Origin of the sequence: Liquorilactobacillus sp., from assembly GCF_047719775.1 — a bacterium.
Lineage (GTDB): Bacteria > Bacillota > Bacilli > Lactobacillales > Lactobacillaceae > Liquorilactobacillus.
In genome coordinates this window covers 115,344-171,447 of the sequence record NZ_JBDNTS010000001.1, presented here as the reverse complement: position 1 = coordinate 171,447, position 56,104 = coordinate 115,344, and the positions used below count along the sequence as shown (strand labels likewise).

The 56,104-nt window shown below is 34.6% G+C and carries 64 protein-coding genes and 7 pseudogenes (1 of these 71 running past the window's edge); 24 read left to right on the top strand and 47 right to left on the bottom strand.

All coding sequences use genetic code 11. The annotated features are described in order from the left end of the window. Positions 1-83 precede the first annotated feature (83 nt). Entirely contained in the window at positions 84-506 is a 423-nt protein-coding gene (locus ABF682_RS00875; RefSeq protein ID WP_415618706.1) for a helix-turn-helix domain-containing protein, read from the top strand. 566 nt (positions 507-1,072) lie between these two features. On the opposite strand, the gene ABF682_RS00870 is transcribed toward ABF682_RS00875, so the two are convergent. Then, entirely contained in the window at positions 1,073-1,597 is a 525-nt protein-coding gene (locus ABF682_RS00870; protein ID WP_415618705.1) for a helix-turn-helix domain-containing protein, read from the bottom strand. Positions 1,598-1,914: 317 nt separating this feature from the next. Between ABF682_RS00870 and ABF682_RS00865 the strand changes: the two genes are divergently transcribed. Both ABF682_RS00865 and ABF682_RS00860 read left to right on the top strand, forming a co-directional pair. Further along, on the top strand, positions 1,915-2,457 hold the full coding sequence (locus tag ABF682_RS00865; RefSeq protein ID WP_415618704.1) for a hypothetical protein: 543 nt from the start codon (positions 1,915-1,917) through the stop codon (positions 2,455-2,457). A 363-nt stretch (positions 2,458-2,820) separates the two neighbouring features. After that, a complete protein-coding gene (locus tag ABF682_RS00860; protein WP_415618703.1) occupies positions 2,821-2,988 on the top strand; it encodes a hypothetical protein in 168 nt (55 codons plus the stop codon). A gap of 109 nt (positions 2,989-3,097) precedes the next feature. Here the strand turns inward: ABF682_RS00860 and ABF682_RS00855 are convergent, their stop codons facing one another. From ABF682_RS00855 to ABF682_RS00840, 4 genes and pseudogenes are all read right to left on the bottom strand, one after another. Further along, on the bottom strand, positions 3,098-3,382 hold the full coding sequence (locus ABF682_RS00855; RefSeq protein WP_415618702.1) for a helix-turn-helix domain-containing protein: 285 nt from the start codon (positions 3,380-3,382) through the stop codon (positions 3,098-3,100). Continuing rightward, positions 3,379-3,730 (bottom strand): annotated as a pseudogene (locus ABF682_RS00850) (type II toxin-antitoxin system RelE/ParE family toxin). The gene ABF682_RS00855 and the pseudogene ABF682_RS00850 overlap by 4 nt, the downstream one beginning before the upstream one ends. A gap of 146 nt (positions 3,731-3,876) precedes the next feature. Continuing rightward, positions 3,877-4,114 (bottom strand): annotated as a pseudogene (locus ABF682_RS00845) (type II toxin-antitoxin system YafQ family toxin). Next, positions 4,111-4,392 (bottom strand): type II toxin-antitoxin system Phd/YefM family antitoxin, encoded by a 282-nt coding sequence (locus ABF682_RS00840; protein WP_415618701.1) that lies wholly within the window; start codon positions 4,390-4,392, stop codon positions 4,111-4,113. The pseudogene ABF682_RS00845 and the gene ABF682_RS00840 overlap by 4 nt, the downstream one beginning before the upstream one ends. Positions 4,393-4,683: 291 nt before the next feature. On the opposite strand from ABF682_RS00840, the gene ABF682_RS00835 reads away from it, so the two are divergent. Further along, positions 4,684-4,977: a TSUP family transporter gene (locus tag ABF682_RS00835; protein WP_415618700.1), complete on the top strand. Its 294-nt coding sequence runs from the start codon at positions 4,684-4,686 to the stop codon at positions 4,975-4,977. A gap of 71 nt (positions 4,978-5,048) precedes the next feature. Here ABF682_RS00835 and ABF682_RS00830 read toward each other — a convergent pair whose 3' ends face one another. Further along, the gene (locus ABF682_RS00830; protein ID WP_415618699.1) at positions 5,049-6,008 is read right to left on the bottom strand and encodes a D-2-hydroxyacid dehydrogenase; all 960 of its coding nucleotides are present in this window, start codon (positions 6,006-6,008) and stop codon (positions 5,049-5,051) included. Between the two features lie 584 nt (positions 6,009-6,592). Here ABF682_RS00830 and ABF682_RS00825 point away from each other — a divergent pair. Together ABF682_RS00825 and ABF682_RS00820 are read left to right on the top strand one after the other, a co-directional pair. Next, positions 6,593-6,706 (top strand): annotated as a pseudogene (locus tag ABF682_RS00825) (helix-turn-helix transcriptional regulator); the annotation flags it as partial. A gap of 79 nt (positions 6,707-6,785) precedes the next feature. After that, a pseudogene (locus tag ABF682_RS00820) lies at positions 6,786-7,853 on the top strand (IS3 family transposase). Here the strand turns inward: ABF682_RS00820 and ABF682_RS00815 are convergent. Continuing rightward, a complete protein-coding gene (locus ABF682_RS00815) occupies positions 7,837-8,127 on the bottom strand; it encodes a hypothetical protein (protein WP_415618698.1) in 291 nt (96 codons plus the stop codon). The pseudogene ABF682_RS00820 and the gene ABF682_RS00815 overlap by 17 nt on opposite strands. 534 nt (positions 8,128-8,661) lie before the next feature. On the opposite strand from ABF682_RS00815, the gene ABF682_RS00810 reads away from it, so the two are divergent. After that, positions 8,662-9,012, top strand: a complete 351-nt coding sequence (locus ABF682_RS00810; RefSeq protein WP_415618697.1) for a fluoride efflux transporter FluC — start codon at positions 8,662-8,664, stop codon at positions 9,010-9,012. A 57-nt stretch (positions 9,013-9,069) separates the two neighbouring features. Here the strand turns inward: ABF682_RS00810 and ABF682_RS00805 are convergent, their stop codons facing one another. The 7 genes and pseudogenes from ABF682_RS00805 to ABF682_RS00775 all read right to left on the bottom strand — a co-directional run bounded on the left by ABF682_RS00805 (position 9,070) and on the right by ABF682_RS00775 (position 12,998). Next, the gene (locus ABF682_RS00805; RefSeq protein WP_415618696.1) at positions 9,070-9,402 is read right to left on the bottom strand and encodes an ArsR/SmtB family transcription factor; all 333 of its coding nucleotides are present in this window, start codon (positions 9,400-9,402) and stop codon (positions 9,070-9,072) included. A gap of 77 nt (positions 9,403-9,479) precedes the next feature. Beyond that, positions 9,480-9,853 (bottom strand): annotated as a pseudogene (locus ABF682_RS00800) (cadmium resistance transporter); the annotation flags it as partial. Next, on the bottom strand, positions 9,841-10,401 hold the full coding sequence (locus ABF682_RS00795; RefSeq protein ID WP_415618695.1) for an AEC family transporter: 561 nt from the start codon (positions 10,399-10,401) through the stop codon (positions 9,841-9,843). The gene ABF682_RS00795 and the pseudogene ABF682_RS00800, both read right to left, overlap by 13 nt. A 64-nt stretch (positions 10,402-10,465) precedes the next feature. Continuing rightward, positions 10,466-11,161, bottom strand: coding sequence for an aspartate/glutamate racemase family protein (locus ABF682_RS00790; RefSeq protein ID WP_415618694.1), 696 nt, complete (start codon positions 11,159-11,161; stop codon positions 10,466-10,468). 47 nt (positions 11,162-11,208) lie between these two features. After that, complete coding sequence (locus ABF682_RS00785) at positions 11,209-11,691, bottom strand: GNAT family N-acetyltransferase (protein WP_415618693.1); 483 nt, start codon at positions 11,689-11,691, stop codon at positions 11,209-11,211. Positions 11,692-11,718: 27 nt separating this feature from the next. Continuing rightward, a complete protein-coding gene (locus tag ABF682_RS00780; RefSeq protein WP_415618692.1) occupies positions 11,719-12,501 on the bottom strand; it encodes a PhzF family phenazine biosynthesis protein in 783 nt (260 codons plus the stop codon). A 17-nt stretch (positions 12,502-12,518) separates the two neighbouring features. After that, positions 12,519-12,998 (bottom strand): YbaK/EbsC family protein, encoded by a 480-nt coding sequence (locus ABF682_RS00775; protein ID WP_415618691.1) that lies wholly within the window; start codon positions 12,996-12,998, stop codon positions 12,519-12,521. Between the two features lie 100 nt (positions 12,999-13,098). Here ABF682_RS00775 and ABF682_RS00770 point away from each other — a divergent pair, with 100 nt between their 5' ends. Continuing rightward, positions 13,099-13,968: a LysR family transcriptional regulator gene (locus ABF682_RS00770; RefSeq protein WP_415618690.1), complete on the top strand. Its 870-nt coding sequence runs from the start codon at positions 13,099-13,101 to the stop codon at positions 13,966-13,968. An 82-nt stretch (positions 13,969-14,050) separates the two neighbouring features. Here ABF682_RS00770 and tnpA read toward each other — a convergent pair. The 4 genes and pseudogenes from tnpA to ABF682_RS00750 all read right to left on the bottom strand — a co-directional run. After that, positions 14,051-14,346: pseudogene (tnpA, locus tag ABF682_RS00765) on the bottom strand (IS200/IS605 family transposase); the annotation flags it as partial. A gap of 235 nt (positions 14,347-14,581) precedes the next feature. Beyond that, positions 14,582-14,890: a type II toxin-antitoxin system PemK/MazF family toxin gene (locus ABF682_RS00760; RefSeq protein WP_415618740.1), complete on the bottom strand. Its 309-nt coding sequence runs from the start codon at positions 14,888-14,890 to the stop codon at positions 14,582-14,584. 271 nt (positions 14,891-15,161) lie between these two features. Then, positions 15,162-15,518 (bottom strand): type II toxin-antitoxin system YafQ family toxin, encoded by a 357-nt coding sequence (locus ABF682_RS00755; protein WP_415618689.1) that lies wholly within the window; start codon positions 15,516-15,518, stop codon positions 15,162-15,164. After that, positions 15,515-15,796: a type II toxin-antitoxin system Phd/YefM family antitoxin gene (locus ABF682_RS00750; protein ID WP_415618688.1), complete on the bottom strand. Its 282-nt coding sequence runs from the start codon at positions 15,794-15,796 to the stop codon at positions 15,515-15,517. Before ABF682_RS00750 ends, ABF682_RS00755 begins: the two co-directional genes overlap by 4 nt. Before the next feature lie 92 nt (positions 15,797-15,888). On the opposite strand from ABF682_RS00750, the pseudogene ABF682_RS00745 reads away from it, so the two are divergent. Next, positions 15,889-16,122, top strand: a pseudogene (locus ABF682_RS00745) (site-specific integrase); the annotation flags it as partial. A gap of 256 nt (positions 16,123-16,378) precedes the next feature. Then, positions 16,379-16,615, top strand: coding sequence for a hypothetical protein (locus ABF682_RS00740; protein ID WP_415618687.1), 237 nt, complete (start codon positions 16,379-16,381; stop codon positions 16,613-16,615). Positions 16,616-16,843: 228 nt separating this feature from the next. Here the strand turns inward: ABF682_RS00740 and ABF682_RS00735 are convergent, their stop codons facing one another. Further along, positions 16,844-17,104, bottom strand: coding sequence for a hypothetical protein (locus tag ABF682_RS00735; RefSeq protein WP_415618686.1), 261 nt, complete (start codon positions 17,102-17,104; stop codon positions 16,844-16,846). 520 nt (positions 17,105-17,624) lie between these two features. On the opposite strand from ABF682_RS00735, the gene ABF682_RS00730 reads away from it, so the two are divergent. The 4 genes from ABF682_RS00730 (at position 17,625) to ABF682_RS00715 (ending at position 20,572) form a co-directional block, all read left to right on the top strand. After that, positions 17,625-18,383, top strand: a complete 759-nt coding sequence (locus ABF682_RS00730; RefSeq protein ID WP_415618685.1) for a helix-turn-helix domain-containing protein — start codon at positions 17,625-17,627, stop codon at positions 18,381-18,383. A gap of 361 nt (positions 18,384-18,744) precedes the next feature. After that, positions 18,745-19,056, top strand: coding sequence for a hypothetical protein (locus ABF682_RS00725; RefSeq protein WP_415618684.1), 312 nt, complete (start codon positions 18,745-18,747; stop codon positions 19,054-19,056). Between the two features lie 355 nt (positions 19,057-19,411). After that, complete coding sequence (locus tag ABF682_RS00720; RefSeq protein WP_415618683.1) at positions 19,412-19,978, top strand: TetR/AcrR family transcriptional regulator; 567 nt, start codon at positions 19,412-19,414, stop codon at positions 19,976-19,978. Between the two features lie 3 nt (positions 19,979-19,981). Beyond that, on the top strand, positions 19,982-20,572 hold the full coding sequence (locus ABF682_RS00715; RefSeq protein WP_415618682.1) for an NAD(P)H-dependent oxidoreductase: 591 nt from the start codon (positions 19,982-19,984) through the stop codon (positions 20,570-20,572). 55 nt (positions 20,573-20,627) lie between these two features. Here ABF682_RS00715 and ABF682_RS00710 read toward each other — a convergent pair whose 3' ends face one another. Genes ABF682_RS00710 through ABF682_RS00700 form a run of 3 tightly spaced genes read right to left on the bottom strand, consistent with a single transcriptional unit; the run spans position 20,628 to position 24,437 of the window. Next, positions 20,628-23,804 carry a glycoside hydrolase family 70 protein gene (locus ABF682_RS00710; RefSeq protein ID WP_415618681.1) on the bottom strand — a complete coding sequence of 1,059 codons (3,177 nt, stop codon included), beginning with the start codon at positions 23,802-23,804 and terminating at the stop codon, positions 20,628-20,630. Positions 23,805-23,857: 53 nt separating this feature from the next. After that, positions 23,858-24,235, bottom strand: coding sequence for a hypothetical protein (locus ABF682_RS00705; RefSeq protein WP_415618680.1), 378 nt, complete (start codon positions 24,233-24,235; stop codon positions 23,858-23,860). Continuing rightward, a complete protein-coding gene (locus ABF682_RS00700; protein ID WP_415618679.1) occupies positions 24,228-24,437 on the bottom strand; it encodes a hypothetical protein in 210 nt (69 codons plus the stop codon). Before ABF682_RS00700 ends, ABF682_RS00705 begins: the two co-directional genes overlap by 8 nt. A gap of 174 nt (positions 24,438-24,611) precedes the next feature. On the opposite strand from ABF682_RS00700, the gene ABF682_RS00695 reads away from it, so the two are divergent. Continuing rightward, positions 24,612-25,226 carry a LexA family protein gene (locus ABF682_RS00695; RefSeq protein ID WP_289978788.1) on the top strand — a complete coding sequence of 205 codons (615 nt, stop codon included), beginning with the start codon at positions 24,612-24,614 and terminating at the stop codon, positions 25,224-25,226. Between the two features lie 223 nt (positions 25,227-25,449). On the opposite strand, the gene ABF682_RS00690 is transcribed toward ABF682_RS00695, so the two are convergent. The 5 genes from ABF682_RS00690 to ABF682_RS00670 form a co-directional block, all read right to left on the bottom strand. Beyond that, positions 25,450-26,295 (bottom strand): alpha/beta fold hydrolase, encoded by an 846-nt coding sequence (locus tag ABF682_RS00690; RefSeq protein WP_415618678.1) that lies wholly within the window; start codon positions 26,293-26,295, stop codon positions 25,450-25,452. Continuing rightward, a complete protein-coding gene (locus tag ABF682_RS00685; RefSeq protein ID WP_415618677.1) occupies positions 26,292-26,720 on the bottom strand; it encodes a MarR family winged helix-turn-helix transcriptional regulator in 429 nt (142 codons plus the stop codon). The genes ABF682_RS00690 and ABF682_RS00685 overlap by 4 nt, the downstream gene beginning before the upstream one ends. 350 nt (positions 26,721-27,070) lie before the next feature. After that, positions 27,071-27,460 carry a tautomerase family protein gene (locus ABF682_RS00680; protein WP_141055485.1) on the bottom strand — a complete coding sequence of 130 codons (390 nt, stop codon included), beginning with the start codon at positions 27,458-27,460 and terminating at the stop codon, positions 27,071-27,073. Between the two features lie 83 nt (positions 27,461-27,543). Next, a complete protein-coding gene (locus ABF682_RS00675) occupies positions 27,544-27,705 on the bottom strand; it encodes a hypothetical protein (RefSeq protein WP_415618676.1) in 162 nt (53 codons plus the stop codon). Continuing rightward, the gene (locus ABF682_RS00670) at positions 27,699-28,265 is read right to left on the bottom strand and encodes a hypothetical protein (protein WP_415618675.1); all 567 of its coding nucleotides are present in this window, start codon (positions 28,263-28,265) and stop codon (positions 27,699-27,701) included. The genes ABF682_RS00675 and ABF682_RS00670 overlap by 7 nt, the downstream gene beginning before the upstream one ends. 91 nt (positions 28,266-28,356) lie before the next feature. Here ABF682_RS00670 and ABF682_RS00665 point away from each other — a divergent pair, with 91 nt between their 5' ends. Further along, on the top strand, positions 28,357-28,998 hold the full coding sequence (locus ABF682_RS00665) for a Crp/Fnr family transcriptional regulator (protein ID WP_415618674.1): 642 nt from the start codon (positions 28,357-28,359) through the stop codon (positions 28,996-28,998). Positions 28,999-29,043: 45 nt separating this feature from the next. On the opposite strand, the gene ABF682_RS00660 is transcribed toward ABF682_RS00665, so the two are convergent. The 16 genes from ABF682_RS00660 to menB all read right to left on the bottom strand — a co-directional run bounded on the left by ABF682_RS00660 (position 29,044) and on the right by menB (position 45,435). After that, the gene (locus ABF682_RS00660; protein ID WP_415618673.1) at positions 29,044-29,718 is read right to left on the bottom strand and encodes a Crp/Fnr family transcriptional regulator; all 675 of its coding nucleotides are present in this window, start codon (positions 29,716-29,718) and stop codon (positions 29,044-29,046) included. An 83-nt stretch (positions 29,719-29,801) separates the two neighbouring features. Continuing rightward, on the bottom strand, positions 29,802-30,344 hold the full coding sequence (locus tag ABF682_RS00655) for a DNA-binding protein (protein WP_415618672.1): 543 nt from the start codon (positions 30,342-30,344) through the stop codon (positions 29,802-29,804). Continuing rightward, positions 30,344-30,574: a heavy-metal-associated domain-containing protein gene (locus ABF682_RS00650; RefSeq protein WP_415618671.1), complete on the bottom strand. Its 231-nt coding sequence runs from the start codon at positions 30,572-30,574 to the stop codon at positions 30,344-30,346. The genes ABF682_RS00655 and ABF682_RS00650 overlap by 1 nt, the downstream gene beginning before the upstream one ends. A 44-nt stretch (positions 30,575-30,618) precedes the next feature. Beyond that, positions 30,619-32,460, bottom strand: a complete 1,842-nt coding sequence (locus ABF682_RS00645; protein WP_415618670.1) for a heavy metal translocating P-type ATPase — start codon at positions 32,458-32,460, stop codon at positions 30,619-30,621. Between the two features lie 194 nt (positions 32,461-32,654). Then, positions 32,655-33,605, bottom strand: a complete 951-nt coding sequence (gene nrdF, locus ABF682_RS00640) for a class 1b ribonucleoside-diphosphate reductase subunit beta (RefSeq protein WP_415618669.1) — start codon at positions 33,603-33,605, stop codon at positions 32,655-32,657. Positions 33,606-33,616: 11 nt separating this feature from the next. Next, a complete protein-coding gene (locus ABF682_RS00635) occupies positions 33,617-34,546 on the bottom strand; it encodes a ribonucleotide-diphosphate reductase subunit beta (protein ID WP_415618668.1) in 930 nt (309 codons plus the stop codon). A gap of 10 nt (positions 34,547-34,556) precedes the next feature. Continuing rightward, positions 34,557-36,701, bottom strand: coding sequence for a class 1b ribonucleoside-diphosphate reductase subunit alpha (nrdE, locus tag ABF682_RS00630; protein ID WP_415618739.1), 2,145 nt, complete (start codon positions 36,699-36,701; stop codon positions 34,557-34,559). A 62-nt stretch (positions 36,702-36,763) separates the two neighbouring features. Continuing rightward, on the bottom strand, positions 36,764-37,216 hold the full coding sequence (nrdI, locus tag ABF682_RS00625) for a class Ib ribonucleoside-diphosphate reductase assembly flavoprotein NrdI (protein WP_415618667.1): 453 nt from the start codon (positions 37,214-37,216) through the stop codon (positions 36,764-36,766). A gap of 418 nt (positions 37,217-37,634) precedes the next feature. Beyond that, positions 37,635-38,015: a PTS glucitol/sorbitol transporter subunit IIA gene (locus tag ABF682_RS00620; RefSeq protein ID WP_289978790.1), complete on the bottom strand. Its 381-nt coding sequence runs from the start codon at positions 38,013-38,015 to the stop codon at positions 37,635-37,637. Between the two features lie 27 nt (positions 38,016-38,042). After that, positions 38,043-39,053 (bottom strand): PTS glucitol/sorbitol transporter subunit IIB, encoded by a 1,011-nt coding sequence (locus ABF682_RS00615; RefSeq protein ID WP_415618666.1) that lies wholly within the window; start codon positions 39,051-39,053, stop codon positions 38,043-38,045. 20 nt (positions 39,054-39,073) lie between these two features. Beyond that, positions 39,074-39,625: a PTS glucitol/sorbitol transporter subunit IIC gene (locus ABF682_RS00610; RefSeq protein ID WP_289978792.1), complete on the bottom strand. Its 552-nt coding sequence runs from the start codon at positions 39,623-39,625 to the stop codon at positions 39,074-39,076. A gap of 17 nt (positions 39,626-39,642) precedes the next feature. Next, positions 39,643-40,137, bottom strand: a complete 495-nt coding sequence (locus tag ABF682_RS00605; protein WP_415618665.1) for a transcriptional regulator GutM — start codon at positions 40,135-40,137, stop codon at positions 39,643-39,645. Then, on the bottom strand, positions 40,137-42,005 hold the full coding sequence (locus tag ABF682_RS00600) for a BglG family transcription antiterminator (protein ID WP_415618664.1): 1,869 nt from the start codon (positions 42,003-42,005) through the stop codon (positions 40,137-40,139). Before ABF682_RS00600 ends, ABF682_RS00605 begins: the two co-directional genes overlap by 1 nt. Positions 42,006-42,025: 20 nt before the next feature. Beyond that, complete coding sequence (locus tag ABF682_RS00595) at positions 42,026-42,829, bottom strand: SDR family oxidoreductase (protein WP_415618663.1); 804 nt, start codon at positions 42,827-42,829, stop codon at positions 42,026-42,028. Between the two features lie 315 nt (positions 42,830-43,144). Then, positions 43,145-44,590 carry an o-succinylbenzoate--CoA ligase gene (locus ABF682_RS00590; protein WP_415618662.1) on the bottom strand — a complete coding sequence of 482 codons (1,446 nt, stop codon included), beginning with the start codon at positions 44,588-44,590 and terminating at the stop codon, positions 43,145-43,147. A gap of 23 nt (positions 44,591-44,613) precedes the next feature. Beyond that, positions 44,614-45,435: a 1,4-dihydroxy-2-naphthoyl-CoA synthase gene (menB, locus tag ABF682_RS00585; protein WP_415618661.1), complete on the bottom strand. Its 822-nt coding sequence runs from the start codon at positions 45,433-45,435 to the stop codon at positions 44,614-44,616. 54 nt (positions 45,436-45,489) lie between these two features. Here menB and ABF682_RS00580 point away from each other — a divergent pair, with 54 nt between their 5' ends. Continuing rightward, positions 45,490-45,858: a PaaI family thioesterase gene (locus tag ABF682_RS00580; RefSeq protein ID WP_415618660.1), complete on the top strand. Its 369-nt coding sequence runs from the start codon at positions 45,490-45,492 to the stop codon at positions 45,856-45,858. Between the two features lie 181 nt (positions 45,859-46,039). Here ABF682_RS00580 and ABF682_RS00575 read toward each other — a convergent pair whose 3' ends face one another. Then, positions 46,040-46,426: a VOC family protein gene (locus tag ABF682_RS00575; RefSeq protein ID WP_415618659.1), complete on the bottom strand. Its 387-nt coding sequence runs from the start codon at positions 46,424-46,426 to the stop codon at positions 46,040-46,042. 217 nt (positions 46,427-46,643) lie between these two features. Between ABF682_RS00575 and ABF682_RS00570 the strand changes: the two genes are divergently transcribed. Further along, the gene (locus ABF682_RS00570; protein ID WP_415618658.1) at positions 46,644-48,377 is read left to right on the top strand and encodes a LytS/YhcK type 5TM receptor domain-containing protein; all 1,734 of its coding nucleotides are present in this window, start codon (positions 46,644-46,646) and stop codon (positions 48,375-48,377) included. Between the two features lie 259 nt (positions 48,378-48,636). On the opposite strand, the gene ABF682_RS00565 is transcribed toward ABF682_RS00570, so the two are convergent. Beyond that, complete coding sequence (locus ABF682_RS00565) at positions 48,637-49,383, bottom strand: DUF4811 domain-containing protein (RefSeq protein WP_415618657.1); 747 nt, start codon at positions 49,381-49,383, stop codon at positions 48,637-48,639. Next, a complete protein-coding gene (locus tag ABF682_RS00560; RefSeq protein WP_289978812.1) occupies positions 49,383-50,864 on the bottom strand; it encodes an MDR family MFS transporter in 1,482 nt (493 codons plus the stop codon). The genes ABF682_RS00565 and ABF682_RS00560 overlap by 1 nt, the downstream gene beginning before the upstream one ends. A gap of 181 nt (positions 50,865-51,045) precedes the next feature. Here ABF682_RS00560 and ABF682_RS00555 point away from each other — a divergent pair, with 181 nt between their 5' ends. The 4 genes from ABF682_RS00555 (at position 51,046) to lrgB (ending at position 53,697) form a co-directional block, all read left to right on the top strand. Further along, positions 51,046-51,519, top strand: coding sequence for a MerR family transcriptional regulator (locus ABF682_RS00555; protein WP_289978814.1), 474 nt, complete (start codon positions 51,046-51,048; stop codon positions 51,517-51,519). A gap of 142 nt (positions 51,520-51,661) precedes the next feature. Beyond that, positions 51,662-52,390, top strand: coding sequence for a LytR/AlgR family response regulator transcription factor (locus ABF682_RS00550; protein WP_289978816.1), 729 nt, complete (start codon positions 51,662-51,664; stop codon positions 52,388-52,390). A 124-nt stretch (positions 52,391-52,514) separates the two neighbouring features. Continuing rightward, on the top strand, positions 52,515-52,991 hold the full coding sequence (locus ABF682_RS00545) for a CidA/LrgA family protein (RefSeq protein ID WP_289978817.1): 477 nt from the start codon (positions 52,515-52,517) through the stop codon (positions 52,989-52,991). Further along, positions 52,975-53,697, top strand: a complete 723-nt coding sequence (gene lrgB, locus ABF682_RS00540; RefSeq protein WP_289978818.1) for an antiholin-like protein LrgB — start codon at positions 52,975-52,977, stop codon at positions 53,695-53,697. Before ABF682_RS00545 ends, lrgB begins: the two co-directional genes overlap by 17 nt. A 250-nt stretch (positions 53,698-53,947) precedes the next feature. Here the strand turns inward: lrgB and ABF682_RS00535 are convergent, their stop codons facing one another. Continuing rightward, positions 53,948-54,394: a MarR family winged helix-turn-helix transcriptional regulator gene (locus tag ABF682_RS00535; protein WP_289979062.1), complete on the bottom strand. Its 447-nt coding sequence runs from the start codon at positions 54,392-54,394 to the stop codon at positions 53,948-53,950. Between the two features lie 325 nt (positions 54,395-54,719). On the opposite strand from ABF682_RS00535, the gene ABF682_RS00530 reads away from it, so the two are divergent. Both ABF682_RS00530 and ABF682_RS00525 read left to right on the top strand, forming a co-directional pair. Continuing rightward, complete coding sequence (locus ABF682_RS00530) at positions 54,720-55,574, top strand: aldo/keto reductase (RefSeq protein WP_289978821.1); 855 nt, start codon at positions 54,720-54,722, stop codon at positions 55,572-55,574. Between the two features lie 57 nt (positions 55,575-55,631). Continuing rightward, positions 55,632-56,104, top strand: partial view of a M13 family metallopeptidase gene (locus tag ABF682_RS00525; protein ID WP_415618656.1) — the start only. Its footprint extends 1,435 nt past the window's final position; the window shows 473 of its 1,908 coding nt (coding positions 1-473); its start codon is at positions 55,632-55,634; its stop codon lies beyond the right edge, outside the window.

The window sequence follows — 56,104 nt, the reverse complement described above, 5'->3', positions numbered from 1 at the left end:
CTAATGGTTTACATTGAGGTAACAACGTGTTTACCTCGAAAAGGATTGTGTATGTTAAAACCTGAACTACTAAAAAATCAAGATTGCGTGTGAATTTATCTCAAAATGATATTGCTGTAAAATTAGGTGTTACAAGAAAATATGTTTCAAAGTGGGAGAATGGGAGAGGGTATCTCGAAACCGATAATCTTGTGGAGCTTAGTAAACGGTATAAAATACCATTGGATTCATTATTTAATTCAGAAGAAAAATTAAAGTTACAAAAATCTCCGGAAAAAAGTGAATACGAAGGCGTTATTTTATTTGTGTCGACTGGAGTTGCTGCTCTAATACCATTCCTAGAAATATTTTTACCCATGTATGTTTTGTATAGAAATAAGAAAGAGAATAGATATTATCGAAAGGAAGTTTTTATCGCTAAAGCTTTTTTAACCCCCACAAGTAAAACTTGTGTTTTATTTAACGTAGTAAAATTATTAATTATAGCCCTTACAATATACATTTAGGGCCTATAATTAAAAATAAGCCATACAAAAATCACATCGTTAATAACCGATGTGATTTTTCATTGGTTTTGATTTGAAAAAATATTCCTGACGTAATCCTTATTTAACATGGGTTACGTCAGTTGACCGACTATGAAAAATTAACTACGTAAACCTATTGGTTCTCATGTAAAAAGAACGTTCCTTATGTTCCTTACTTCATCTATCTACCCTATAAGAAGGGGGGAGATAGATGAAAAAAATTTGTATTTATATAGCTATTGTTCTAATATCCTTTGTTTTCTGTATTGAATCAAACAAAACTACAGGAAAGGCTGATACATTTCACGTCAGTCACACAACAAGTTTTGTATGGAAAGCTAGTTGCAACGTAAGTACTTCTGATGCTGTGATTAAAAAAGTCACTAATATTGATGTCCACGCCTTAACTGGCCATTTAATCAAGGTATATCTTACTAAAGACTCCAATTATCAATATACTCTGCATATAACACAAAAAATAGGAATACTAACTAGTATGTATGGTCTCCGGCTGAAATATTCTAGCCATAAGATAATAGTAACCGTTATTTAACTTTTACCACCGTAGTTTGCGAAGGTATCAACCAGTTTTCTACGGTGAAAGCATATATATTATATGAACTGACCAAAATAACTAAAACTGACGCAATGATAATAGTTTTATAAAAACTGTTGTATTTGTTATTACGCCATAATATATAAAAAGGCACAATTATTCCTAAAAATGGAATTAATGCTGAAATAACAGCGGCAATAAATAGTAATATACCTTCATCTTTATTTTGGTATAGTCTGGTGTTTACTAATTTTAAAGTTTTTCTTTTTTCATTAATTTTGGTATTATTTTCCTCGATTTTATCTTTTAGCTGCTCATTTTCTTTTAGTAATTCATCAATTGATATTTTATAAAGATCACTCAATGCAATCAAGTTATCCAAATCAGGATAACCTCTATCATTTTCCCATTTTGAAATAGATTGTCTTGAAATATGCAAAATAGTAGCAATTTCATTTTGGGAGAATCCATTTGATTGACGTGCATTTTTTAGTTTAGTAGCCATATAGCTCATACTTTTGTCTCCATTCTTTTTCTATAAAAAATTAATAACTATTAGGTAAACTCATAATTTACATTAATGTATGTAAATTATTGCGTTCTTTAAAAAAGAGAATGACTTGTTAAAATTTAAATGTAACTTGCATGCAGATTACAAACTTGGAAAATAATTAAGAGGCAAATATATCAGATAAACAAGTTCTAACAAAAGGCTCATTCTATGTATAACTATTCTATCATTTTTTGGAATAGACGAAGTGGTAATTAGCAAAAAAATAGAACTGTAAATGAATGCTTTTAATTTCTGATAAAGTAAATATTTGGGGAAACATGTATGAAAAAACATTCAAGGAATCTGTAATTATGTTTATGCCAATTACAGTAATACGGTTGCATCATCAGTATCTGTACACGCAGATGTTGATGTACCTAAAAGGTTTGTCAGCAAATTTAACAAAACAAAGCATTGTAAGTACCTTTTCATCACATATCAATACTTTGAATAATGATCTTCACTCAGGGAAATACACTGTTCAAAGTAATGGTGAATTAGTTAATTCTTCCGATTCTAATTTTTATGTTCAGGGAGGAGTAACTAAGGACATAACTTACTGGTGGGGTAAAAAAAGATATACAAGTACATATGCGACTAATTTATGGATTGATAAATTAAATAGTGATGCTGCTCTTAACGCTGGAGCTGGTATTATTGCTGGAGCTGTACTAGGCGGAATCGGTGGTGTTCCTAACGGAACTGGTTTTGCATACGCTTGGAAATTTGCAAGCGATATAAGCTATGTTAATCATAGAAGTAACCGAGGAATTGTTGCAAATATAACTTGGGCTTTAACCTATTCAATTCGAAAACAGTAAGGTGGTTTTAATATGAAGTTTGATCTTTTTTCATTGATCGCAATTTTATATGTTGCCTTAATTTTTGCATTTCACTATGTTTTCGACTTAATCTCATTATCTCAGTTAACAATAATTTTATTAGTATCAACAGGTATAATAGTATGTAGAAGGATTATGCCAAAAAGAAACACATCGTTCTCTCTAATAGCCAGATAATTAGTTATTTAAAACTAATAAAGAATAGAAAAGCTACTTATTTGTCAATTTTAAAAAGGATTTCATACTAGGTAGAACTAAGTCATGGTAACCCTTTTCATTTGTTAAAGCTCATGCACATTATTATCACTGGGTAAGTTAAATTATCTATTTAGGAGGTTCAATATGCACAATTTTTATAAAAAAGATTATTTCTACGCTATACTTGCTATTCTGACCTTGCTATTGTTGTTAATTCTTAATGTTTCATCAATCTGGTATGTCTTAGCACCACCTATTTACTTTATTCCTTCAATAATTCTTGGATTTTATAAAAAAAAAAACAAACAGTAGAATTCAATGTAGCCTTATCTACATAAAATTATCGGTAGGAATATCATAGGGTCTATAATTACCAAATAACCCCTCAAAAATATTATTATTCTATCGATATTAATGGCCCTTAAAAAACGGGGCTGAATTGAATTGTTAATCGTTGGTTAGTTGCCTGAGCGATCTCAGACAATACCTTGGTCGAAGCATTCATTGATCCATTTTCAATTCTAGCAATGGTTGATTGTGGTTTACCAATTAGACTAGCAAATTCACGTTGGCTCATACCCATATTTTCACGGAGATCACGAACTTTAACCGCTACCTCTAAGTTAATATTCTCTTGTTCAACGAGTTGTGCAAAATCAGGATTGTTTTTACTTCTTTCAGCACCATATTCATCAATTTTACTCATTGTTGGTCCTCCTTGTTAAAATACTGGCTGCGTCGATTTCGAGCAATCTTCTTTTCACTTTCTGATGTTTTTTGCGTTTTTTTGGTGAACGTATTTGTGATTAAGTATTGAGATCCTTGTACATGGAAATAGATAGCTCTCTGAATATTTGAAGCCCTCTTAGAACGAATCTCATAGAGATTGTTTTCCAGTTTTTTTAACCCATAATTGCTGCTCTGCGATAATTAAACCGTTATTTTCAATATTTTGAATGGTCGCAATTAATTTGGCAGCGTCTTTATCAGGTAGTTGAGCTAAAAATTGTTTAAATTCATTTCAGTCATAGTAATCAAATTCTAGTTTTTTTATGGTTTAACGATAGCTTACTTGCTATCAAAAGGCAAACATTTTATTTTACAACTCTTTGCTCCAAGCAGGTTAGACAAAATAACCTATAATACCTATAATCAAGATATTAGGGGTTATTTGTTTTGATATAATATAAATGACTTCTTTTATTCGCCATTTTTTCGATACCTTTTAGAACGATTTTGCCCAGGAAATAAACGATCATGCGAACCCACTCGAATTCCGATTAAGTTCATGATCCTCAAATTCTGGTGGTAATTGTTGTTGTTCGAGCAACAGGTCAATGGCTGCTCGAACTTCATCAATAATAGTTTTATCTAAACTGGCTAATCGTTTTAGATCAGCATTAAAAGTGGCACGTGGTTTAAATCTTAGTTTTTTCATGCTTTAAACTGACCCCAATAATCATCATTTGATTCAACAATTTCATCATCAGGTAAAACATGTCGTTTAATTAACTGATCACGCGCAATTGCATATTCTAACGAACCTTCTTTAGCTTCTAATGCTCTTTCTAGCCAGTCCATTTTTTCTTGCGAAACGATGGCCACTGCTCGACTATTTGAACGAGCAATATAAACTGTTTCGTCTTCGTCATTAACTTGATCTAAATATTTTTTTAGGTTAGCGCGAAAATCGCTCTGTGTTAATGCTAATGTCATATTACCACCCTCTCTTTGTACTTAATATCGTACTTTAATTTGTACTAAAAATCAATTTTTTAAGGGGCTAAAACTATGCAACAAGTTTAACTGGACATTAATTATAGAGCAATTCAGCGTTTACTTACAAAATAATTTATTGTGTACGAGTCCTTCAAATTAACTAGATGGAAAATTAATTAGTGTTCTCAATCTAATCTTGCAATTTTTTAGTAATTAGAGTTATTCTTACTATAGTTGTGTTTGATTGTATCATAAGGGATTGTGACATAAGTCGAGAAAGTTTGACTTTTGGCCTATCCCCTCAACATTACTTCTATCGTAGGTCTATTTTTGCATGCAACTCAAGGTCACACTGCTTGGGGTATGGGTGCTGTATTAATGATTGGGGCGTTACTGGGTTCAGCGATTGCTCCACGATTTTTATCGCGGTTAAATCCACAGAAAGTAACGCTAGTATTACGTCCAATTATGGGCCTGTTTCTGATTTTGATGGGATTAAAACTGGTTATTCATTTATGCGTTAACTCAGCATCTGAATCTAGAAATTTTACTGTTTTAAATATTATTTTTTGTCAATTCTAAATATAAAAGGTACCCTTCAATTTTTTGGACGAATTAGCGTATATCGTTAGTTTGTCCATTTTTTATTTCTTTCATAAGACAATATTTTGTGGCTCATCTGAAAAATATGCTTTTATATTATCAATCGTTATATCCAGCAATCGTTCTCTCGTTTCATGTGGTGCCCAAGCAATATGTGGAGTAATATAACAATTTTTGGCTTTTAGCAAGGGATTACTCTTAGCAATAGGTTCTTTTTGCACAACATCAGTGGCATAAGCATAAATTTTGTCTTTATTTAAAGCATTTGTAAGATCTGTTTCATTAACTAATTTACCTCTTGCTGTATTCAGTAAAATGACTCCCTTTTTCATTTTATCAAGACTATCTTTATTAATTAAATTAATGGTCTCAGGTGTTTGGATCACATGCAAGCTAATCACGTCTGCTCTTTTTAAAAGTTCATCTAAAGGTACTTGTTTAGCCCATGTTTCTGTTACGTTTTTAGGACGATGATTGTAAAAAATAACTTTCATAGAAAAGGCATGTCCTAATTTAGCAACTTTTTGCGCAATATGTCCATAACCGATTAATCCTAAAGTTTTACCTTTTAATTCCAATAACGACTTATCCCAAAAAGTAAAATCAGGAACCTGTGCCCATTTATTTTCATGAACAAGCCGGTTATGTAACCCAACTTGGCTAGTTACTTCTAATAGTAATGAAAAAGTAAATTGCGCTACTGCGTCACTTGCATATGTGGGGATGTTAGTCACCACAACCTTATTCTTGTGAGCACTCTTAATATCAACTACATCATAACCAGTACCCATAATGCCAATATATTTTAGTTGTGGCGCTTGACTAATCACTTCCTCATCTAGTGGAGTTTTATGTGTAATGACAATTTCGGCAGAGTTAATTCGTTTTATAATCTCATTTTTATCATTAACTGGCGTACGATCGTATAAAGTACAATCACCCAATTCTTGCAATAAACCCCAATCTAAATCCTTATTTAATTCATACCCATCTAAAAGAACAATTTTCATAGTATTAACCCCTTATCTTTTTAGTGTTTTGCCTGCATTCTGTTCGGATTACTTGTTGTTTTTGAAATGGCTTAGAAGGTTCAGGAAAGTCGCCTAGTTTTTGCACAGATTTATTTAATTCTTTGTTTTCTGCCGTAATTATTAATTGATGTCGTTGCTAATTTGGCAATTTTGTTAGATTATCTGTTTGTTGATCTTTGTTAGTAAAAATTTTGCTGCTTTACCCTAATAATTTTTTTGGTTCTTTAAATATTTATTTCTCAGTAAAGCATAGATTTAATATAGTAAACAGTTATTTTCAACAACTATAATACGAGGAACTCTGCTTAAATATAATCAAGATAAACTAACAAAAATAATTTAATAAACAAACAGAAAGTAAGTAACAATTTTCTAAAATTCAGATTACCACGGTAGCCTTAAATTTGCCAACAATGTGTTAATCGAATATAAATAAATATTTAGCTCAGTTATTCTAGGGGCTATAAGTTCTAAATAACGTCTGACCAGAGCGAGCAATGATTCTCTGCTTGCTCTTTTCGTATTTTATGAACATAATTATTTTGAAATCAGGAGGGGTATTTATGAAATTTGGTGATCGTCTTAAAAACGCAAGAACAGAAATGAATTCAACTCAAGAGCAAGTTGCTAATGATTTCTTTATTACTAGACAAACAATTTCTAGTTGGGAAAACGAAATGCTCCTATCCTAGTATTTGGTACATAAATATTTAGACATTTGTGCCATAATAAAATAACTAGGATAGGAGTTTTTATATGAAACGATATACCGACGATTTTAAAGCGAGCATTATTAAAATGCACATCGAGGAAAAGAGATCAGTTCGTTCTCTTTCAAAAGAATGTGCAGTATCTCGTGTCAATTCATAACTGGATTAAAGATGCAAAATCTGTTGAACTTGATGATGGAACTGAAGTTACTTCTAAAGAATTTAAAAAATTACAAAAAGAAAACCAACGTCTCAAGGAGGAGCTGGAGATTTTAAAAGCTGCGGCGGTGTTATTGGGAAAGCGTTAGGGCAAGTTAAAACCCTTATTTTCATTAAGAGTCAGCTACTCTACCACCGCCTATCCTTAATACTTTCAACTTTAAGATTAGCCCGTAGTACCTATTACCATTGGCTGAACTATCACCCTAGTCAACACGATCATGCTGACCAGCATTTAAAAGAAATCATTCGAAAAATCTGGGGAAAAAACTATCGCGCCTATGATTATCCAAGAATTAAACTAGCATTAAATAGAGTAGGGATTATAGTTGGTGTCAAACGGGGTTTTCGTCTAATGCAAGAAATGAAGATTCACTCTCTCATGCATTTACGTTTTAAAAAGCCTAGTACCCATGTCGATTATTTACAACGTCCAAATTTGATTAAAAACAAACCAAAAGCTAGTGTTTGGCGGGCTGATATTACTTATCTTGAGCTACGACCTGGAACTTGGGTATATCTTAGTTCAGTATATGAGCCCAGAGTTCATAAGATACTCGCATATAAAATAGGACGACAGATGAATGCCAAAATAGTAGTAGATACAGTTAATCAAGCACTTGAGCATCATAAAAAACCAGCATATTTTCATTCAGATATGGGTTCACAATATACAAGCTGTGAGGTTGAAAATCTGCTTAAACGACATCAGATCGTCCATTCGTATTCTAAGCAAGGGTACCCTTACGATAATAGCCAAATAGAAGCTTTTCACTCATTATTAAAAAGAGAATTTGTTTTTCAAACGCACTTTTCGAATTTTGAAGACTTAATTCTCAGGATCTCAAATTATATTAATTGGTTCAACACTGAAAGAATCAGAACAAGTGTCTAGAAAAACATGTGCCAAATATTGACTTAGGAGCAACAATTGGTTTTATTATTGAGTCTGGACTTTTTCCAGAAATTATATTTAATAATTCTAAATCTGGTGTGCTATATTCAATTCTTTTATAATAATGTAATGATGTTCCTTCTTCTACATAATCCTTACTTGGAATTACAATATCACCTACATCAACCCTCTTGACTATTGAACCCATTAGACCTATTGAAATTATGTTCTCAACACCATATGCTTTGAGGACTTCAATCGTATCTACTGCCATTGGGGCACCGCGCCCCATCTAGTAAACAGACTTCACTCCCTGGAACTTTATAAATAGGGCAAGAATTTAAAAATCTAGGAAATTTTTTCGAATTAATTCAAGTTTATACTTTTATAGATTCTAGACCTCTCATATACAAAAAAAAGGTGGTTGTTGGCAAATAGTTAAGTTTAATATTTCCATGGTTTGATTGAGCCTGCTGTTTGCCTGTGATTATCGGGTTTGCATTATCTTCTTCAAAATACCACATTTTTAATCATCCTTTAAACTATTACATGAAGAATAAAATAATTAAAACATATTTTATTTTTGACCGTAATAATATCTGGCTACACTCACTTTAGCCATTGGCACGGGGTTTATCGATGCTTTTACACTTTCTCAACATTTACTTGTGACATTTTTGACCTAACTCAACAAAGTCATTATTTGGGAGCGGCAACCTACTTGTTAAGTAGCATTATTTTAGGACTTGCCATGGCTTATTTAGACATTATCCTGGGTGATTATCTAAGAAAGCAAGTTCAATCCTAAATGCAACTATTACTCATTATGGAGATAGGCGCCGCAATCGGTTCTGTTAGCAGATATGATCTAACTAAATTCATTGACGCTCGAACCGTTCCTAACTTTCCCTTGGCAACTTTGCTAATTAACTTCGTAGGCGCTTTTGGTTTGAGAGTTATTGTTAGGTATCTATTATGTGACTCCATTTGGTATTTATTTTTAGGAACTGGATTTTGTGGTGGTTTCATTACTTTTTCGACTATAACTAATGAAACTATAGAATTTATATTAGCTAAAAATATTCGTGTCACCCTAGTTTATTTGTTTCTTAGTGTTGTCGGTGGGATTACGCTATTCTTTGGGAGCTACTTGCTATAAATAAATCGTCCTATTCGGGATTACTTGTCGCTTGGAACAATATTCCAGGCGATTTTTTTAATTCTTACTAGCCGTAACCAAAGTTAGCTTATTTTTATTCACCATGCTTTTTCCCACTTCAAGCATCTCATTTATGACATCTAATTGATAATAGTTCAATTTACCTACTCGTTGAGAACTGACCAATTGGTGTTGCTTTAAAATAGCTAATTGATGTGAAACAACTGACTGTTCGAGACCTAAGATTTGGACAATGTCTGTAACCGATAATTTGTGATTTTCTAGTAACTTCAACAGTTGTAAACGTTTAGGATTACTCAATAGTTTAAAAATACGTTCAGACTCAATTAAGTGTTTTTGATCAATTAAAGACGAGCTTTTTAATGCCATTTTTCCTCCTTAAATTAAATCTACTATATATTAAATTTAGTTTTAATTAGATCAACTTTAACAAAACGTGTTAGTGGTTAAAAGAGGGCTATCAAATGACTAATTAAACCACTATCCCAAAAAACATACAATCCAATGATGATATAACAAACCTTCATTAGTTTCTCACCATGAGCGGCCATGACCTTAGAAACAATTGGAATATCAGCTATTAACTTGATCAAGAGGACAATTAAAACTGTTAGTGCCCCAATAAATACCAATGTAGATAGAAAATTGGCTAGCGTTTCACCAACTAATACTGGTAAAAAAATTGAAGGATTACATCCAGCACATACCGACAAATAAGTAATCAAGACACTGATAACCTGTGATTTGTGATGCCCGTTTTTTCCTCATCATCGTCATCACGAAAAGCCATATAAATGGGTAAAATCCCTAGCAACCACTCATTGAAAGTACAAAAGCCAGTAGTGGCGCCCAAACAATACCTTGTTTAAAAATTGGTCCCAAGGTATTTTTCACTGAAGTGCATTGATTTTTAGTATCTGGCGTAAGTAATACGATAGACATTGGAATTTGAATTGAGCTTAAGATTAGGCTACCAATTCCAATTAAGAGTGCACTTTCTCGTGAAAAGAGCGCCCCTAAAATGACAGGTCCTATAAAAGGAATTGCTGGTCCAGAAATAGTTAACGCCCTCAAAGCAGTCACTTGTCGACTTGCTTTAAAGCCATAGTGGGCAATTAAAAAGTAAACTAAATACCCACCTATCATACCTAGTAATATCCATGCTGCCACGGGGCCATTTTTTAAAAGTTCAATTCGTTTAGTGGAAACAATCCCGCCAAATAAACTAAGAGGTAAACAATATTTTAGAATAACTTTGTTCAAAATTACCGCTGCGTAACCATCAAGATCTTTTCTTATCCCGGCGAAATAGCCTAATAATAAAGTGATAATAATTGGCAGTAGTGCACTAATTAAAATTTGGGCCATTTCAACGCTCCTTATCAAGGTCAATGCCATAATAATTTTTATATGATTATTTGATACAAATGTTTTAACTTAAAATTAACTCAGTTGCTCGTTCAACATGAATTTTGGCAGTATCTAAAACAGCAACAGAAAAATCAATGGGGTGAAGAATCAATGGCAGCTCTGTACAACCAAGAATCAGGCCATCTAATTGATACTGTTCAATTAAATGCTGTGTCATGTGCAGTAGCCTCTGCTTGGTTTCTCTTTTAACTACGCCGTTGTCCAATTCATCAACGATCTTTTGATGTAACCAGGCTTGTTCGGCAGAATCGGGTAAAGCCAGCTTGATACCAGCATCAATAAACGGTTGACTAAAGAATGTATTTTGCATCGTGAATTTAGTGCCTAAAAGTACCACGCGCTTCAACTGTAAGCTCTGTGCTTGTTTTAAAGCCGTTGTCACAATGCTCAGTAATGGTAATGAAGTTTGTTGTTGAACTTGGTCAAAAACAATATGGGGGGTGTTGCCACACATTAAACCAAAATCGGCACCAGCAGCTTGTAACTCATTGGCCGCTTTGACTAGATAAGCAACAACGGCCGGATAATCTTTTCGCTCGAGTAAGTCAAACATATGATACATATTGATGCTGTTAATAACGATCTCTGGTAGCTGCTTAGTGGTTCCCAAGATTTTTTGAGTTCTTTTGATCGCCGCTAAATAGTAATTAATCGTCGCTTCAGGCCCAATACCACCAATAATTCCTAACTTTTTCATAATCACTCATCTCCAATCTTACTTTACACAGTATCAATTATTCATGCTTAAATATCGATTGCAAAAAAGCAATCCATTGCCGAGTATTCACCACGCTTTAAAGGCTCTGATAATTCTAAAAATCCATATTTCTGATAAACATGAATGGCAGTTTTCAGATTGTGGTGGGTCTCTAAATAAACACGGTGGTATCTCGCTTGTTTAGCAAATTGGATTGCTGCATCTAACAATTGGTAACTTAGGTGTTGTCCTTGGGCACTGGGAGTTAAATATAGTTTTTGTAGTTCAGCTGTTTGAGTTTGCAAATCATATTCGGCAATTCCCGTACCGCCAAGAACAGCTTGTTGTTCGTTGGTAGCAACAAAATATTGGCGACGAACCTTAGCACCATAGTATAGACTTAAATGATCAAGTTCAGGGTCAAAATAGGCTGTTCCCGGAATGTCTAAATGATAAGTTTGCAGTGATTTTTGGACCAATTGTTTTAATTCAGGATCATCGTTACTTTGAATTGTTCGAATATAAAGCATGAACATCTCTCCTACAATGATTACTTGTTAAATATAGATTTCACTAACTGAATAGAGCGCTGCTTGACCACTCAATAATGTTCGTGAGCCCTGATAATCACAATATAAAATACCTGATCGTGGTGAAGCTTGATAAGCCGTTAACTTGTTTTTACCCAAATGCTTAGCCCAATAAGGGACAATATGACAGTGACCACTGCCACAAACTGGGTCTTCCGGCACCGCTAACTTAGGGGCAAAAGAACGGGAAGCACAATCATATTGATCACTGGCAACTGTCGCATGCTGCAATAAACCATCTAATTGACTTAATTTATCCATATTGAGATTCAGTTGTTCGATATCAGTCCCATCAGGGAAAACACATAAAAGATCTCTACCTAAATAGGCGGCCTCTGGTTGCGCTCCAAACGCTTGGGTCATTTCTTTAGTTACTGATACCTGTTTCAAATCATAAGAAGGAAAGTTCATTTCATATAATCCCCCCTTCTTAGTCACCGTTAAATCACCACTTTTGGTTTTAAAGGTGACGGTATCACCAGTTTCAGGAGCCGCATATTTAAAGACTAAAAAACCGGTTGCTAAAGTCGCATGCCCACATAGATCAATTTCACCTCTTGGGGTAAACCACCGTAAATCATAATGAGCAGCATCTTGTTTAACAGCAAAGGCGGTTTCGGATAATTTGTTTTCCATCGCAATATTTTGCATTAATTGATCGCTGGGATATTTTGGTAAAAACAACACCGCTGCTGGATTTCCTTTAAAAATTTTATCTGTAAAAGCATCAACAACATAACTCTTGGCCATTACTAGACCCTCCTTTTTTACGCGTTCACTAACCAACCCTTGCATACATCAACCCATCGTTCTACATCAATGTATTTTTCAAGCTCATATAGTGATAATTTAACAGCACTGTGATCGTCACCACCACCCGGATAAATGGTTGCAAAGCGTTTCAACGAAACGTCTAAAAAAATCTTCACTCCTGGTTTAGTAACAAAGGGACAAACTCCGCCGGGAGCATGTCCAATTGCGGCTTCAACTTGAGCACTCGGCATCATTCGTGGTCGTTGTCGAAATTCAGTTTTGAACTTGTGATTATCGACTTTCGTGTCTCCAGCCATGACCACCAGAATTGGTTGTTCATTGACTAAAAAAGAAAGCGTTTTGGCAATATGCGCTGGCTCACAGTTCAAGGCCTGGGCGGCTTCTAAAACAGTGGCACTCGATTCATCTAGGTGGGTCACCCGTTCGGCGAGCCCTAGTTGATCAAAATATTGTTTGACAGTTTGGTAAGACATTTGCTCAACTCCTTGTTATCTTAATAAGATTAATGTATAGTAAATCCAATCATTAGTAAAACAAATAATAGTCATACAAATATGAAAGGAATTAATATTAATGAAACGTCTCTTAGCTTTGCAGAAGGTCATTGAACTTCGCAGTTTCTCCAAAGCGGCTTTAGCGCTTGGTTATACCCAATCAGCTGTTAGTCATATGGTTGCTGCATTGGAAGATGAGTTTTCAATTAAGTTGCTTTATCGGTCACATGCAGGAGTTCAACTAACTTTAGAGGGTGCACAAGTGTACCCTTTAATCCAAAACGCCATTCGCCAATATCAAGCGATGCAAGAAAAGGTGCAGGAAATCAAAGAATTAAGTTCTGGGACTGTTAGAATTGGGACGATTTCGAGTATTTCAGCCCATTGGTTGCCGGTATTAATTCAAAAATTTCAAGAAAAATATCCACAAGTTAAATTCATTTTGCATCAAGGTAACTACACAACTATTCCTGAGTGGGTGCGAACTAATCAAGCTGATTTCGGTTTTATTAGTCCCGATGCCCTGCCAAATACCGCAGTTCAATTTGTTAAATCAGGGGTCTTAAGGGCGGTGCTACCCCTTAATCACCCCTTAGTACAAAGAAAATTTGTTACCTTGGCTGATTTAGCCCCGGAGCCTTTTTTAGAATTAGAAGAGGGGGTTTACAGTGAACCGCTAACTGCCTTTGCGACCGCTAATTTACGTCCTAATGTTAAGTTACGAGTCCACGATGATTATTCTATTCTCTCCATGATTGAATTAGGCTTAGGTGTTAGTATTCTACCAGAACTTGTCCTACGAAAAACGGCGTACCAAGTCGCTATTTTACCAATCCAACCCGAACTAACCCGAAAAATTGGTATTATTAGTCAAAAAATAGTTATGTTACCCATTGCCAGTCAGTATTTTATTGACTTTATCATGGAAAATGTTGATTTATTACCTTAGCAGGATGGGGCTGTATCATAAGTTCCTAGTAACTATCGACCAGCATAGTTGGTGGCTTTTTATTAGCCCTAGAAGGACTTGCCCAAAAGCTCCTATTTCCATAATTATATTTCAAATTTGCATGACGTTCGTGGATGATTACTGCACTTCTTTCCTTTAAATATCCCATAAAACTTGAAACACTTATTTTTGGTGGTATTTTTATAAGCATATGAATATGATCTAGCATTGCATGTGCTTCAATTATTTCCACTTCCTTTAACTCACATAACCTTCTAAGTATATGATATGACCTATATCCCTTCTGTGTTCCCCATAAATAATTTTTCTTCGATATTTAGGCGTAAACACTATGTGATACTTACAATTCCATCTCATATGTGCTAAGCTATTATCGTCTTTTGACAATGCAAAAACTTCCTTTCGTATAGTCTTGGTTGGTAGCCAAAAACTATACGAAAGGAAGTTTTTATCGCTAAAGATTTTTTGACCCCCACAAGTAAAACTTGTGGTTTATTTAACATATTAAAAAATAAAAAAAGCAAGCAGTGAATCATTGCTTGCCTTTTTTAGATATTATTTACCGTTTTTATTAATAAATGATATCTGTTTTTCAAAAAAATTGTTGGACTTTTGTACTAATTGAACTGATTTCTTGCTGAGATAAAGTAGCCTCAATTTCTCCATCTGATCGTTTTGTTGGATCAACGGCGCGGACATGCTGTAATAACGCTGTGCCGTGAACTTCTCCCTTGTCTATCCCAATAAATAACGGTGATTTAACATACTTTTCTAAGGTGCGATATTTGTCAGCCGTACTGATTGGTACAACCAGTATCGTATTAAAATAGCAATTATAGTGATCATTGCTCACAACTAAACGAACTTTATTATTGGCCGCTTTAACCAAAGATAAGTGAATATACTCAGAAACGGTTAACCCTTGTTTTGCTAGATTAGTTTTAGCCCGTTCACTAATGTCAGATATTACACGAGTTGAAATCGTCTTGTTTTTAATAATAGTATTATTTAATTCGCCCCTCTGCATTTACCATCGTATTACATTTATCATGTTGCTTTTTTTTAATTATTGCAACTAGCCAATTTTAAGGCTGATCGTTGTTAAATAGCCCTCAACACTATAATTAAAATGTTAGGGGCTATTTTACTTTATATGCTACAAATAACTTTTTTCATTTGTTATTTTTTCGATAACTTTTAGACCGATTTTGCCCAGGAAATAAACGATCATGTGAACCAACTCGAATTCCGATTAAGACTAGTTCATCTTTATCAATCGTATAAACAACCAAGACATCGTTAGTTTCGTTTGGTGTTCTGTTTCTCGGGGTATCTCGTAAATGAAATTCATTATAGCCGCTCATTCGCCGATTAAGCTCATGATCTTCAAATTCTGGTGGTAACTGTTGTTGCTCAAGTAAAAGATCGATAGCTGCTCGAACTTCATCGATAATAGTTTTGTCTAAACTGGCTAACCGTTTTAGATCGGCATTAAAAGTGGCACGTGGTTTAAATCTTAGTTTTTTCATGCTTTAAACTGACCCCAATAATCATCATTTGATTCAACAATTTCATCATCAGGTAAAACATGTCGTTTAATTAACTGATCACGCGCAATTGCATATTCTAACGAACCTTCTTTAGCTTCTAATGCTCTTTCTAGCCAGTCCATTTTTTCTTGCGAAACGATGGCCACTGCTCGACTATTTGAGCGTGCAATATAAACGGTCTCGTCTTCGTCATTAACTTGATCTAAATATTTTTTTAGGTTAGCGCGAAAATCACTTTGTGTTAGTACTAATGCCATATTGCCACCCTCTCTGTACTTAATATCGTACTTTAACTTGTACTAAAAATCAATTTAAAGAGGCTAGAAATATGCAATAAGTTGTCTTACCAATCAAAGATTCAAATATTCTCAAAAAGGTGCAGGATACTTTACTCCATAATTTCAAAGTTGCCCAGCGTAATTATACAATTTTTCAAGTGAATAAAGCGACCTTGTTGTGCGTAAGTGACGTATAAGTTTACGTTGGACAATTCTTTACCGAAAATGGAACTGTGCGTCAGACTGCGTTTATCTACAATAGAAAAATAGGCAAAGTTACCTTGCTATACTTAAAAACAACTCAAGGTCATACTACTTGGGGTATGACCTTATAGTTATTATAGAAGAATGCCAATTCTGATAAAGGAATGCTAAAAATTCAAAAGCAAAAAATTACTATTATTAATACCTTTAAATGTATTAAAACCTATTAACAATGTCGCTGAAGAGGTCACGTAACCAAAGAAACAAAGATGTAAAGTTTTTCAATGAAAAAAATTCTAGCCGTATATGTTAAACTTAAAGCTATATTTTATGTGTAAGCTAGTTAGGAGGTTAATTATGAAATTTCTAGAATTAATGGGGATTGGGGTTGCATTTATTTTTGGAATAGCTTTAATTTATTTCTCGCTAACAAAAGATGATAAAACATTACGAGATACTATAAATGATCCAAATGGATCTGAATATGATTTTCTTTTTTTAATAATATTAGGGATAGGGGCTATTGCCAGAAAAATAAATATAAAGAACGCAACAAGAATTATAGCCTTTATAATAGGCGCAGCTTTTTTTTAGTGTGTCATTATTTTTATTTTTTAGAATATTAAATTAAAAACTCAATCGTGGTTTTATGGTATACACTTCTAGATGGACATTTAACACGCCTAATAATTAGTGCCACTAGGTAACAGAATAATTAATTACATTTATGATAAATAAAAAGAGCAAACAGAGATATTATTTGGTCCTTTATAGGTATTATTTGGTAATTATAGGCCCTAGAATTTAATACGAATTAATATTTTATGAAAGTTTAGAATTTATTTTTGAAAATAAATAAAATACAAGAATAGCGAATCCCATTCCTGCTAGAATACCACTAATCAAGGTCTGTTTGGTTAATAAGAGAAATAGCATTCCTGCTATGAGTAATATTCCACCTATACCTAAACTTAGCTTTCTATTTGCTATTAATTTTTTATTTTTGGTACCCAGTTTTATTTTAAAAGAGCTTAATTGAATCAAAGCGATAGCATTTAAAATTCCAAATATATTTAGAATCAAGGCAACATCATTGCTGAACTGAACTACATTAATAATTTGAGGATGAGTAGTGTGAGATAAAGTAGATCGATAATAAGCAATATAATAGATATCTAGATATCGGACGAATAGATTTTTCTATGCTTTTCTTTTCCAAGTATTCCTTCATTCCAGAATCCTCCTTTAATAAAGTATCCAATGAAATGTGGTAGTAGTCACCAAATTTCATAAATACCCCTCCTGATTTCAAAATAATTATGTCTATAAAATACGAAAAGAGCAAGCAGAGAATCATTGCTCGCCCTTGTTAAACATTATTTGAAACAAATAGACCTTGAACCATTCCTACAGCCACGCTTCAGAACGTTATTATGGTCTGAAGAATGACTTTATTTTTTATGCTAAACAAAGTTATTCCTTGCTTTATTAGCGACATTAACCGAACTATTCCAGTTGTGCAAGTAACATTTGCGTGACTAATGCTAGTAATTCTTGCTAGGATTACCTTAGATCTTTGATTATGATTTAGGAGGAGTGAGATTTGAACTTTAAAGACGATATCAAAATATTACGCAAACAATCTAATTTAACCCAAGAAGAGTTAGCTAAAAAATTACATGTGACCCGCCAAACTGTCTCAACTTGGGAAACCGGAAAGAACATGCCGAGTTTAGAGACCCTACATGCTTTGAGTCAATTGTTTAACATCTCGCTCGAAAAACTTCTATTCAACGAGGAGATTGAAATGAAAAAAGATAAAGAACCATCTTTGGCTACCCAGATAGATCATAACGTTAAGCTTAAAAGTCGTTACCGCCGTTGGACGTTTGGTTTAGGTGCCTTGATTGCACTAGTGATTGTTGGTATTGGAATTTTATGTCTGGGATATTATAAAGGCATTGGGACGATTGATCGAGTCAATCCGTTTTTATCATATAAAGTCGGATACACTAAACTACCTAGTGAAAAAGAAATATCCAATAAAAAGACTAATGATTATTGGACAGCTTGGTTCACCGATAATACGATGGGAAATGAATGGACCAAGTTAACCTTAACTACAGGCCTTAATCCCGGAGTTAAAGATCCTTATGTGATGGCTTATCACAAGGGCAGTTATGTTAAAATTGCTCGCATCGTTCCTCGCACTTACATTAACCAGACATATGCTAGCAACTTAGCAGCGTTAGACGCCCTACTAAACAATAAGGGAAATACAGAGACCAATAATCATGATCTCAAAAAATTTAAGACACAAATCCATGTATCTGACACTGTTCAACAGTTAGTAACTGAATAAAGAAACAATTACTACCATCTGATAAGTAACTTCATGGTCTATAAATACACAAATAAACCATACAAAGGGGCTGTGCCATAAGTCCTTCCAAATAGAAGAGATTAGTGAGGTTATTTCCAGTAGGCGAAAAGAACTGAAAATCCTTAATGAAAAACTAAAAAAGTGATAGACCTATTGCAAGTCTCAAAGAAAGCGTCTGGAACAGTTGATCCATGCGCTTTCTTTATTTAATAAACATTAAATCTATTTAATTTTTAAACAAGACTTCGCATGGTTTTTTAATACATTCATTTTTTCAAAGTTACGCAACCTATACCACTCTATGATATAATGACAAAATAATATCGGGGGCATAATTATAATGAAAAACATTAAAGAACTGCATGACTATATTAAAAATCATTACGACAATGGTGATTATCAAGAAGCCGAGCAAGCTTATAAAAACTGGAAAGATACAAATGACTATTCATATCATGATAATGTAAACGAAAGTGATGATTATACCAGAGGTTATAACCAAGCTAAAAAAGACTATCAAAAAAATCACACATTTAAACATTTTCCAGAAAATTTAATAAACTTAGTCAATCTAATTTCAAAAAACAAAGCTCTAGAAGTTGCCAATTTTATTGAGGGTTATAAAACCTATGAGAAAGAGATTTCAAAATAAAAAAAAGATTTCACCCGAACTTTACTTCTTTGCACTTCCTTTTTTGTTTAATGCTACAATGAATTTACAAAGAATAAGTAAACAAATATACACCAAAGCCTCCAACGACCACGAATCGTTAGAGGCTTTTTAGTGGACTTAAATACTACCTTAAACCGCGCTGTTATCAGCGCTATTTTTTTCATTTCTGACATTTTAGTTTTTTCCCCTTTTCTCTATCTCCTTACCTTACTCATACTTAAGACCTACTCCTTTTTCAAATATATAAATCGATTACATTTAAAATAACGAAAATTATTATTATTGTTTTCAAAAGGTAACAGTGCTATCCTTTAAAAAGGAGGAGTTAGTTTAAATGAATAAAAATGATACGAGAGAAAAAATAATTGAAGTAACTATTCAAAAAATACGCAATGAAAATATCCAAAGTTTCTCAATTAGAAGCGTTGTAAAAACTTTGAATTTAACTACTGGTTCCTTCTACAAACATTTTAAAAATAAAAATTCCTTATTTTTAGAGGTAGCTCAACGAATCTCACAACAAATTTACAATCAAGTCTATCCCAAGATTATAGATCAGGAAGCATATCCGCAAAAAGCACTGTGTGTATTAGGAAGTGAATTAATCGACTTTTTTATAACTAAACCAAAATTAGCTGATTTTTTATTCTTTAACCCTGAAGTTTTAGGTTCCTACTCCGTCTATTCAAGCAATCAGCATTCTTTCAAATTATTAACACTAACAATGAAACTGATTAATGATCTTGTCAACAAGGAAAATCTACAAGAAACCAGCAGAACTTTATTTATTCAAATCTGGTCATTCATCCAAGGATATGCCATATTGATTAAAAATCAGGTAACCACTAAAGAGACTTCCTTAATCGAACACACTTTAACCGAGTTAATTAGGGGGAAATAAACTATGAATAATATTGTAATTGTCTACTGTCATCCATATCAAAAAAGCCTGAATCACGCTGTACTAGAAGCTGTTAAGAATAATTTAGCCCAACACAAAATTCCCTATGAAATTATTGACCTTTACTGTGATAAATTTCAACCTTTTTATGATCTAGAGGAGCTTCGCTTATTCCACACCGGAGAAACACATGACCCCTTAGTTACAAAATATCTTGAACTTTTAAAAAATGCACAAGGAATCATTTTCATTACCCCAATTTGGTGGAATAGTATCCCCGGAATGTTGAAAGGATTCATTGATAAAGTTATGAAAGAGGGGGAAGGGCTCTCTCATACTGTTTCTAAATACGGCATCCATGGCTGTTTAACCAACTTAACTCATGCATATGTCCTAACAACATCTACTTCCCCAACATTTTACTTTCGATTATTTATGGGTAATGCTATCAAAAAAATTTTCATCTCTAAAACACTCAAACAACTCGGAATTAAACGCGGAACTTGGATAAATTTTGGTAATGTAACTAATTCAAGCCTTACCAAAAGAGAAAAACATTTGAAGAAAATTCAAAAATATCCTTTCCAATTCTAAAAATAATACAAAAAGAAGGGCTAGATCAAATTTTGACCTAACCCTTCTCCTACGTTTATTCAATTACATCTGATACATCTAATTTCCCGGGCAATAATTTTTGTTGAATTGAATTAGATTCATCCACAAAGAAATACTCATTGTCTTCATTGCGTAACACATATCCAATCCCACGGTCTAAAATATTTGTTCCATTGAAATATTTTGCTGCCCACCGCTCGATTTTTATACTTGCATCAATCGTTTTGCCTGTTGAGGCTTGAATATTATTAAATAAGTCTGGATGTTCGATTTCCAATACATCTAGGAATTTACCACCATATCTCTTTTGATATTTTCCGCCACCAATGGTATTGGCAACATACAGCAACTCATGAATTTCAGAGTCTGCCAATTGATTTCCCTCTTCGTCTGTTCGATTGACTGTTACCAATTCTTCAATAGGCAAGTTATAAATCTGATCTGGGACCCAATCAGCAATTGCCTGGATATCAACTGCATGTAATGCTTTAATAGCATTTCGCAAATCATCTACCGTACCATATTTCGTTGGAGTTCCGAAACCAAGATCATAGCGATCAGTGAAAGCATATCCATTATCAATTCTTGAATCCAAGAATGTTTTATCACCGCTTGAACGATATTGTGGTGCCAATTCAAAGCTTGTGAAACCTAATGCTTTGAATAGTGAAGTGTTTTTGGCGATAATTACATTTGTATTGCTATCATGTGAATCTGGATAAGAAATAAAGTTTGAGAAGCCTTCAAAAATAATATTTGAATCTAGTGCTGCATTTGAATGAAAGACCTTTCCATCAGTTGAAGCTGTTGTTTCTGCTACTGTGCGTGCGTCTTGTTCAACGGTTGCCCCAACAGGCACCCAAGCTGCTAGGTAACCTGTAACTTCCGGATTAGCATAGCCTTTAATACTTGTATTAGCCTCCGCTTTTCCATTAATTACTAAGTCTTGATTTGTAAAAGTCAAGTCTCCATTATCATCAGTATATGCAATTGGTGCACTTTCATCTGAAGTATAGTTAATGACTCCATCTTTTGTGGTTAGAACAGCTGCGCGGTAGGCTTGGTTAGAATGTGCTGTCCCCATGTGCAGTATCACCTGTTCATCATCGTTTAAACTCAAGCTGGTATTGTTACTAACAACCACTCCAATTCCTTCTGTCCGAGTTTCTGCTGTCCCTTGATCATCGACCGTCAATGCCCCTTTTCCAAAACGAACACTGGTCAAGATATCATTGCTATCAACTGCCATCGTTTGTCCGCCTGCAACATATTTAATCCGACTTGCCAATAAATTGGTAATTGTATCATAGTAAATTGTCTTATTAGCCATATATTGTCCACCTTCAAGATACATGTCCCCATAATAGATACGCGGAACGGTATCCTTATTGGTTAACAACAGTGCATAAGCACTCGGCATATTATAACGATTATATTGTTTATCCGTTGTTGCCTGATCTTCATAATATAGCTGTAGCCCTTGCTCCAGTTGCTCCCATGTAAAGTCGCCATATTCGCCACTGGTTGCTGCTTGAACAGCCTTTTGAATTTGGTCTTGCGAGTTAGAATCATGTGCTCTGACAAATGTATAGTTAGGAATTGCTGTGTTGTCAGTGCTATCTTCCGCCCGGTTAATCAAGTACCATTGTAAAAAGCGGCCCATTTTATCATTCGAACCCGGTGTATTTTCCAGAGAAGAATTCATTTGACCGACAAAATAATCATCCATCGTCAATTGATTAGCACCTTGGTCATAGATATACTGTGGATCATCACTACCCCAATCCTCTAAGATTGATAAATGAGCGTTCGCTATTTGTTCATTTTCATTAACATGGTAGGCATCCTTAAAGTAGTCAGCAGCAATCTGCAATAAATCTGCATCAACGTTATCAACTGCATCAACACGAATGCCATCAAAATTTGCAGATGAATCTTCTGCTGTGATTGAACCGAAATTCAGCAAATAATGAAGCCAGTTCAATTCCTCCGCTTGAACAATCGGGTTTGAGTTATCAATATCGTTAGCCAATAAGAACTCAGAACCTTTATTACCGTGATCCTTAATATATGAAGGAACATAACCTAAAATCCGATAATCAGAGTTTGCTTTGGGTGTTCTATCACTATTCTGATATGTCAAAAAGCCACCTTGCAAAGACTGCAGTCCATCAGAGCTAACATCTTCTGTTGATTTATTCCAAATTGACTCTGTTTTGATAAAACGATGCATTAACTGGCGTAACCATTTAGTAGATTTAGTTAAGGTTAGGTCTTTTTCTAAAGCGATTTGAATAGTCTGCACAGCACTATTAAGCCCTAACCAACTATCGGTTGCGGAAAATACATGACTGCTTTCAACAACTCCACGTTCAATCATATAATTTACATAATCTGCTTGAATACCCTTATTTGGCCACCATGCCATTAAAAGTGGGCGGAATTCTTCAAATTTGGATTTTCTCCACGTTTTCCCACCAGCTAGAATTTCCTTAGGATGATACCAAGAATCAGCGGTTAGATAACCATTTAACGTCTCAAAACTTTGGATATTTCTTGTCTTTGCAACATTGTGTACCGCAAATCTTTTAACAGCCTTGTTTGAATCAACTTTCGCTGGTATCTGCTGTAAGACTAACCGTTCAACCCTTCCGGTCACAGCTGCAGAATAATAGGCTTTACCCTTAATTGTTTCTACTTGGTCTTTAACCAGATAACCGTCCTCATCGAAATAGTAGACTTTTCCACCAATATTTTGGATTCCGGTTACAAATGAACCACGCTTGTCAAAATAGTAAGTCAACTTATCTTGGTCAGTGAAAAAACCTGAACCTGCTGGTCGCCCATTTGCTTGATAAGCAGTTTTTTTACTATTTTCTTCCAGAGTGTATGGAATAGCATTTCCTGAATCCTTATCAAAATAAAAAGTTGTTCCTCCGCTTTTTACGTACTCACCTTTGACTTGTGCACCCGAAGTTTGATCAAAATACTGTAAGTTACCATCAATTAAATTTAAACCTTTAACCTTGTTTCCCTGAGCATCAACAAAAAACCATGTATCGCTAAGATTTACATATTCACCTCCTACAATTACTGGAATTCCCAAACTACCAAAAACTTGTTCAAAAGATACTGTCTGTGCAGTTCTTTTTACCTTTGAACCTTCGCCATCATAAAAATTCTCTGGCTTTTCTAATACTATTTGATTCATCTAAAAAACTTCCTTTCCTTTAGGTTGTCATTATCTTAAACCCAAATTTTCGTTCAATCAAACATATGTTCGCTTTTTGTCTGCTCTATTTTTCCCTTTTGTTGCTGCTTTAAAACTGTAAGTTCTTTAGTTAACAATTCAATTGTTCGGTTAGCATCTTCCAAAGCTTGTTTAAATTGAGGATTTTGTAACTTGCTTCCAGTTGAAATTAAAATCTGATTATTCAAAATATTACCGATTAAAATAATTAATGAACCAATTGCACTAATCATTACCGAAATATCAGCCGCAGAAATCGTTACGTGCCATATCCATTTAGCAACCATCAACATTATGATTCCACCGAAAGCAATTAAAGAAACCCAAAAATTAAGTTGATGCCTGTTTGTTTCCCATAGCGTACGTAATTCCAAAAAAATTCTCTCAATCATTATTTTCACCTCCTGCAGAGTCCACCAGTTTATAAACCCTGATTGTATCTGAATAAGTTGTTCTGGCAGCATACGTCGGAGTTGCTTTGAAACGCAGTGTCTTAATTGAAGTATGATGACGAACCGCCAATTCATTAAGTGTTCCAACATCAACAAATTCATCGCCACGATATAACGCATACCAGCATATTCTTCTGTCCATGTAGCTCACCACCTTAAAAAATAGCTGCAGTTTTCGTTCTCAATAAAGAACAGCATTAGCTTAACCCCTCCGTTCTTCATTGTCAACTATTGAAATAAAAGAATATCATTGTTCCTTTTAGAGAACAATGATATAATATACTTAGAATAAATATTTAATCTGAGGAGTGTAAAGATGAAAAACAATACTGAGGTGGTTGAAACAATTATCAGGTTAAGTCGTGAACAAAACCTATCAATTAGTGAACTGGCTCGCAGAACTAAGATGGCCAAATCTGCTGTTTCAAAATACTTTAATAAAACACGGTCATTTCCTTTGAACCGCTTAGACCAGTTTGCCAAAGCTCTTAAAGTAACACCTGAAGAATTATTAGGTATCCCTCGTAATTTTCAGCCAATTACCGGGACGGTCAACATTCCCGTCTTAGGAGTAATTGCTTGTGGTGATCCAATTACAGCTGAAGAAAATATTGATGGTTATATTGAAGAACCCAAGGAAACTTTGCCATCAGGTAAACTTTTTTATTTGCGTGCCAAAGGGCGTTCAATGAATCCAACAATTCCTGATGGAGCTAATGTATTGATTCGGCAGCAGCCTGATGTTGAAGATGGTGAAATTGCAGCTGTTTTATTAACCAATGAGAACGAAGCAACCTTAAAAAGAATTAAGCATTCTAAAGACATAATTTTATTACTACCTGATAATCCAGAATACCATCCAATTGTTTCAAGTCGTGAAAATCCAATTCGTATTTTGGGTAAAGCGCTACGTTATATGTCACAACTCTAAACCAAAAAAGAGATGAAACTATTATGCAAGAAATTTTCAATCTGATTGGTTCTTTATTCGTAGCCTTTGCAAGCGGTTTGTTAGCAAAGATGCATGGGAAAGGCAAGGAAAAGAGAAAATAAAAAAGGAACTGAAACAAAAGTCATGTTTTATCAACTTATATCTCATTTTCCTCTTTATTTTGGTTGTTGAGTAAATAAAGGTTACTTTTTAAATCCGCTATTTACTCTAGAAAATATTCAATAATTAACTGTGCAATAATAGACGCATGACTCTCTAAAGCAAAGTGACCACTATCTAATAAAGCTACTTGTGTATTTGGATCATCCTTTTTAAATGCCAGTGCTCCAGGATAAATAAACGAGGGATCATTACGTCCCCAAACTGCTAAAAGTTGGGGTTTATTTTCTCTCAAATACTTTTGAAATACAGGATATAACTTAATGTTATTCTGATAATCAAAAATTAACTCCAGCTGTCTATCGGCATATCCTGCTGAATGTGTATAAGCAATATCAAGCATATATCCATCCGGGGAAACGGTTCCTGGAAGTGTACCATAAAGATACTGTCCCTTTATCGTTTCTGGCTTAAAAGCGGTCCGATACTGTTCCCTTTTTTCGGGAGTTGGATGTTCCCAGAAATCTTTTCTTTCACCCCATTTCTCCCCCAAACCTTCCCGATAAATATTACCATTTTGACTAACAATTCCTCTAATCCACTCCGGATGGGCTGTTGCAATCCGAAATCCAATTGGCGCACCGTAGTCAAAAACATACATATAAAAACTACTAATTTTTAACTGCTTCAAAAAATTCTCCATAATTTGTGCTAAATGGTCAAAAGTATAAGAAAATTCTCGATAATCAGGAGCACTTGACCTGCCAAACCCCGGATAATCCGGAGCAATAACATGAAAGTTCTTGGCTAACAGGGGAATCAAGTCTCTAAACATATGACTTGCCGAAGGAAATCCATGGAAAAGCACAAATGTTGGGTTTTCAGGATTCCCCGCCTCACGGTAAAAAATATTTTCTGTCTCAATTTTTATTTCTTGATATTTAATCAATTTATCCAACTCCTTATCTTCTTTTCATTTTTATTAAGTAGCGTCGTCATCTTTACTTTGTCGGTACTTAGTAATTCATCCGTTAATTTTTTTAAATTATTCAAACAGTTATTAGCGACCCTCAAAAATGATATTCCTTTAGTAGTTAGCATTAACTGTGTCTCTCTACCTTTATTGGTTGTTGATAAAAGTTCTAAGTTTACCAGCTTTTTTGTCATTCGAGAAACTGATGAACGATCATATCCCAAACTACTAGTTATCTGCATAATAGTGGTTGGATTATGATCCTCAACAAACATCATAATATATGAATATGGTGGTGGTAGTTGTGTTGGCATAAAAACTTGACCCGCTAATTTTTCAACTGCTCGTGTATATTTTTCCGCAGTAAAATAGGCACAAGTTTGGTAAAATTGATGTCCCATAAAATAAACACTTCCTTATCTATATTTTCGTGTATATACATGATATAACTTAAAAGAAACTTCTTCAACTATTTTTTTATATAATCCTCAATAATTTATTAGTAACATAATAACATCTAAATTTTGACTATATCTCTACTAAAGGGTATTGCAGAATTCGAACAAAAAAAGAGGCTGAGTCAAAAGTAAATTTTGATCCACCCTCTCTATTTATCCTGTATAAACATGTTCTATAAGTTAAAACTCTCTATTTAACTTCAAATTACTCATAGTAAGATACTTACTATGTTTGTAACTCTAAGTTGGTGTTAAACTTTCCCGATCTATAGTCCCTCTTTATCTTATCCTTATTAAAGTTTACCGTTTAAAAATTGTGCTTCTCCGTTACCGAAGCTCCAATCATCGTCATTATTAGGAACTAAGCTAAACATAACATCCTCTTTTCGAAGACCTAAATCTTTATTCAATCGTTCAACTAATTTACTATAGAATTGTTTCTTATCCTTAGTTGCACGAGGACGTGTTGCTAAGTTAAATACAACTATATCATTTGTACGTTTAATTCCTAATCCTGTATCTAAGATCTGCATTTCAAATGGTTCATGCTGTGTCAAAATCTGATAACGGTCACCCTCCGGCGTGTGCAATGTTTCTATTTGAACTTCATAAGCAATATCTAACATTTTTTTCAAATAACTTTCATCATGGCCTTTAACCACATCAATTCTCATTAATGGCATAACTTATCCTCCTAGTTTATATAACTTCTATATTATGATAATCTACTATAAAATACTTTTCAATATATCTGACCGATAAAAAATTAAGACTTCTGCAAACCAAATAATGTCATAATTGCACTTACTAGCATTTCAATTGCCATTGCGTACATTGCTAACATATTTTGATCTAAAATAACGAGAAATAACGTTATTGTATAAAAAACTACAGCAATAACATTAAAGGTCATTCTTGTATTTAACATTCATTAACCTCCACAATCTTACCAACCGCAATTGGTAAAGTTACATGGGTATCATAACAACCGACTTCTCCTGCTACTGTATTCGGTAACTTAAAACCTTGTGGAACACCGTGAACATATATAACACGCTTATCTAATTCAAGATCATCGGTTCCAAATATTTCCTTAAACTTTTTCCGTAACTCGTTCAATGGTACGTTAATTTCGTAAGAAAAATATCCCTTATCATCAGAAATAGGATAATTATCATTTGGAATATGCATATGATGCGGCGTATTATCAAATGGAACCATTGTTGTACCGGAAACCGCTTCTGTTTCTGGTAAATCTACAAATCCATCATGATTAACATCCTGCTCTTTTGTAGCAATCTGTGCGATCTGACCATTAGGAAATCCATGAAAATGTTCCCAGTGCTGCATATTTGCTGGTGTATCAAACATATCAATCTTTATATTCAAATGGCTCCCTTCTTCAATAAACACAGCTTTTCCGTGTGCTTTAGTACCGATAACCTCACTGTTTAATGGCACAATTTCTGCAATATACTTTTTACTCATATAAGCTCCTCCTCATGAATTTAGCATATACTAATAATATGTTATAATTCATTTAATAAAATTGATTTATATCAAGAAGGGAGTATTTTTTATGCATTCTGAGTTAAAATGTATTAGTAGATCCCCTCTATTCGTTAATCTTCCACAAAGGGTTAAAGAAAGATTACTAACAATTTCCTCTCATCGTGAATTTTATCCCCGAGGAGCCTTAATTCAGCAACCGCTTGCTGACGCTGACGGAATGGTTATTATTGATGAAGGTAGCGCAAAGGTCTACAATGTTGCAGAAGATGGACGAGAAAAAATAATTTACATTTTAAATAGTGGTGATATTGAGGGGCAGCAGCATCTTTTTAAGCACATTAAAAATTATAATTTTATTCAGTCACTTGAGGATTCCTGGGTCTGTTCTATTAAATACACCGACTTTCAAGGATTACTCCAACACTCTCCTGATTTATCGCTATCTATCTTAAATAACTTTGGTAACCAATTAATTGAAATCGAGCGTAATAATGTCCGCCGGGATCTTCTAGATGCAAAGAACCGAATTATGGCCTACTTTGGTGATTTACAACAACTTTTAGGAAAAACTAAGTTCTTACTTCCCATTAAGAAAAAGGAACTAGCTAGTATGCTTGGAATAACTCCTGAAACTCTTAGTAGACAATTACATGTATTAATACAAGAAAAACGAATTAAGGTTACAGGTCGTGAAATTCAGTTACTTTAGTCTTTGATTGAACATAACTAAAAGTTAAATTTTAATTCCCCTATTTTACTCCCAGATACTCTCAAGGCCTTCAGTATCTGTCAGAATTACTTGGCGCTGTTGACGCTCAATATACCCAACCTGTTCCAAGGTTTTAAATTTACGGGATAACGTTTCAGGAGTAGTTCCTAAAAAAGTTGCTAACTCCTTCATCTTCATTGGAATCGTAAAAGTATACTTATTTAGTACTTTTGCGGTGTAGACTAAATAAGCCGCAAGTCGCTCTTCTATTCGTTCCAATACCAAAAATTTATTCTGCTGTTCCAAAGTAATTGTTTTAGCAACGCTATTTTCTAGTAATTTTATTGCTAGTGCTGGAGATTTTTTCAATAGTTGCTGTAAATCCGTCCGATGTAAAATACAAATTTGGGAATCCGTTGTTGACTCAGCGTAGAGACTATTGTTAGAATCACCAAACAGCCATGTTTCTCCCTCATATTCTCCTGGAGTCAACATTCTTAAAAACTGTTCCTTTCCTCCTGCAGTTAATTGATAAACCTTTACTGTTCCACGTGCAACAATAAATAACTGCTGTGTGTTCCCAGGTCTAAATATTTGTTCTCCTTGTTTAAACTCTCTGTAATGGATAAGTTCCTCGACTTGTTCTTGGTTATTTTGGTCTAATACCGCAAAAATTGGTACGAAGTGAACACAAAGATGCTTTTTCTTACCAGTGTCCATTTTATATCATCTCCCAAATTCTTTAACTATTTATTTTTCTAAAACTAAAACAACTTGTTAATCTATAAAATTCTTAATTAAGATTACTCTTTATCTTCTTCCGTATTTAGTCCTCCTGCTAATTCATACCCTAAAAAGCGTTGTCCTTTAAAAATCTGTTCTTTCATCCATCCGTATAGTTCACAAAGTTTACTAACCAATACGTCCTTTTTTTCCTGTTTTGCCAATTTAATCGCACGTGTAACAAATAAAAGCTGGGTATCAAAATCTTTAATTAAATTAAATAACTGCTTTTTCCCTTCTTCAAATTTTTCTGCACCATTTTCCTCCAGCATCGTATATTCTGTAACCTGCTGAGTTGTTGTAGGAATTGTTTCCCCTTCGCCCACCAGCAATTTGTTGATACTATTAAAAAATTCATATTCCTTCTCTATCCAATTATCTGCATTTTGTGCTAGAAATACTGTAGTTTCTCCCGTGATAAACCACTTAACCTGCGTGATTTTTAAAATATGAACTAATAAATTTGCAGTAATATGACCTACCATTGCACCAGCAGTCGGTGTGTGGTGATCTTTATCAGCTTGGACTAATTCTTGTTGGTACTTCTCTTCAGTTATCGACATTACTTTGCCTCCTCTTTTACACGTACTTTCATAACCTTATATCCTAAATCTGTTATAGCTTGTTCTAACACTGCTGCTGTAGGTCTTTCTCCGTTTACGCGAATAATTACTTTTCCTGTATTAAAAAGAATCTTTACTTCTGCAACTCCTTGTTTCTTAAGTGCAGTTTGAATTTTTGTTAGACAAGACGGACAAGTCAATTCACCCAAATACATTGTTACTTTTGTCATTTTTATTTCTTCCTTCCTTTATCAATTAATAACTTTCTATACTTTTATTTTAAAAGACGCATTCCATTAAGAATTACAATTAAGATACTTAACTCATGGACCAACATTCCTGAAGCCATATAAATATAGTTCATTAAAAGTCCACCGAACAATAGGAATACAACCGCAATTGCAATTATAATATTCTCAGTCATATTCTTTATTACCCTTCTTGAAAAATGAATAGCAATAGGGAGTTTATCTAAATCCGAGTTCATCAATACAATATCAGAAACATCTAAAGCCACATCTGTCCCACTTCCCATTGCTATTCCAATATCAGCAGTGGTCAGCGCTGGACTATCATTAATCCCGTCCCCGATAAAAGCAACGCGGTGTCCCGCATTTTGGTATTCCTTAATTTTAGCTACTTTATCGACTGGAAGTAGGTCTCCTATCGCACTTTTTACCCCGAGTTTTTGTCCAACTTGTTGAACTGCAGCAAGATTATCTCCTGAAAGAATGATTAAGTTATTAAAACCTAGTTGTTTAAGATGATTAAAAACTTCAGCAGTATTTTCACGTAGTGCATCACTAATTGTCAATACCTCACGCAGCTCCCCATTAACCGCAAGATAAACAAATGATTGACCTGTTTTTTCTAACTTAACAGTCGCAGCAGCTTTAAGATTAACACCACCGTTCATCAACAACTGTTCATTCCCAAGTAAGATTTCAATCCCTTTTATTGCTGCTTTTATTCCTTGTCCTTTTATCACGGTAGTAGCATCAATCGACAATAACTTACGATCACTGAATTCTTCTCTAATTACTCTAGCCAAAGGATGATTTGATTCACGTTCGATACTATAAAAAATACTAGCATTTTCTGCGGGTATCCCATTATAAGTGAATCTACCAGTAATTTCTGGTTCTCCCTTAGTAATAGTTCCAGTTTTATCAAAAATCAGCATATCGACATTCTTTAACACCTGAAAACTATCACTGCCCTTTGCCAAGATACCTTTTCTAGCAGCGCTACCAATTCCTGCAACCGTAGAAACCGGTACTCCAATTACTAACGCTCCTGGGCACCCAAGAACAAGTATCGTAATACCTAACTTGAAGTTACTAAAAATCAGACCAACTATAATTGCCAAAATAATTACCAAAGGTGTGTAGTACTTGGCAAATTTATCAATAGTCTTTTGTACACCTACCTTACTATCTTGGGCTTCTTCAACTAGTTCAATAATTTTTCCAAGGGTGGTATCTTCTCCTACTCTTTTAGTTTGAATTATCAAAGTCCCATTTTCAAGAATTGTCCCTGCAAAAACATCATCTCCAGTTCGTTTTTTCAATCTCCTAGATTCACCAGTTATACTTGCCTCATTCGTATATCCTTTACCTTCTACGACTACTCCATCCACAGGAACCTGAGCACCGGTTTTAACCAACAGGCAGTCGCCTTCATTAATATCGTCGATTTCAACTTCCTCAATATCAGAATTTTGGTTGTCCTTAACTCTAAATGCTATTTGTGGCACCATTTCAACTAGGTTTCTAACAGCAGAACGTGTTTTTTTCAAAGTAATTGTTTCTAAAATGTTACCAAGATTGAATAACCAGACTACAATTGCTGCTTCATCAAATTCGCCAATAATAAGGGCGCCCAAAGCTGCACTTATTACCAACAACTCAATTGAAATAGCTTTATATCGTAAAGCTTCAAATGCTCTTATTGCTATTGGTGTTCCTCCCAATACGGAAACTACAATCATTAAGATACTGTAACCAATCGGAATAATGTGAAGGTAATGTACTATTTTAGCTACTAGTAATAAAATAAACATCATCAATACATTCATTCGCTCATATTTTTTAAAAAATATTTGAAACTTATTCACTCGTCACTCCCCCTTTCCATTACCAGCCTAATCTAATAACCAGATTTTTTAATTGATAAGTATCAAGATTTTGCTAGAAAGTTATTTTTTACTTAGAATAAAATAAATAGAAGGCGTAAAGCCAAAATTTAATTTTGACCTAGTTCCTTCTATGTATTACGCTATTTATTTAATTCTTTATATTTAAGTAACTACTAGAAATCATAATCATTTTCATCCATGACTTCGGCGTTTCCCATTAAATACCCAGCTCCTACCTGAGAGAAAAAATCATGGTTAGCAGTTTCCGTAGAAATTCCATTCATTACAATTGGATTAATGTCTTTAAGTTCCGCGTGTGGAAAGAGTACATCAAAACCCATATTTTGCAATGCTTTATTTGCATTATAACGGACAAATTGCTTTACATCCGCTGCTAATCCCACTGGTGCATATACTTTTTCCGTAAATGAAAATTCATTTTCAAGTAAATCGTCTAACAAATTGTCCATCCACTTCTTAAAATCTTTTTGCTTTGCAGCGGGTAGTTCATCAAATCCTTGATGAAATTTATAACCCAGATAGGTTCCATGCACCGATTCATCACGAATAACCAGCTTTATTATTTCCGATAAGTTAGCCAGCTTATTATTTCCACGATACCATAAGGGAGTGAAGAAATTTGTATAGTAAAGAATTCCTTCTAAGAAAACACTCGCTACCTTTTTTTGTAATCCATCCCCTGTTTGATAAATATCATTAATCCTTTTTGCCTTATATTGCATCTGTGGGTTATTATTCATCCACTCAAAAACTTCACTAACTGTTTCTTGATCATTAAGCGAAGTTAGAATAGTCCCATAGCTTTTGGCATGAATAGATTCCATCATCAAGAAATCATTCAGCACAGCTGCTTCCTTACGCGTACGAACATCAGGACGCATAACAGCGACCCCTTCTTCTGATTGCAATGTATCAAGTAATGCTAATCCACCAACAACTTTATTAATAACTGCTCTTTCTGTAGCTGAAAGAATCCTCCAATCACGCAAATCATTTGATACCGGAACACGAGTATCTAGCCAATACTGTGCCGTTGCCTTGTCCCAAACATATTCATCAAGTTCATCTTCCACTACATCCCAATTAATAGTTTTATAGCTCAATCCTATTCCTCCTAGAAATCATAGTCATCATCCGTCATATCTTCTGTATCAGCTTCATTATTTGCAGCTGCAACTTGCTGTGAAAACTTATTTTGGTCGATAAAAATCCGTTCTAATTTTTCAATAAGCGATGTCTTTTTAACGGAATAAATAGGTCCCATTCCTAGTAAATTCAAACTATAGTTGGTACCCCAATAGCAAAGATTAAGTAAATCCTGGTTTTCATAATTATTTGCTGTTAAAAATGCCGTTTCTGTAGTTATTAATTCCGAAAAAAAGTTTTCGACCCAGCTTTTTATCTGTTCTTGTTGTTTATTTTCTAATTCCGAAAAACCTAATCTAAATTTATAACCGATGTATGCACAAAAAATTTCACTTCCACGTAGAATATTAAGTACTAGCTGTTCTAGGTTTGCCAAATTAGTTTGTTTTAAGATAGGATAATACTTACCAACAGAAAGACCTATCTCAGTCAGAATAAAAACCGCTTTTTTCTGTAATGATGTGCCACTTTGAAAAACTGCTATCAATTGTTCCGTCTCTTTTTGTAGGTTAGGTTCATAATCAGCAAAGTGAAATGCTTCTTTGGACTGCTGTGCCGTTAATAAGGTTCGAAAAACCGTAGTACAACTTTTAGCATGCACTGACTTCATAAAAGTAACTGTATTTAAAACTGCTTCTTCTTGCTGTGTCCGCTTATCACCACGTAGCATCGGAGTTCCAAACTCAGATTGTAAGCAAGCTAATAATGATGCTGATGCGAGTAGTTGACTCATCTGTTGCTTTTCAGTAGTCAAAAGCTGCTCCCAAGATTCCTTATCATTCGTAACTGGAATTCTGATATCTAACCAAAAGTTCGAAGTTAACTGTTCCCAAGCATACTTATCAAAATTATCTTCAATCTCATCCCAATTAATTGCCTTATAGTATAAATAACTCATTTGCTCCTCCTTAAATCATGCATGCTTCACATTCATTTGCCGTCTTAATCTCATCGTCTTCTGTAAAAGTTCTTACGTAATATAATGACTTAATTCCCTTTGTCCAAGCATAATTTCTTAAATGATTAAGATCGCGTGTCGTCATTTTAGTACCCTCTTTTTTCCATTCATAAAGCCCTTGGGGCAATTCAGAGCGCATAAAGAGGGTTAAACTCATCCCTTGGTCAATATGTTTTTGTGCAACAGCATAAGTGTCGATTATTTTACGTTGATCAATGTCATAGGCTGGTTTATAAAATGGCAGTGTCTCATTTGAGAGATATGGTGCAGGATAAAAGATTGAGCCAACTTTATTTTCCTGGCGTTGCTCAACTAATTGGGTGATTGGGTGAAGCGAAGCACTAGTCTCATTCACATAAGAGATTGAACCATTCGGAGCTACTGCTAATCGGTTACGGTGATAAAGCCCACTGTCCATTACATTCTGCTTTAGCATTTGCCAATCCATAATTTTTGGCAACTTAATTCTCTCAAAGATTATACGAACTTTACTACTTTTAAAATCGAAGTCTTGCTTTAAATAGCGGTTAAAATAACTTCCATCCGCATACGTTGATTTATCAAAATCCTTAAATACCTTATCTCTTTCTTGTGCAATTTTATTACTTGCTACAAGTGAATAATAATTTAGTGCTAAAAAATAGGCCTCTGTGAATTCAAGTGCCTCAGGAGAACCATATTCAATCTGATGCCGTGCAAGTGCTGTATGTAATCCCATTGCACCAAGCCCGATAGTATGATAGAGTGCATTTCCTTGTTTAACAGTTGGTACCTCTTTAACGTTGGTTGTATCTGTTACAGTCGTTAATGCTCTAACTGCCACTTCAACTGAATGTCCAAAGTCAGGTGAAGAAATCATATTCATAATATTCGTTGAACCTAAGTTACAAGAAATATCTGTCCCCATCTTTTTATATGATAAATCATCATCAAGTATAGAGGGCTCTTGCGGCTGCAGAATCTCACTACACAAATTACTCATAATAATTTTTCCTGCAACTGGATTTTTTTTATTAACAGTATCAATATTAAGAATATAAGGGTATCCTGATTCCTGTTGCAACCGTGAAATCTTTTGCTCCAATGATCTTGCCATGATTGTTTTCTTTTGAATTTTAGAATTAGCTACTAAATTATCATATTCCCTTGTAATATCCACATAAGAAAATGATTTACCATACTCTCGTTCAACATCATAAGGGCTAAATAGATACATCGGCTGGTTAGTTTTTAGTAATTCATAGTATTTATCTGGTACAACTAATCCTAACGATAATGTTTTAACTCGAATTTTTTCATCTGCATTTTCTTTTTTTGTATCTAAAAAATGTAGAATATCTGGATGAAAGACATTTAAATAAACAACACCAGCTCCGTTTCGCTGACCCAATTGGTTACTATAGCTAAAAGAATCTTCTAGTAACTTCATTACCGGCACAACACCTGAAGATGCATTTGCAATCTTCTTAATAGGGTCTCCTGATGCCCGTAGATTAGACAAATTAACTCCAACACCACCACCAATTCGTGATAGTTGCAATGCTGAATTTACTCCACGTCCAATTGACAGCATTGAGTCTGCTAAATCAATTAAAAAACAAGAAACCATTTCACCTCGTCTTTTCTTACCCGCATTTAAAAATGTTGGCGTTGCTGGTTGATATCGTTGATTAATTAATTCTTCAGCAATTTCATCTGCTAGAACTGAATCACCGTGTCCTAGATATAAAGCATTAAAAACAACCCGATCTGTAAAATCTTCCAAAAACTCCTGATTATCATTTGTTTTCATCGCATACTGCATGTAGAATTTATAAGCGCCTAAAAAACTACGAAAAGAGAACTTCTTTGCGCGTAATCGAGTAAAAAGTCTATACACAAATTCTTTAGAATACTTCTCTAAAACACTAGAATCAATATATTTTTCTCGTACTAAATATGCCAATTCCTCATCCAATGAGGTAAATTTTTTTGTTCGTGAGTTTACTTCTTCTTTATAAAAAGCAGCTAATGCTTCTTGATCGTACTTCAACGGGATTTGGCCATTAACTGGAATATTTACTAAATTATTCAGGTAGAAATATGTTTTTTTCATTTCTGAAATGCTAGTTGTCATTATTAGATTCTCCTTTTCTTCCTAAGTTCTTAAACTTATTCCTATTTCTCAAATACCTTTTGTTGTTCCATAATTCTCTGTGCAATCCTAAGCACATCGCTCTCCGTACCACGCAATTCATATTCGGCAATTAACGGGAATCCAAAACGTTTTGCATACTGCTTCGCTGTCAATGCAAACTGTTTATTAAAGTTACGGTTACCACTGCCAATAATCCCATAACAATGTATGTAATTATTCTCATAAGCTAAATAATCACCAAGAATCGTTGTTAAAATTTCAGTATATCCGTTATCAGTCCCATTACCACCCTTTAAAAAAGCGGGTAAAAAGGTAACAAAAGGTAAATCCAACTTAGTAAATTGTGGAAATTCCTTAACATTAAGTGCATTAACTGTGATCTTTTGTTTACCAAAGTACTGCGTTAATTTCCCAATAAAAGCCTTAGTATTTCCACTAAGACTTATATAGAGAATATTTATTTGCCCATTCATAATTAGGTTTCACCTCCATATATAGTGCATGTGTTATATTGTAACACAATATATAGGGATTAGAAGCGAATATTTAAAATATATCTCTTGTTTTACATAAAAAAACAGCTCCATTTATGGATAAAAATACTAATTTTTCAGTCTTATATATCCTTTTCTGCTGTTTAAATTCCAACTATCTTTTAGTAGACAATTCTGTAATTAGTCCGAATATCTAAAAAAAGACCCACAGCACTGCCTTATATCGCAGTAACAAATTAACCACGAAAGAAAGACATTATTATGAGTATTTCCACTTTAATATAATTAGACTAATAAGTTATGTTTATCTTAGATTAGAATAGCTTGACTTCGATAAAATTACCATGATTGCTTTTGAATAAACTAAACATCATCTTTTTATTTAATTTTAAATAACCTATTGATCAATGATTTGTATTTTAGTTCCTACCTTGATTACTGGATAATCATTTTCGGATACATATATCGTTCCCGGAAGCTTAGCTGTTTCTTTTGAAGTAAAACTAATTGTTGTATGCCCTAATCTTCCAAGATTATGCTGTACTTCACTACCTACTGCAGTAATAATATACTTTTGATTATCAAACATTATTTTCATTTCAGGATTAATCTTCTCTGTTATTGGCACTACATTAATAATAAAACATGATGAACGTAATGCGTTCGGAGCTTCATTTCCAAAAAGAATTGCCATATTAATTGTCTTAAAATCATCTACTTCAGTTCCAATCTCAAGAACCTGTGTTGAAAAAATTACTTTTTCTTTCTTAGTTGCCATCTAAATCCACCTCACAAATCTAACGTCTTATTTGGCATACAATCCAAAGCTGGCAAGCCATGCTACAAAGACTCGCGGTACACCACTAATGAAACGGCTATATAAAACAGAAGGAACACCAACTTCAACCGTTTTAGAATCAGCCTCAGCTAACCCTAATCCAACCGGAATAAAATCACAACCATTTTGAGTATTAATAGCAAAGAGTGCTGGTAGTGCATATTGTGGTGGAATATTTCCCTTCCCAATTTCGACTCCAATCAGCGTCCCTATAACTTGTCCAATAACAGCTCCTGGACCAAGTAATGGTGATAAAAATGGCAAAGAACATATAAATCCTAAAATCATTAATCCCCAAGCATTTCCAGCCAACGGTTCCATGACATTGGCGAAAACTTTACCAATCCCCGAACCATTAATAATACCAATTAGCAAGGCAACAAACGCCATAAAAGGAATAATTGTATTAATTACAGTCTGAACAGCATCTTTACCAGCTTGGTTAAAGGTAGAAACAACTTTACCTGCACCTAAGCCAATCTTAGTTAAAATTCCTGGATTTTTAGTTTGGGCTGTCAGTGTTTTAGTATTATCAAATTTTACTGATTCATCGTTACTATCGTTATTATCAGCTTCAAATTTATCTTCGCTTGATGCCGACTCATCGGATAGAGTAATTTGGTCAACATCTACATTAGAAACATAATTACCTTCATTCATGAATTGTGCTAGAGGTCCACTTTTCCCAGTCATCAGAATATTAATTGTTTTAATTCCTTTTTTAGGATAGATGCCGCACCGCAAAGTTCCACCACAATCAACAATTGCTAATGCAGTTTCTTCATCAGGAATTGAAGTTTTAAAACCATCTACTGCTTCCATTCCTGTCAACTTAGCAATCTTATCAACAATAGCTGGTTTATTGCCGCCAGTTACATAAATAAACTTATGCTTTTTTGTAGTTGGGGTAATTATTAAGGGGCCTCCCCAGCCGCCAGAACCTTTAACTACTTTTATACTCCGATATTCTTTTGTCATTATTATAACCTCCAATACTGTTAATTATTAAACTCAACTTTTTTAGAAAGTGTAACTCCCTGTTGCTTGCAAACATAAGCAGTTGTAAAATCTGTAACCCAACCACCAAGAAAATTCATTACTAAGCCCACTAACAAGTAACGAATTGCCAAATCCATCGTATTCAAACCTAGTTTTTGAACTCCCTGTGCAATTCCTAGCCAAATGAAGTATTCAGATGGATTAATATGCGGGAAAACACCATTACTTGTATGACAAAATTGCGCAATTGAAGCATACCAGCTTGGTTTATAATACTCCGGTAAAAAACGTCCCATTGAATGTGACATCGGGTTACCCAACATGAATGCTGATATAAAAGGTAAAACTAAATATCTCGTAAATGGATTTTTGGAAGAAGCCTGTGCTAGTTTCACCATTTTTTTATCGCCAACAAATGCAATAATTGCATTCATTAGTACCAACAGCAATAAAACAACTGGAATAATTGAAGTCATCCAACCAATTAAGGTTTTTCCACCGCTTTCAAATAGGCCCATAAAACCTGAAGCTAATTCTGTTATAAATTTCATAATTTCAAGACTCCTTACTAATTAATTTGTTTTTCATGCTTATGTCCTAATACTTTGTAATAAAGCGACTTAATTTTCTCTACCATTGGCAAGCTCCATATTTTGATACTCGTATCAACATCCTGCAACTTTAATTTATTGGTTTTATAATTAATATAATTTTTATAGGCGTCCAGTAAACATACTCTGGTCAACCTGTCGAATTTTTTTAATTGTTCATAAGAAGAAGCAACCTCAGCCAAATTTCTATTTTTAAGCGCTTTCAATTCTTTGAATCTTGCAAAAATAGTTACCCCTTTCATCATTTGGGCTTCTTTAATTTCACCATTGTTTTCTACAGCAATCAGAATTAAAGTTCCTGATCTTAATTTCTTTGGGTTTTTCCCAATTGCCACTGGTGCTAACATTCTTAACTTGTGGAACGTTTTAGAAAAATTTTTTATCTGTCTTAGTCCCAGTAAGCCTTGTAATAAAAAGGCAGCCACTAAGATTATACCAAAGTAAAGTAACATCAAATCGCCTCCATCAATTGAATTAATCCCCGGTTTTGATCATAATTCTTCAAGTTATTAAAGATATTGCCATTGGTTGCTATGATTCTGATCAAGTCATAAACCTGTGCCAAAATCCTGCTTAAGTTTGCATCCAGCTTATAAGGAATTGCGACAAGAAATACAACCTTGACCTTCCTACTATCATAAGTAACCGGCTTGTTAAAAAGCCCAACCGTAACTAAAATTCTATTAAGCCCTGATTTATCAATTACATGCGGCAAAGCTACACCACTACTTAAAATATTACTTGAAAGGCGCTCACGCTTTATCCAATCATTTAAGAATTCCTCATTAAGCTGTCCAATCGATATTTCATGAACAATAAGCTGTTTGACTCGTTCAGTATACGAATCATCTTTCCCAGTAAATTTAGTTACATCAAACCTGCAAAAACCATTATTAATAGCTTCGTCAACTAATGAAATCTGCAAGCGTTCACGCAAAGTTCCTTGATTAAAAACCGAATTCAATCTAATTACCGGTGACTTATTAACTAACTTATTCTCTATCGGTAAACTGTTTGAAAAAATCAGCAAGTATTTATTTGAACTCGTTTCTAATTCAAGCTGTGAATTAAACAAATCAATCTTTAAATTTTCATTTAACAATTCTTTTAATTGCTCAATAATAAACTTTCTCATCCCATTACTTATAGGCTTAACTATAGCAATTCTGTAAATTACTGGTGAAGACATATACTCTTCAAGTTCCATCTGAAAATAAATACCTAGATAACTTAATTCATTCTTGTTAAATTTAATACCGGTTTCTTTAGTCATCAGCATTAATGTTTCTTGTGCTAATTCAGCCGCAACTGGATATTTATTCAATATACTGCTCGAAATAACTCCCTCTGCTTTTATCCCATAAATGGCTCGATTAATTAAAAATAATAGATGATACCTTAATTCAATAAGCAAGCGATCGAAATCCAAATTCACGTCCAGCTTTTCTTTAACAACTGGAAAAACATTCTTCATTAATTCACCAACATCGTTTAGCGCATATTCAATCAGTTCATCGTCACTTGCAGATAATTTTTTTATGTTGAACGGATAAAGGATAAATTCCCATTCCACATCATTCAAAGTTTCTGAAACAATGCTTGAAATTACTTTTTTTAATTTTCTTATCATTTCACTTCGGACTACTTCGTGATAATATCTGCATGGCTTATTAATTTGAATGCCATATTTTCTTAACCAAACAATAATCGAAATGTTCCGTTTGACCATCGTAACCGTATCGTTATTATCATCCACTTCTTTGACTGCTCCAGTTAACTCACTATCAAATATACTGTTCAAAATTAAATCAAAGTCATAATATTTTGCAACTATGTTCCTAGCGACTACCGCATAACTGTATAGATGCTCAGTATTCAACCGAATTCCGTTATTAGGTCTTGCTTGTACTGTTACACCATAAAAAGATACTAATTCTTTCAACGCCTTCAAATCATTATTGACTGTTCCATGACTTACTGATAGCTCACTTGCCAAATCATCAAGCGCAATATATTTTTGATTTTGCATTAGTAACTTTTGTAGAATTGCTGCTTGTCTCTTGTTTGGATCATTAAAGTCCAAATCTTGTTTTAAAAAATTAGTTTGAATTTTAACAACAGCAGCATAATCTTCTATTGTTAGATAAAACTTTGATTTATTAACATTAATCTTGGCAACTCCATCAAGCTCCTTATTAATCTCGCGAATATTCTTTGCGATAGTTACCCTCGAAGTATTAAAGCGTGTTTGTATCTCCTCCAAAGCCAACGCTTCATTTTTAATAAAGAAATCCAACATTTCAAAATTTTGTCTATCCATAATCTCACCATATTTTTAATTTAGCCACGACTCTTCCCACCGGCAACATTGATTGTTACTCCTGTAATATAACTTGCACGATCTGATAATAAATAATTGACAGCATCAGCAACCTCTGAAAGCTTTCCACTTCTACCTAATGGTGTTGTTGTTGTACTCTTGTAACCAGCACGGATATCAGCAACCGTTTTATGACGTGTATATGCTAGTGCTTCTTCATATGATAGAGTCCGCAAGCCCGTGGCTTCCATAATACCAGGTGCAACTCCAACAACTCGGATGTTATGTTCCCCTAGTTCCTTAGACCACGAGCGTGTAAATCCATTGATTGCGCCCTTAGTTGCAGAGTAAACGCTCTGGCCTTGTGAACCTTCCAATCCTGCCTCTGAAGACATATTTACAACAACACCATACTTTTGTTTTTCAAACTGATGAACAACTGCTTGCGATACTAGAAAAACACTTTTTACATTTACTGCAAACATTTTCTCAAAATTGTGTTCTGTAAATTCATACTTACTCTCTGGATCAGTCGCATCCGCCAACAAACGTGGCAAATTTATTCCCGCATTATTAACCAATCCATCAATATGCTTTTGTTCAGAAATAACTTTATTTACCAAAGAATTTACTTCTGCTTTATTAGTTACGTCTGTCTTTACAAAGTGCAAATTCTTATCCTTAAAGCCCCCTTCATTTAAATCTGCATCATAAACAATTGCCCCATTATTCAATAATTCAGTTATAATTGCCTTGCCAATTCCCGATGATCCTCCCGTTACAATATAGACCCTACTAAAAATATTAATCCATGAATCAATCATTTAAATTTTCCTCCTCATTGTTTCTTTGTTCACAGATTAATATAGTTGAAAGCGCATTCTCTAACAATCCAATGTTTTTTCAACTTTTTTTCAAAACAATGTATTAATTACCACTATCGCCAAATAATAGTGTAAAAACATGACCAACCACTTAATCAGAGTTATGTTTTTAGGACAAAGATTGGCAATATAATGTCAAAAATAAAAAAATGCTTATCTTTAGTAGAATCATCCACTAAGGATAAACAACTTTTTGCAATTTATAATTTGGATGGCAATTCAAAACAACGAGGATAAAGTTCTCTTTTAACTTGCTTATTGCCTTAACTCCTTTGCTAATTCGTAGCGCTTTACCTTACCGCTAGCTGTTCGTGGCAATCTTTCTACCTTCACAAACTGTTTGGGAATTTTAAACCGAGCCAATTTTTTACTCCCATACGCAATCAATTCATTATCTGAAATCATTTGAGAACCAACATAAAATCCTACCGGCACTTCACCCCACTTATCATCAGGAACACCACAGACTGCAAATTCGGTAATTGTTGGAAATCCAGCATATGCATTCTCAATCTCATCTGGGAAAATATTCTCGCCCCCAGAAATTAACATCTCGCCTTTTCTTCCCTCGACAAACAAAAATTTAGCCTCATCATAATGTCCAACATCACCCGTCTTAAACCAGCCATCTTCTGTTAATTTTTCTTCAAAAATATGTGTAGCTCCTAAGTATCCAGACACAACATTAGGTGCCTTAATTTCAATTTCTTTTGTTTTTTCATTAATTCTAAGCTGCACAGGAAACAGTGGTTTTCCAACAGACCCTACTGCATTTAGCGCATCACTAAAACTCAACGCAACGACTTGTGAACAAGTTTCTGTCATACCATAAGATTGAATAACCGGTAGCTTTAAGGCAATACACTGCCGCAGTGTCTGTTCATCAATTGCAGCTCCTCCCAAAAGAAAACATCTAAAATCCTGATTGTACCCTCCTGCAGGGAACGATTCTAACAGCCGCTTCAACATTTGAGGAACCACAGACATCAAAGTAACAGGTTGTTCTTGCAGCAACCACGTTACTTGCTTTTCCTGAAAATGTTCGACTAGCAACACTGGCATTCCATATATTAAGCTGCGCATCATTATTGAGAATCCACTAATATGAAAGATTGGAACTGCGCATAGCCACATATCGTTGGCTTGCAAACCAAGATTAATAGCTGAACCTACAGCTGAAAAGAAATGATTCTTAAATGTCTGTAATACTCCATGCGGATTCCCAGTTGTTCCTGAAGTAAACATGATTGTTGTTACTTGGTCATCTTTGTATTCTTCTACCACATGAGGTTCGTGCTTGGCAAGTTGTTTTATTTGTGATAGCTTCCAACATTTGACATCTGCAAATTCTGTTAATTCTGCTAGCTCTTTATTTCTTGTCTGTAAAGAATCATCAACCAAAACACAGTCCACATTTGCAATTTTAATCTGCTTTGATAATTCAAATAAACTCAACCTGAAGTTAAGTAAAACAATCTGTACTCCCAGTTCCTGTAATGCTAGTACCGTCAAGTAACTGCTAGGAGTATTTGCAGCCAAAAATCCGATTCGCCCGGTTGATTTGTCAATTATATTCTGTAACTTACCACTAAGCATCCTTGTTTCGTCTTTTAATTGTTGAAAAGACCAGCTTCGATTTTCAAAAACTAACGCTGTTTTATTAGGAACAAGTGCTGCTTGTTTATTTAACCAATTTTCCAAAACATAGCATCCCCTTTCAATTATTAAGGGAATTTAGGAAACTGGTCAAAATTCGGTTTTCTTTTCTCATTGAAAGCATCTCGGCCTTCTTTTCCTTCGTCAGTAGTATAAAAAAGCATTGTAGCATCTCCTGCTAATTGTTGAATGCCAGCCAAGCCATCTGTATCTGCATTCATCGCAGCCTTTATAAAGCGTAAGGCAGTTGGTGACTTTGTCAGTATCTCATCACACCATTCAAGCGTTACCTCTTCCACCTGCTCCAAAGGCACAACTTTGTTAATCCAGTTCATCGCATATGCTTCATCAGCTGTATACCAATGGTTCATAAACCAAACTTCCTTTGCACGTTTGTGCCCTATTACCCGTGCAAGATATCCTGATCCATAACCTGCATCAAAGCTCCCCACTTTCGGACCAGTTTGTCCGAACATTGCGTTATCAGCAGCAATTGTTAAGTCACAGACCAGTTGTAAAATATTGCCGCCACCGACTGACCATCCCTTAACCATTGCAATAACTGGTTTAGGAATTATTCTAATCAGATGCTGTAAGTCAAGCACATTTAATCTGGCAATCTTATCAGATCCAACGTACCCGCCATTTCCACGAATACTCTGATCTCCACCTGAACTAAATGCCTTATCTCCGGCACCTGTTAAAATAATCACCCCAACTGTACTGTCATCTCGGCAAATCGTAAAGGCGTCAATTAACTCTTCAATTGTCAGTGGTGTAAAAGCGTTACGTTTTTCTGGTCTATTCATCGTTAACTTAGCAATTTTCCCAGTTCTTTCAAAAATTATTTCTTGGTAGTTCTTAACCTTCGTCCATTCCCTAGTTGTCATCTTCATAGTCCTTTCTGTTACAATAAGAATAAATTAATCTTGGAGGCATTCCAAATGAATCTGCTTGAATACTTAAACATTAAAACTATTAAAACATCTAAACAACAAGTTGTCCTTTCCCTAGAGGTTGATGAAATACATAAGCAGCCCTATGGTTTATTACATGGCGGCATTAATGCTGTTCTTGCCGAAACAGCAGCCAGTATGCTGGCTAATCTAAACGCCCCAGCCGGATTTGCAGCTGTTGGGATTAACATCAATACAAATCATCTTGCAACCGTAAAAGATGGCAAGGTCGAAGCCATTGCTGAACCTATAAAAATTGGAGCAAAAATACAGGTTCTAGCTGTCACAACGATTAGCTATCCTGAAGAAATCAAAACCAGCTACAGCACTGTCACAACGACGTTCCATAAAAAATAATGTTTTTATCCATCCGTAATTTTAGCATAAAGCTGCGTTAAAAGTTAAAATTCTATCTTGCTGTAACAATCTAACCTTATTATTATCTAATTACTCAAATAATTGCTGCTTTTTTTCTGCAAATTGAAGTCGACTTCTTTTAAACCTTGGAAGCATACTGCCTGGACTCTTTCGAGAAATATCATTCATGCAGTTCCAGTGGTAATCCATCTGGATCAAAGAAAAACGTCATCTTCTCTCCCGTAAAGTCATCTCTTCTTATCTCTTCTACTCTAATTTTTTGAGCCTTAAAATTTTCAACAATCGCTTCAATATTCGTAACCTTGAATGCTAGGTGTCTTAGTCCTGTTCCTTCACCAACCGGATATGATAGGCGCTTGGGGGCATCTGGTTTAATAAATAATTCAAGCCGTAGGTTCCCCTTTTCTATATCAATTTTCTCATCATTTTTTTCAATTCTTCTATAATCTGAAATAATCTTGAAACCAAGCTTATCAACGTAGAAACTAAGTGTTTCCTTTCTATCATGGCAAATTATTGCAATATGATGAATATCTTCGAAAATCATTCAAGTTCACCTTCTAAATTTTTTTTGTTCATCTTAAAATAACAGCTATCTCACCTGTAACCTCATTTTCACAAGGTGTACGTTATAGTTAGATTAATTCTAACTAAATTACTTAAGTTGTCAATTAATCATATACGCTTACCAACTAATAGATTAAAATATTTCTGTATGTTAAAATCGCCTTATAACATTGTCATTTATGAAGGGAGCTTGTTAAATGTTCACATTGTTTATCCTGTTACTTCAACGACTTGGAATCATACTTGTTTTAGCATTTCTATTAGTCAACGTCCCCTTTTTTCGCAAACTAATTGACAAAAAAACACGTAAAGCTAAGCTTTTTCTAATCATAATTTTTACTATTTTTGCTATAATATCAAATCTAACTGGTGTTGAAATAGCGAAAGACAATACTTTGATTCAAGCTCCTTTTCTAACTGGTTTACCACAATCTGATTCTATTGCGAATACTCGAACACTCGTGATTACAGTTGCTGGAATAATCGGTGGTCCCTTTGTTGGTGGTTTTGTTGGCTTCTTTGGCGGGATACATCGTGTAATTCAAGGAAACTTCTCAGATTTCTTTTATATCTTTAGTTCTACTTTGGTTGGTCTTTGTATTGGATTTTTGTCGAAAAAGTTTTGTCAAAACAACTTTTATCCTTCTTTTTTCAGTGCAGCACTCCTAGGGTTATTTGCAGAACTCATCCAGATGGCTTTCGTTGCTGTTTTTAGCGGACTAGACCTCGTTAAGCTGATTATAATCCCAATGTGTTTACTCAATAGTATTGGTGTTTCAGTATTCATCTCAATATTGAATGCATACCTTTCAAATGAACAACAATTGATGGCTGTACAAACTCATAATGTCTTGAATCTAACAAACGAAACCCTTCCTTATTTCAGACAGGGTCTTAATATCAACTCTGCCCATCAAGTCTGCAAAATCATCAAAGAGTTCACTAATTTTGATGCTGTCGGAATTACTGATAGAGTGAACGTCCTTGCACATATTGGTGCTGGAGAAGACCATCATCTTGCGGGTCAGGTAGTTTTAACAGATTTATCGAAACACGTAATTTCAAGTGGTGAAACTAAATATGCTTACCACCGCAAGGAGATAGGCTGTCCCCATCCGGACTGTCCCCTTGCGTCCGCAATAGTACTCCCCTTAAAGGTCAATAATAAGACCATTGGTGCACTTAAGATGTATTTTAATAAAGCCGAGAGCCTCACACCCGTTGAAGAAAATCTTGCTACTGGCCTTGCATCAATTTTTTCTGGTCAACTAGCTCTAGGAATGGCTGAAGAACAGGCAAAATTAATTAGCGATGCAGAGATTAAAGCTTTGCAGGCTCAAATAAACCCACACTTCTTTTTCAATGCGATTAATACCGTCAGTGCGCTCATGCGGACAAATGTTGAACAAGCTCGCAGTTCATTGATGCAGCTAAGTACATTCTTTCGTTCAAGTCTGCAGGGAATCTCCGAAACGGAAATCCCCTTAGAGCAAGAAAAAAAACACGTAAATTCATATCTATCACTTGAACAAACCAGGTTCCCTGAAAAATATATAATTGATTACAAAATTTCCGCAAGTCCACAAACCAAGGTTCCACCATTTTGCATTCAGGTTTTAGTTGAAAATTCAATCAGACATGCTTTTCCCATTAGAAAAAATGGCAACAAGATAACAATCACGGTCTGTCAAACAAAACAAAATATTGTTATCATTGTCAAAGATAACGGAGTCGGAATTGACCCAGAATTGCGTACACGTTTAGGACAAGAAACAATCGCATCAAGTACAGGAACAGGAACAGCATTAGTTAATCTGAATAGACGTTTAATTGGCCTATATGGAAATGAAAGTCATCTACAGATTACAAGTTCTGCGGAAGGTACAACAATCCAGATTAATATTCCTAATAACAATATAGCTACTATCTAATTAAGTTATTCAAATTAGTACACTTGTTAAAGAACTCCTTCAGATAGCTTTTAACATGATAAAAAGAGCTGGACCAAAAGTTAAACTTTGATCTAGCTCCATTATTTATTTAGAGTAGCCGTGTTCCATGAGTCAAAATTCTCCATCTAACTTCAAATTACTTATAGCAAAACCCTCGCTGTTCGTAACTTCATGTTAGTAGTCAAATTTACTAACTCATGTCATATACCCAATTATTTTGTCGTGAACCTACTCAAATTTATCTTTTTGCTTCACTAATCAATTCTTTCAATGCTTGCTTCTTAAAATCCTTTTGTGCCTGTAGACTAGCTTTAGCTGTTAATGCCTGTTGCTCTTGTGTCGACATGGTTGGATCCTTGGTCATAGCTGCTGTTAATTTTTCTTTAACTTGTGCCTTAATATATGCCTTGGCTTGAGCTTGAACCTTAGTTTGGTCTTCGTTCTTAGCTAATTTTTGCAATTTCTTAGCTTGTTGTGTACTGAGGACAGCCCAAGTGTCATTTATTTTAAAAGTATTGTAATGGCGAATTAATTTGTGCCCATTCCCTAAAATCCCAAACCAAAACTTATAAGAATTACTCTTATATTCCCATCTAAGGGTTCTCGTAACAAGTTTTGCTGACCCGCTTGTTTTTCGTACCTTATTTTGTGTATTCGCAGGATCTGGATTAGTTGTCGTTGCTTTTTTCTGACTTGATTTAGCTTTATAGATATACACTTTTTCTTTACCCGAAGTACCAACCGTTTGATACAATAACAAATTAATTTGTTTTGAAGAAGCGGTTGAAACCAATTTACTGGTCTTAACATTTTCCACTTTATGCATTCCAAAATGACGTTTATCATTTTCAATCAAAAAAATCATTGAAACGATCAAACCTAGCGCAAAGATAACACTTAAAACATTTCGTAAAAGAGCTTTATCAATATTAATCATTGAAACAAATAAAAGTATGGCACAAATGATTAAACTAAAGATGATCATTATTTGTCACCCCCAACTGACTGCTTTTTATGCAGCATTTCTTTTGGAGTGCTACTGCTTACAAAGAAAGCAACTAGGAGTCCAATTGCACTGAAACCTATAGCCACAATGAATGCGGCATGATAACCACCTAAAGTTGCTGAAAAAGCAGCATTTTTGTAAGCTAACGGATCAGATTTAAGCATTGCTTTAGCTGGCATATCACTCTTTGTAACATTTGTTAAAATACTAATTAAAATAGCTGTCCCCACGGAAGCTGCTACCTGCCGAATGGTATTGTTTACGGCCGTCCCATTACTCATCATCTTAATAGGCAATGAGTTCATCCCAGAGGTCGTTACTGTCATCATTGACATTGCTATCCCTGCCATTCGAATTGCGTAAAGTGTAACTATATATAATAAAGGTGTTGTCTTTGTCACGAACATGAATGGAATTGTTCCTACTGTTAGTAAGAATAGTCCTGTAATTGCTAAACGTTTTGCACCAATTCTATCGAAGGCCCGACCAGCAATTGGACTCAATATTCCCATCATTAATGCCCCAGGTAATAAAGTTAGCCCTGAATGAAAAGCACTTTCTCCTCTAACTGTTTGCAGATATAATGGTAATACCATTTCAACCCCAATCATTGCCATCATCAAAACAGAGCTTAAAAGCGCCGCACTTGAAAATTCAGGATTTTTTAGAACCCTTAAATCTAAAAATGGTTTTTCCAAACGGAATTGACGAATACCAAATGTAATCACAAAGATCACACCAACAATGATTCCTATTAAGACTACTGCACTTCCCCAACCTTTTTCACCTACTTCAGAAAATCCATAAAGTAAGCTGCCAAAACCAATTGTAGAAAGCATAGCTGAAAACCAGTCAAGTTTAATTTTGCTCGTTGGTAAAACACTCTTCATTAACCAAAAACCGGCAATAAAGACAATTACGGAAATCGGAATTAATATTCCAAATAATGCTCTCCAATTGTAGTTATCAATAACCCAACCAGAAAGAGTCGGCCCAATAGCAGGTGCTACACCAATAACCAGCCCAGCCATTCCCATTGCCGCACCACGTCTATTAGCAGGAAAAATGGTTAACATCAAGGTCTGTAGCAGTGGCATTGTTACACCAACACCCAAGGCCTGTACAAGTCTACCCGTTAATAAGAAACCAAAGTTAGGTGCCGTGTAACAAATTAGCGTCCCTATTAGAAAAACAAACATGGCACTTTGATATAACATTTTCGAGTTCATTCTGGTTGTAAGCCAAGCACTAATTGGTATCATCACACCACTGACCATCATAAAACCTGATGACAGCCATTGAACAGTAGATGTGTTGATATCAAAGCTCTTCATAAGAGTCGGAAATGCTGTTGTTAAGATTGTCTGATTCAATACCGTACAAAACGAACCAACTAATAATAAAGTCACAAGAAGTGCTCTATTATAGGGCTTTCCGTTTTGATCAATTGCTTTATCCAATTTAAATTCTCTCCCTTTTGCCAAATGTCATTTAATATTAAGTATTAATTTTCTTTATATGAAAAAAATACAAGTCTCACTTTTCTAAATATATACTCATCTTTTTTCTTTGTCAAATTAATTGACAAAACTGTAATAAAAGTTACAATTATTGAATAGAAGCTTACAAAGGGAGACTATTATGGATAGTGCACAAAATAATATCTACGTTGATCGATTCAAAGAAATCTTGAAACATGAACACTTTCTTTTGGGAATTGGCGAAATTGCAAAAGCAACGGGTGTTTCACAGCGGCAACTTCGTTATTGGGAAGAAAAAGGGTATATAAAGTCCGAAGATAATAAAAATGATTCTAAAAGCTGTGACGGCCGCCATCGAAAGTACAGCCATTTTACTTTTTTGAAGGTCTCAATGATTCAAACCTTCATTAATGATGGTTATACTTTAAACGCAGCCGTTAAAAAAACAAATGAGCACAGTCTTTTAGGCAAGGCTGTGAAGCAATTTTTGAAAGAACGAATACTAGCTGTAAATATTATCCAAGATGGCTACGAATTAGATCTTGGTTCAATAGACGATATCCCAGGAAAACATGTTTATGTACTTATTCAAAAAAACGAAAAGACAAGGCTTATTTTAAGAGATTTGGCGTGATTTTACATGGTTCCTCCTGCTGCGCTTTTTTTATTGTGTCCAAAGTTACTTAATCCTAGTCTTTCTGCGTCTTCGCTAGTGGTTGACTTTGCTGTATAATTAACTTGGACTTACCATCACCATTTCTCTGGAGGAATATAAAATGAAAGTACTTATTATTGATGACGAACCGCTTGCACGTAATGAATTAGAATTCCTTTTAAAACAAAATATTGCAGTAACAACTACATATCAAGCAGAGAGCATCCAAGAAGCACTCGATATCATCTTAAGTAAAAAAGTTGATCTGTTGTTTTTAGATATCTCTTTAAATAACGAAAATGGGTTCAAATTAGCAAATGAACTCAATCAATTGGCCGTTTCCCCCTTTGTAATTTTTGCAACAGCATATTCAAATTATGCCGTCCAAGCTTTTGATATCAATGCCCTTGACTATATTTTAAAACCATTTGAACAATCTCGGATTAACCAAGCAATTAAGAAGGCTCAAGTGGCTATTCTAAATAGGGATAAATCAAAAAAAGAACCCGTACTACCAGACAAGAATCGCTTTATTTCAATTCCGACAGAAGATCGTACGGTTGTAATAAAAAGTAACGAGGTCGTTTCAGCTGTTACAGAAAATGGGCTCCTATCAATTTATACGATGGACAATACTTACGTTTCACATGAAACCCTATCTTGGTTACGTGAATATTTAGATCAGCAAAATTTTGTACAAGTTCATCGCAGTTCAATTGTTAACATCAATAACATCGCTGAAGTTCAACCTTGGTTCAATCATAATTTCATACTAATATTAACCAATCAACAACGTGTCCCTGTAGGTCGTTCTTACTTAAAAAGTTTAAAATCTATTCTAAACATGTAGTACTTCATTCATCCCTTCAAATGAACTGTTCACTCCCCTTTTTTTACATTTAACCCAATAAATATGCTTTTTTGTTTCAGCTTAAGTTATCCTTACCTTGAAAATAATTAAAGGAGGATGATTTATGATGAATTCAAAAAAGAATGGAGCTTCCGTTTTATTACAGATGGGTATATACTCTGCTATTCTCTTTGTTTCAAACATTATCTCTAACCTATTCCCAGCATCAATGCCTGTTCCCACTCCAGTTATTGGCTTAATAATTCTATATTCTCTATTAACATTTAAGATCATCAAAATTGAATGGGTCGAATCTCTTGGCACTTTCCTTATCAGCATCATTGGGTTTCTTTTTGTACCTTCCGGTATTTCACTTGCAGCCAACTTAGATATAATGAAAACTGCCGGTGTGCAACTCGTATCAGTCGTCCTTTTCTCAACAATCATTTTGTTAGTCGTTACAGCGTATACAACCCGTTTCTTTATCTTCTTGCACACACACCAAGAAAAAACTAAGCAAGCTAAACTACTTACGAAGAAAATCTATGCTGAAAAAGCTCAAGTAACGAATGGAGATGATCGTCATGGCAATGTTTACTAACATCTTTTTTGGAATCTTTCTTTCACTATTCGTATATCTGATAGGTCAGCAACTATTCAAGAAATTTAATGGTTTCTTCTTATTCCAACCTTTGTTTGTTGCAATGATATTAGGTATTTTTATACTGTTCATACTCTCAAAGTTACTAAATATAAATATCGCCAGCTTTTATCAGAAAGCATACAAACCGGGCGGAGATATCCTCTTCTGGTTTTTAAGCCCAGCAACTATCGCATTTGCAATTCCTTTGTACAAGAGAAACGACATTGTTAAAAAATACTGGAAAGATATTTTGGCCGGTTTATTGATTGGAACAACGCTATCCTTAGTATTGATTATCACTTTTTCAAAACTTATGGGACTTAATCATACTAGTATCGCATCAATGCTTCCCCAAGCAGCAACAACTGCAATCGCATTGCCTATTTCCACTGCCATTGGCGGCAATGCATCAATCACCGCAATGGCTTGTATCCTAAATGCTGTCATTATCTATGCGCTTGGAAAGTATCTCTTCAAAATCTTTCACTTGGGTGCTGATCCAATTGGTGCTGGACTTGGACTAGGAACTTCCGGTCACACAATTGGAGCCGCATTTGCGCTTGAAATAGGTTCTGTAGAGGGCTCAATGGCAGCTATTGCCGTTGTTGTAATTGGAGCAGTTGTTGATTTATTAGTCCCCATAATTTCACATATCTTCTTATGATTCATAATCAGAAATTTCGTTTAGTCAACTTTATCAGATTTTTCATAATTAATATTTACATGCGTACGCTTTTAGAATTAGGCTCCAAGGCTGGATTAAAAATTAAATTTTATTACATTATATCCAGAACCAGTAATAGAACCGTGTCAAGAATCATCTTTGACACGGTTCTATCGTCTTATCTGCACATTAGAACTATAATCCATATTTTAAAGCGGTCCGTCATTTACATCCCAAAATTAAACTAATTTTAACTCTCTGGGTCAATTCTTCTCCCGATACTCTTTATCAAGGAGACATCATTTTTATATTCCTGTGACGTCATGTCAACATTCGCAAAACATGAAGTCAACTTACCCTTAATCTCGTACTTCTTATTCTTTCCTTTTTTTGACAGTGCAATGTAAACCCGACGCCCATCCTCATCACTATGCTTACGCTCAATCCAGCCATCCTTTTCCATTCTCTTTAATAATGGCGTTAATGTTCCATTATCAAGACTTAACTTTGCACCAATTTCCTTAATCATCATCGGCTCACCGTTTTCCCACAATGTTAAAAGGGTAATGTACTGTGGGTAAGTCAACTTATACTCTTTTAATGCACTAGCGTAAAACTTATTATAAATTTTTTGTGCTGTATAAATGGCAAAACAAAGCTCATCATCCAATTTATCCGGCTTATGCTCTAATCCCATCATCGTTCTCCTTCTTCCGCAAGATATCGTTATTTATTATACAATTAAACACTCACAATTCCGATATATTTTTTAATAAGAAACCAAACCTCTGTTGTTAGACTGATCTGCCTTCTTATGAAATTTCTGTTTGAGTTATGTTTTACATAAAAAACACATCCACCACTACCTTTTTTATTATAGCATTTTATTTCATAGTAGTCGTAAAATAACTTGGTTAACTTCTTTATTTTATTTTGAAGATGTTTAGCATTTTACCATATTATCTGTTAATGTAGTAAAATAGTATTAACGATTCATAATTACTTGGAAGCGAGGTTTTTCGATGAAAAGTTTGATAGATACTTATACTCTAAATAATGGTGTAAAGGTACCAATTGTTGGCTTCGGCACATGGCAAACACCCGATGGGGCAATTGCAAAAGTAGCTGTGAAATCAGCGTTATCATCAGGTTATCGCCATATTGATACTGCTGAAATGTATGGAAATGAAAAAAGCATTGGGGCCGCTATTAAAGAAAGCGGCGTTTCTCGCAATAGTCTGTTCATAACAAGTAAGTTATCCAATTCTGACCATAGTTATGAAAAGGCAGCCACAGCCATTGAAAAATCGTTGCGCGATTTGCAAGTTTCAACCCTCGATCTTTTTTTGATTCATTGGCCAAACCCCAAGATGTTCCGTGATTCTGATTGGAAAAAACATCTGCAAGACACTTGGCGCGCATTGGAAGATGCATATAAGGCAGGAAAAATAAAAGCCATTGGTGTTTCCAATTTTAAAGAACACCATTTCGATATTTTAAAAGAAACACAAACAGTTAAACCAATGGTTAATCAAATTCGAATCTGTCCTGGAGATTATAATGAAGAACTCATCGATTATTGTAGGAATGAAAACATTTTGTTAGAGGCATACAGCCCTCTAGGCACAGGAAAGATTTTTACAGATAAAATAATGGCAGAAATTGCTGAAAAAAATAATAGGACAGTCGCTCAAGTCTGTCTTCGTTGGTCCCTACAACACGATTTCTTACCTCTGCCAAAATCAATTCATGAGGATCGCATCGAGGAAAATTCTCATTTATTTGATTTTGAATTATCTGATTCTGATATGGCTACAATTGATAATTTAAAAGATATTGTTGGCCACGTTGCAGATCCTGATACAGCTGAGTTCTAAATCAAATTATCTTTGAATTTAGTTTTTCTATTCAGTTTGAAAAAAGGAAGTGCATTTATGACAAAAACAGTAAATAAAGATTTAATAAAAGAAAACTTGTATCAGGCAGTGAATGGTGAATGGTTAAAGACTGCCAAAATTCCTTCAGATAAATCATCTACTGGCGGTTTCGCAGACTTGGCAGACAATATTGAAAAGGTACTAATGTCTGATTTTGAAAAAATGTTAAAAGAGCCCAATAATGTAACGGATCCTTATCTAAAAGAATTCATAAGCTTCTATGCGCTAACTTCTGATTTTAAAAAAAGAGATACTGCTGGCTTTGAACCTGCCAAAAATTACCTTTCTGTGATTGAAAAGCTTGACTCTTTCGCGTCTTGGGAAAAACAACTTGGTTCATTAACATTGGCAGATTATCCGACACCTTTTTCAATTTATCTTGCACCTGATATGAAAAATACGACTGCCTATGCGCTGACAGCAGATGTTCCCAGTCTGATTCTCCCAGATAAAACCTACTATGAAGCTGA

Coding starts and splice junctions, on each gene's coding strand:
- ABF682_RS00870 (WP_415618705.1), bottom strand. CDS start 1,597: ATGAGCTATATGGCTACTAAACTAAAAAATGCACGTCAATCAAATGGA.
- ABF682_RS00865 (WP_415618704.1), top strand. CDS start 1,915: ATGTATGAAAAAACATTCAAGGAATCTGTAATTATGTTTATGCCAATT.
- ABF682_RS00860 (WP_415618703.1), top strand. CDS start 2,821: ATGCACAATTTTTATAAAAAAGATTATTTCTACGCTATACTTGCTATT.
- ABF682_RS00855 (WP_415618702.1), bottom strand. CDS start 3,382: ATGAGTAAAATTGATGAATATGGTGCTGAAAGAAGTAAAAACAATCCT.
- ABF682_RS00840 (WP_415618701.1), bottom strand. CDS start 4,392: ATGACATTAGCATTAACACAGAGCGATTTTCGCGCTAACCTAAAAAAA.
- ABF682_RS00830 (WP_415618699.1), bottom strand. CDS start 6,008: ATGAAAATTGTTCTTTTAGATGGGTATGAATTAAATAAGGATTTAGAT.
- ABF682_RS00815 (WP_415618698.1), bottom strand. CDS start 8,127: ATGGCAGTAGATACGATTGAAGTCCTCAAAGCATATGGTGTTGAGAAC.
- ABF682_RS00810 (WP_415618697.1), top strand. CDS start 8,662: ATGCAACTATTACTCATTATGGAGATAGGCGCCGCAATCGGTTCTGTT.
- ABF682_RS00805 (WP_415618696.1), bottom strand. CDS start 9,402: ATGGCATTAAAAAGCTCGTCTTTAATTGATCAAAAACACTTAATTGAG.
- ABF682_RS00795 (WP_415618695.1), bottom strand. CDS start 10,401: ATGGCCCAAATTTTAATTAGTGCACTACTGCCAATTATTATCACTTTA.
- ABF682_RS00790 (WP_415618694.1), bottom strand. CDS start 11,161: ATGAAAAAGTTAGGAATTATTGGTGGTATTGGGCCTGAAGCGACGATT.
- ABF682_RS00785 (WP_415618693.1), bottom strand. CDS start 11,691: ATGCTTTATATTCGAACAATTCAAAGTAACGATGATCCTGAATTAAAA.
- ABF682_RS00780 (WP_415618692.1), bottom strand. CDS start 12,501: ATGGCCAAGAGTTATGTTGTTGATGCTTTTACAGATAAAATTTTTAAA.
- ABF682_RS00775 (WP_415618691.1), bottom strand. CDS start 12,998: ATGTCTTACCAAACTGTCAAACAATATTTTGATCAACTAGGGCTCGCC.
- ABF682_RS00770 (WP_415618690.1), top strand. CDS start 13,099: ATGAAACGTCTCTTAGCTTTGCAGAAGGTCATTGAACTTCGCAGTTTC.
- ABF682_RS00755 (WP_415618689.1), bottom strand. CDS start 15,518: ATGAAAAAACTAAGATTTAAACCACGTGCCACTTTTAATGCCGATCTA.
- ABF682_RS00750 (WP_415618688.1), bottom strand. CDS start 15,796: ATGGCATTAGTACTAACACAAAGTGATTTTCGCGCTAACCTAAAAAAA.
- ABF682_RS00740 (WP_415618687.1), top strand. CDS start 16,379: ATGAAATTTCTAGAATTAATGGGGATTGGGGTTGCATTTATTTTTGGA.
- ABF682_RS00725 (WP_415618684.1), top strand. CDS start 18,745: ATGAAAAACATTAAAGAACTGCATGACTATATTAAAAATCATTACGAC.
- ABF682_RS00720 (WP_415618683.1), top strand. CDS start 19,412: ATGAATAAAAATGATACGAGAGAAAAAATAATTGAAGTAACTATTCAA.
- ABF682_RS00715 (WP_415618682.1), top strand. CDS start 19,982: ATGAATAATATTGTAATTGTCTACTGTCATCCATATCAAAAAAGCCTG.
- ABF682_RS00710 (WP_415618681.1), bottom strand. CDS start 23,804: ATGAATCAAATAGTATTAGAAAAGCCAGAGAATTTTTATGATGGCGAA.
- ABF682_RS00705 (WP_415618680.1), bottom strand. CDS start 24,235: ATGATTGAGAGAATTTTTTTGGAATTACGTACGCTATGGGAAACAAAC.
- ABF682_RS00700 (WP_415618679.1), bottom strand. CDS start 24,437: ATGGACAGAAGAATATGCTGGTATGCGTTATATCGTGGCGATGAATTT.
- ABF682_RS00695 (WP_289978788.1), top strand. CDS start 24,612: ATGAAAAACAATACTGAGGTGGTTGAAACAATTATCAGGTTAAGTCGT.
- ABF682_RS00685 (WP_415618677.1), bottom strand. CDS start 26,720: ATGGGACATCAATTTTACCAAACTTGTGCCTATTTTACTGCGGAAAAA.
- ABF682_RS00680 (WP_141055485.1), bottom strand. CDS start 27,460: ATGCCATTAATGAGAATTGATGTGGTTAAAGGCCATGATGAAAGTTAT.
- ABF682_RS00675 (WP_415618676.1), bottom strand. CDS start 27,705: ATGTTAAATACAAGAATGACCTTTAATGTTATTGCTGTAGTTTTTTAT.
- ABF682_RS00670 (WP_415618675.1), bottom strand. CDS start 28,265: ATGAGTAAAAAGTATATTGCAGAAATTGTGCCATTAAACAGTGAGGTT.
- ABF682_RS00665 (WP_415618674.1), top strand. CDS start 28,357: ATGCATTCTGAGTTAAAATGTATTAGTAGATCCCCTCTATTCGTTAAT.
- ABF682_RS00660 (WP_415618673.1), bottom strand. CDS start 29,718: ATGGACACTGGTAAGAAAAAGCATCTTTGTGTTCACTTCGTACCAATT.
- ABF682_RS00655 (WP_415618672.1), bottom strand. CDS start 30,344: ATGTCGATAACTGAAGAGAAGTACCAACAAGAATTAGTCCAAGCTGAT.
- ABF682_RS00650 (WP_415618671.1), bottom strand. CDS start 30,574: ATGACAAAAGTAACAATGTATTTGGGTGAATTGACTTGTCCGTCTTGT.
- ABF682_RS00635 (WP_415618668.1), bottom strand. CDS start 34,546: ATGAGTTATTTATACTATAAGGCAATTAATTGGGATGAGATTGAAGAT.
- nrdE (WP_415618739.1), bottom strand. CDS start 36,701: ATGAAAAAAACATATTTCTACCTGAATAATTTAGTAAATATTCCAGTT.
- nrdI (WP_415618667.1), bottom strand. CDS start 37,216: ATGAATGGGCAAATAAATATTCTCTATATAAGTCTTAGTGGAAATACT.
- ABF682_RS00620 (WP_289978790.1), bottom strand. CDS start 38,015: ATGGCAACTAAGAAAGAAAAAGTAATTTTTTCAACACAGGTTCTTGAG.
- ABF682_RS00615 (WP_415618666.1), bottom strand. CDS start 39,053: ATGACAAAAGAATATCGGAGTATAAAAGTAGTTAAAGGTTCTGGCGGC.
- ABF682_RS00610 (WP_289978792.1), bottom strand. CDS start 39,625: ATGAAATTTATAACAGAATTAGCTTCAGGTTTTATGGGCCTATTTGAA.
- ABF682_RS00605 (WP_415618665.1), bottom strand. CDS start 40,137: ATGTTACTTTACTTTGGTATAATCTTAGTGGCTGCCTTTTTATTACAA.
- ABF682_RS00600 (WP_415618664.1), bottom strand. CDS start 42,005: ATGGATAGACAAAATTTTGAAATGTTGGATTTCTTTATTAAAAATGAA.
- ABF682_RS00595 (WP_415618663.1), bottom strand. CDS start 42,829: ATGATTGATTCATGGATTAATATTTTTAGTAGGGTCTATATTGTAACG.
- menB (WP_415618661.1), bottom strand. CDS start 45,435: ATGACAACTAGGGAATGGACGAAGGTTAAGAACTACCAAGAAATAATT.
- ABF682_RS00580 (WP_415618660.1), top strand. CDS start 45,490: ATGAATCTGCTTGAATACTTAAACATTAAAACTATTAAAACATCTAAA.
- ABF682_RS00575 (WP_415618659.1), bottom strand. CDS start 46,426: ATGATTTTCGAAGATATTCATCATATTGCAATAATTTGCCATGATAGA.
- ABF682_RS00570 (WP_415618658.1), top strand. CDS start 46,644: ATGTTCACATTGTTTATCCTGTTACTTCAACGACTTGGAATCATACTT.
- ABF682_RS00565 (WP_415618657.1), bottom strand. CDS start 49,383: ATGATCATCTTTAGTTTAATCATTTGTGCCATACTTTTATTTGTTTCA.
- ABF682_RS00555 (WP_289978814.1), top strand. CDS start 51,046: ATGGATAGTGCACAAAATAATATCTACGTTGATCGATTCAAAGAAATC.
- ABF682_RS00550 (WP_289978816.1), top strand. CDS start 51,662: ATGAAAGTACTTATTATTGATGACGAACCGCTTGCACGTAATGAATTA.
- ABF682_RS00545 (WP_289978817.1), top strand. CDS start 52,515: ATGATGAATTCAAAAAAGAATGGAGCTTCCGTTTTATTACAGATGGGT.
- lrgB (WP_289978818.1), top strand. CDS start 52,975: ATGGCAATGTTTACTAACATCTTTTTTGGAATCTTTCTTTCACTATTC.
- ABF682_RS00535 (WP_289979062.1), bottom strand. CDS start 54,394: ATGGGATTAGAGCATAAGCCGGATAAATTGGATGATGAGCTTTGTTTT.
- ABF682_RS00530 (WP_289978821.1), top strand. CDS start 54,720: ATGAAAAGTTTGATAGATACTTATACTCTAAATAATGGTGTAAAGGTA.